42 protein-coding genes and 1 pseudogene (1 of these 43 only partly in view) are annotated in these 49,670 nt (G+C 72.8%); 18 read left to right on the top strand and 25 right to left on the bottom strand.

Features of this window, described 5'->3' with window-relative positions; all coding sequences use genetic code 11:
- Positions 1–498, bottom strand: the 5' portion of a protein-coding gene (locus ACFP3U_RS07740) for a LysR family transcriptional regulator (protein ID WP_380224491.1). It extends 456 nt beyond the left edge of the window; the window shows 498 of its 954 coding nt (coding positions 1–498); the start codon lies at positions 496–498; its stop codon lies off the left edge, out of view.
- A 105-nt stretch (positions 499–603) separates the two neighbouring features.
- On the opposite strand from ACFP3U_RS07740, the gene ACFP3U_RS07745 reads away from it, so the two are divergent.
- The 5 genes from ACFP3U_RS07745 to ACFP3U_RS07765 all read left to right on the top strand — a co-directional run bounded on the left by ACFP3U_RS07745 (position 604) and on the right by ACFP3U_RS07765 (position 4,010).
- The gene (locus tag ACFP3U_RS07745) at positions 604–1,971 is read left to right on the top strand and encodes an MFS transporter (RefSeq protein ID WP_380224492.1); all 1,368 of its coding nucleotides are present in this window, start codon (positions 604–606) and stop codon (positions 1,969–1,971) included.
- Between the two features lie 9 nt (positions 1,972–1,980).
- Positions 1,981–2,334 carry an AbrB/MazE/SpoVT family DNA-binding domain-containing protein gene (locus tag ACFP3U_RS07750; RefSeq protein ID WP_380224493.1) on the top strand — a complete coding sequence of 118 codons (354 nt, stop codon included), beginning with the start codon at positions 1,981–1,983 and terminating at the stop codon, positions 2,332–2,334.
- Positions 2,321–2,614 carry a hypothetical protein gene (locus ACFP3U_RS07755; protein ID WP_380224494.1) on the top strand — a complete coding sequence of 98 codons (294 nt, stop codon included), beginning with the start codon at positions 2,321–2,323 and terminating at the stop codon, positions 2,612–2,614. The genes ACFP3U_RS07750 and ACFP3U_RS07755 overlap by 14 nt, the downstream gene beginning before the upstream one ends.
- 114 nt (positions 2,615–2,728) lie before the next feature.
- Positions 2,729–3,415, top strand: a complete 687-nt coding sequence (locus tag ACFP3U_RS07760) for an alpha/beta fold hydrolase (protein ID WP_380224495.1) — start codon at positions 2,729–2,731, stop codon at positions 3,413–3,415.
- 40 nt (positions 3,416–3,455) lie between these two features.
- Complete coding sequence (locus ACFP3U_RS07765) at positions 3,456–4,010, top strand: Uma2 family endonuclease (protein ID WP_380224496.1); 555 nt, start codon at positions 3,456–3,458, stop codon at positions 4,008–4,010.
- A 40-nt stretch (positions 4,011–4,050) separates the two neighbouring features.
- Here ACFP3U_RS07765 and ACFP3U_RS07770 read toward each other — a convergent pair whose 3' ends face one another.
- From ACFP3U_RS07770 to ACFP3U_RS07805, 8 genes are all read right to left on the bottom strand, one after another.
- Positions 4,051–5,328, bottom strand: a complete 1,278-nt coding sequence (locus ACFP3U_RS07770) for a thymidine phosphorylase (RefSeq protein ID WP_380224497.1) — start codon at positions 5,326–5,328, stop codon at positions 4,051–4,053.
- Positions 5,329–5,505: 177 nt separating this feature from the next.
- Complete coding sequence (locus ACFP3U_RS07775) at positions 5,506–5,904, bottom strand: cytidine deaminase (protein WP_380224498.1); 399 nt, start codon at positions 5,902–5,904, stop codon at positions 5,506–5,508.
- The gene (locus ACFP3U_RS07780) at positions 5,901–7,166 is read right to left on the bottom strand and encodes an ABC transporter permease (RefSeq protein ID WP_380224499.1); all 1,266 of its coding nucleotides are present in this window, start codon (positions 7,164–7,166) and stop codon (positions 5,901–5,903) included. The genes ACFP3U_RS07775 and ACFP3U_RS07780 overlap by 4 nt, the downstream gene beginning before the upstream one ends.
- Positions 7,163–8,320, bottom strand: a complete 1,158-nt coding sequence (locus ACFP3U_RS07785) for an ABC transporter permease (protein ID WP_380224500.1) — start codon at positions 8,318–8,320, stop codon at positions 7,163–7,165. The genes ACFP3U_RS07780 and ACFP3U_RS07785 overlap by 4 nt, the downstream gene beginning before the upstream one ends.
- Positions 8,321–8,324: 4 nt before the next feature.
- Positions 8,325–10,055: an ABC transporter ATP-binding protein gene (locus ACFP3U_RS07790; RefSeq protein ID WP_380224501.1), complete on the bottom strand. Its 1,731-nt coding sequence runs from the start codon at positions 10,053–10,055 to the stop codon at positions 8,325–8,327.
- 142 nt (positions 10,056–10,197) lie between these two features.
- Positions 10,198–11,262, bottom strand: coding sequence for a BMP family lipoprotein (locus ACFP3U_RS07795; protein WP_380224502.1), 1,065 nt, complete (start codon positions 11,260–11,262; stop codon positions 10,198–10,200).
- Between the two features lie 295 nt (positions 11,263–11,557).
- Entirely contained in the window at positions 11,558–12,811 is a 1,254-nt protein-coding gene (locus tag ACFP3U_RS07800; RefSeq protein WP_380224503.1) for an amidohydrolase, read from the bottom strand.
- Positions 12,812–13,043: 232 nt separating this feature from the next.
- On the bottom strand, positions 13,044–14,672 hold the full coding sequence (locus ACFP3U_RS07805) for an acyl-CoA mutase large subunit family protein (protein ID WP_380224504.1): 1,629 nt from the start codon (positions 14,670–14,672) through the stop codon (positions 13,044–13,046).
- A 119-nt stretch (positions 14,673–14,791) separates the two neighbouring features.
- On the opposite strand from ACFP3U_RS07805, the gene ACFP3U_RS07810 reads away from it, so the two are divergent.
- Positions 14,792–15,535, top strand: coding sequence for an SDR family oxidoreductase (locus ACFP3U_RS07810; protein WP_380224506.1), 744 nt, complete (start codon positions 14,792–14,794; stop codon positions 15,533–15,535).
- Positions 15,536–15,824: 289 nt separating this feature from the next.
- Positions 15,825–16,370, top strand: a complete 546-nt coding sequence (locus tag ACFP3U_RS07815) for a 2-oxo-4-hydroxy-4-carboxy-5-ureidoimidazoline decarboxylase (RefSeq protein WP_380224551.1) — start codon at positions 15,825–15,827, stop codon at positions 16,368–16,370.
- Between the two features lie 9 nt (positions 16,371–16,379).
- Here ACFP3U_RS07815 and ACFP3U_RS07820 read toward each other — a convergent pair whose 3' ends face one another.
- Positions 16,380–17,192, bottom strand: a complete 813-nt coding sequence (locus ACFP3U_RS07820) for a hypothetical protein (RefSeq protein WP_380224507.1) — start codon at positions 17,190–17,192, stop codon at positions 16,380–16,382.
- A 264-nt stretch (positions 17,193–17,456) separates the two neighbouring features.
- On the opposite strand from ACFP3U_RS07820, the gene sdhC reads away from it, so the two are divergent.
- From sdhC to ACFP3U_RS07840, 4 genes are read left to right on the top strand one after another with little or no spacing between them, the layout of a single operon-like run.
- Positions 17,457–17,837, top strand: a complete 381-nt coding sequence (gene sdhC, locus ACFP3U_RS07825) for a succinate dehydrogenase, cytochrome b556 subunit (protein ID WP_037779669.1) — start codon at positions 17,457–17,459, stop codon at positions 17,835–17,837.
- Between the two features lie 8 nt (positions 17,838–17,845).
- The gene (locus ACFP3U_RS07830) at positions 17,846–18,337 is read left to right on the top strand and encodes a succinate dehydrogenase hydrophobic membrane anchor subunit (protein ID WP_380224508.1); all 492 of its coding nucleotides are present in this window, start codon (positions 17,846–17,848) and stop codon (positions 18,335–18,337) included.
- Positions 18,338–18,391: 54 nt separating this feature from the next.
- On the top strand, positions 18,392–20,134 hold the full coding sequence (gene sdhA / locus ACFP3U_RS07835; protein WP_380224509.1) for a succinate dehydrogenase flavoprotein subunit: 1,743 nt from the start codon (positions 18,392–18,394) through the stop codon (positions 20,132–20,134).
- Complete coding sequence (locus tag ACFP3U_RS07840) at positions 20,134–20,907, top strand: succinate dehydrogenase iron-sulfur subunit (protein WP_380224510.1); 774 nt, start codon at positions 20,134–20,136, stop codon at positions 20,905–20,907. The genes sdhA and ACFP3U_RS07840 overlap by 1 nt, the downstream gene beginning before the upstream one ends.
- Positions 20,908–20,963: 56 nt before the next feature.
- Here ACFP3U_RS07840 and ACFP3U_RS07845 read toward each other — a convergent pair whose 3' ends face one another.
- Complete coding sequence (locus tag ACFP3U_RS07845; protein ID WP_380224512.1) at positions 20,964–22,262, bottom strand: hypothetical protein; 1,299 nt, start codon at positions 22,260–22,262, stop codon at positions 20,964–20,966.
- A gap of 107 nt (positions 22,263–22,369) precedes the next feature.
- The gene (locus tag ACFP3U_RS07850; RefSeq protein WP_380224514.1) at positions 22,370–22,627 is read right to left on the bottom strand and encodes an SCO4848 family membrane protein; all 258 of its coding nucleotides are present in this window, start codon (positions 22,625–22,627) and stop codon (positions 22,370–22,372) included.
- Between the two features lie 147 nt (positions 22,628–22,774).
- Between ACFP3U_RS07850 and ACFP3U_RS07855 the strand changes: the two genes are divergently transcribed.
- On the top strand, positions 22,775–24,010 hold the full coding sequence (locus ACFP3U_RS07855; protein ID WP_417466411.1) for a D-alanyl-D-alanine carboxypeptidase family protein: 1,236 nt from the start codon (positions 22,775–22,777) through the stop codon (positions 24,008–24,010).
- A gap of 34 nt (positions 24,011–24,044) precedes the next feature.
- Here ACFP3U_RS07855 and ACFP3U_RS07860 read toward each other — a convergent pair whose 3' ends face one another.
- Together ACFP3U_RS07860 and ACFP3U_RS07865 are read right to left on the bottom strand one after the other, a co-directional pair.
- On the bottom strand, positions 24,045–25,085 hold the full coding sequence (locus tag ACFP3U_RS07860) for a YihY/virulence factor BrkB family protein (RefSeq protein WP_380224515.1): 1,041 nt from the start codon (positions 25,083–25,085) through the stop codon (positions 24,045–24,047).
- Positions 25,086–25,223: 138 nt separating this feature from the next.
- Positions 25,224–26,222 (bottom strand): glycosyltransferase family 2 protein, encoded by a 999-nt coding sequence (locus tag ACFP3U_RS07865; protein WP_380224516.1) that lies wholly within the window; start codon positions 26,220–26,222, stop codon positions 25,224–25,226.
- A 160-nt stretch (positions 26,223–26,382) separates the two neighbouring features.
- On the opposite strand from ACFP3U_RS07865, the gene ACFP3U_RS07870 reads away from it, so the two are divergent.
- Together ACFP3U_RS07870 and ACFP3U_RS07875 are read left to right on the top strand one after the other, a co-directional pair.
- Complete coding sequence (locus ACFP3U_RS07870; RefSeq protein ID WP_380224518.1) at positions 26,383–29,958, top strand: bifunctional glycosyltransferase/CDP-glycerol:glycerophosphate glycerophosphotransferase; 3,576 nt, start codon at positions 26,383–26,385, stop codon at positions 29,956–29,958.
- A gap of 187 nt (positions 29,959–30,145) precedes the next feature.
- Positions 30,146–32,698: a CDP-glycerol glycerophosphotransferase family protein gene (locus tag ACFP3U_RS07875; RefSeq protein ID WP_380224520.1), complete on the top strand. Its 2,553-nt coding sequence runs from the start codon at positions 30,146–30,148 to the stop codon at positions 32,696–32,698.
- A 16-nt stretch (positions 32,699–32,714) separates the two neighbouring features.
- On the opposite strand, the gene ACFP3U_RS07880 is transcribed toward ACFP3U_RS07875, so the two are convergent.
- The 6 genes from ACFP3U_RS07880 to ACFP3U_RS07905 all read right to left on the bottom strand — a co-directional run bounded on the left by ACFP3U_RS07880 (position 32,715) and on the right by ACFP3U_RS07905 (position 38,344).
- Positions 32,715–33,209: a 2'-5' RNA ligase family protein gene (locus tag ACFP3U_RS07880; RefSeq protein ID WP_380224521.1), complete on the bottom strand. Its 495-nt coding sequence runs from the start codon at positions 33,207–33,209 to the stop codon at positions 32,715–32,717.
- A gap of 56 nt (positions 33,210–33,265) precedes the next feature.
- A complete protein-coding gene (trpS, locus tag ACFP3U_RS07885; RefSeq protein WP_380224523.1) occupies positions 33,266–34,306 on the bottom strand; it encodes a tryptophan--tRNA ligase in 1,041 nt (346 codons plus the stop codon).
- A gap of 30 nt (positions 34,307–34,336) precedes the next feature.
- Positions 34,337–35,662, bottom strand: a complete 1,326-nt coding sequence (locus ACFP3U_RS07890; protein ID WP_380224524.1) for a hemolysin family protein — start codon at positions 35,660–35,662, stop codon at positions 34,337–34,339.
- Positions 35,663–35,775: 113 nt separating this feature from the next.
- Positions 35,776–36,768 (bottom strand): malate dehydrogenase, encoded by a 993-nt coding sequence (locus tag ACFP3U_RS07895; RefSeq protein ID WP_380224525.1) that lies wholly within the window; start codon positions 36,766–36,768, stop codon positions 35,776–35,778.
- Positions 36,769–36,992: 224 nt separating this feature from the next.
- Positions 36,993–37,412 carry a DUF3017 domain-containing protein gene (locus ACFP3U_RS07900; protein ID WP_380224526.1) on the bottom strand — a complete coding sequence of 140 codons (420 nt, stop codon included), beginning with the start codon at positions 37,410–37,412 and terminating at the stop codon, positions 36,993–36,995.
- 77 nt (positions 37,413–37,489) lie between these two features.
- A complete protein-coding gene (locus ACFP3U_RS07905) occupies positions 37,490–38,344 on the bottom strand; it encodes a bifunctional methylenetetrahydrofolate dehydrogenase/methenyltetrahydrofolate cyclohydrolase (protein WP_380224527.1) in 855 nt (284 codons plus the stop codon).
- Between the two features lie 621 nt (positions 38,345–38,965).
- Here ACFP3U_RS07905 and ACFP3U_RS07910 point away from each other — a divergent pair.
- Positions 38,966–39,718 (top strand): RDD family protein, encoded by a 753-nt coding sequence (locus tag ACFP3U_RS07910; protein ID WP_380224528.1) that lies wholly within the window; start codon positions 38,966–38,968, stop codon positions 39,716–39,718.
- A gap of 138 nt (positions 39,719–39,856) precedes the next feature.
- Here ACFP3U_RS07910 and purH read toward each other — a convergent pair whose 3' ends face one another.
- Positions 39,857–41,461: a bifunctional phosphoribosylaminoimidazolecarboxamide formyltransferase/IMP cyclohydrolase gene (gene purH, locus ACFP3U_RS07915; RefSeq protein WP_380224530.1), complete on the bottom strand. Its 1,605-nt coding sequence runs from the start codon at positions 41,459–41,461 to the stop codon at positions 39,857–39,859.
- Positions 41,458–42,117: a phosphoribosylglycinamide formyltransferase gene (purN, locus tag ACFP3U_RS07920; RefSeq protein WP_380224531.1), complete on the bottom strand. Its 660-nt coding sequence runs from the start codon at positions 42,115–42,117 to the stop codon at positions 41,458–41,460. Before purN ends, purH begins: the two co-directional genes overlap by 4 nt.
- Positions 42,118–42,505: 388 nt before the next feature.
- Between purN and ACFP3U_RS07925 the strand changes: the two genes are divergently transcribed.
- Positions 42,506–43,171, top strand: a complete 666-nt coding sequence (locus tag ACFP3U_RS07925; RefSeq protein ID WP_380224533.1) for a hypothetical protein — start codon at positions 42,506–42,508, stop codon at positions 43,169–43,171.
- Between the two features lie 57 nt (positions 43,172–43,228).
- Here ACFP3U_RS07925 and ACFP3U_RS07930 read toward each other — a convergent pair whose 3' ends face one another.
- Positions 43,229–44,644 carry a cell division protein PerM gene (locus tag ACFP3U_RS07930; RefSeq protein ID WP_380224534.1) on the bottom strand — a complete coding sequence of 472 codons (1,416 nt, stop codon included), beginning with the start codon at positions 44,642–44,644 and terminating at the stop codon, positions 43,229–43,231.
- A gap of 135 nt (positions 44,645–44,779) precedes the next feature.
- Between ACFP3U_RS07930 and ACFP3U_RS07935 the strand changes: the two are divergent.
- Positions 44,780–45,157, top strand: a pseudogene (locus ACFP3U_RS07935) (sigma factor-like helix-turn-helix DNA-binding protein); the annotation flags it as partial.
- A gap of 975 nt (positions 45,158–46,132) precedes the next feature.
- Entirely contained in the window at positions 46,133–47,200 is a 1,068-nt protein-coding gene (locus ACFP3U_RS07940; protein ID WP_380224553.1) for a SigE family RNA polymerase sigma factor, read from the top strand.
- An 84-nt stretch (positions 47,201–47,284) separates the two neighbouring features.
- Here the strand turns inward: ACFP3U_RS07940 and sucD are convergent, their stop codons facing one another.
- Positions 47,285–48,169 (bottom strand): succinate--CoA ligase subunit alpha, encoded by an 885-nt coding sequence (gene sucD, locus ACFP3U_RS07945; RefSeq protein WP_380224535.1) that lies wholly within the window; start codon positions 48,167–48,169, stop codon positions 47,285–47,287.
- Between the two features lie 19 nt (positions 48,170–48,188).
- On the bottom strand, positions 48,189–49,361 hold the full coding sequence (gene sucC / locus ACFP3U_RS07950) for an ADP-forming succinate--CoA ligase subunit beta (protein ID WP_380224536.1): 1,173 nt from the start codon (positions 49,359–49,361) through the stop codon (positions 48,189–48,191).
- Positions 49,362–49,670: the final 309 nt, after the last annotated feature.

A 49,670-nucleotide genomic window follows, 5' to 3' on the forward strand; every position in this document is an offset into this window, starting at 1 on the left:
GACCAGGCAGAGGTCCAGCTCCCCCGCGCGCAGCCGGTCCAGCATCGCGCCCACGTAGTCCTGCACCAGCTGGAACCGCACCTGCGGGTAGCTCGACCGGAAGTCCCGCAGCAGCGCGGGCACCGCGTCCGTCCCCATGGTGTGCAGGAAGCCGAACGCCACCCGGCCGGTCGCCGGGTCGGCCTCCGCCCGGGCCGCCTCGGCGCCGCGCTCGACCTCGGCCAGGGCCCGCTCCACCGAGGCCAGCAGCAGTCGGCCCGCCCGGGTCAGCCGGACCGTCCGGCCCTGACGGGCCAGCAGGTCGACGCCCAGGTCGGCCTCCAGCCGGGCCACCGCGCGGGACAGCGTCGGCTGCGGCATCGCCAGCAGCTCGGCCGCCTGCGTCACGTGCTCCAGCCGCGCGACCGCCGCGAACTGGGCCAGGCGCGGTGCGAGTTGCACCGCCGGGAGGTCCGGCCCCAGCTCCGCGGGGCGGACCGGTTCGGTGCCGCCGGTCATCCTGCGCTCCGTCCTGCCTCGTACGCTCGGCTCATGCCGCTCGGTATGGATTATTGACGTTCCATGCATTGGACGCATCAGTACGGCGGTTCTACCTTCGACTGCATGCAGCCCTCCAGTACCAGGGCGTCCGCGACCGCGCCGGACGCCGCAGCCCCGACCGCCGCAGCCCCGCACGCCGCCACCGCCCCGCACACCCCGCTCGCCGGCCCGCTCGCCGCCGCGTTCCCCGGCCGCCCCGCCGACGACCGCCACCGCCCCGGCCGGCGCTCCTTCCGCCGCGCCAACCTCGCCCTGTTCGCGGCCGGCATCGCGACCTTCGTCCTCCTCTACTCCACCCAGGGCCTGCTGCCGATCCTCTCGAACGACCTCGGCCTCACCCCCGGTCAGGCCAGCTGGACGGCCTCCGCCGCCACCCTCGGCCTCGCCCTCGCCCTGCTCCCCGCGAGCGCGCTCTCCGACCGGTACGGCCGCACCGCGGTGATGACGGCCTCCACGCTCGCCGCCTCCGCCCTCGCGCTCGCCCTGCCGTTCGCGCCGGACCTCACCACCCTGGTCGTGCTGCGCGTGCTCCAGGGCGCCGCGCTCGCCGGGCTGCCCGCGACCGCGATGGCCTACCTCGCCGAGGAGGTCCACCCGTCCGCGCTGGCCTCGGCGATGGGGCTGTACGTGGCGGGCAACAGCATCGGCGGCATGGGCGGGCGCCTGCTCTCCGGCTGGGTCGCGGCCGGTTTCGGCTGGCGCTGGGGGCTCGCCGCCTCCGCCGCCCTCGCGCTGCTCGCCACCCTGGTGTTCCGGCTGCTGATCCCCGCCGCCCGGCACTTCACCCCGGCCCCGGTGGACGCCCGCGCGCTGGCCCGCACCGTCGGCGGGCACCTGCGCAACCCGCTGCTGCTGCGGCTGTACGCGCTGGGGCTGCTGTTCATGGCCGTGTTCGGCGCGGTCTACACCACCGTCGGCTACCGGCTGGTCTCCGCGCCGTTCCACCTGCCGGAGTCGGTGGCCGCCTCGATCTTCGTGGTCTACCTGGTCGGCACCGGCACCTCGGCCGCCGCCGGGCGCCTCTCCGGCCGGCTCGGCCGCCGGGGCGCGCTGTACGTCGCGATCGGCACCACCGCCCTCGGGCTGCTGCTCTCCCTCGCCGACTCGCTGGTCTGGGCGCTGCTCGGGCTGGTGCTGATCACCGCCGGCTTCTTCGCCGGGCACGCCACCGCCTCCTCGGCCGTCGGCCGCACCGCCACCGAGGGCCGCGCCCAGGCCTCCGCGCTGTACCTGATCGCCTACTACCTGGGCAACAGTCTGGGCGGCACCCTGGGCGCCGACGCCTACCACGCGACCGGCTGGTCCGGCGCCGCCGTCATCGGCCTGACCGCCATGACCCTGGCCGCCGGCGTCACCCTCTACGCGACCCGCCAGGCCCACACCGCCACCCGCCGGGGCAAAGGTCTGCCCGGCGGACTTTCCGCCCGGTAGACTTTCCGCATGGCAGACCCGAAGCGCCGCCGTCGCCCCCACCTGGTGTCCACCCCCGTGCGGAAGAAGGGCGTGGTCACCATCCCCCAGGAAATACGGGAGCAGCTGGACCTCCAGGAAGGCGACCAGCTGGTGGTCGCGGTGGAGGACGGTCGCATCGTTCTGACCCCGGCCTCCGTCATTCCGGACGACCAGGCCTGGTTCTGGACCCCGGCCTGGCAGGCGAAGGAGGACGAGGTCGACGAGGCCCTCGCGGAGGGCGAACGCGGCGAGGTGTTCCAGGACGGCGAGGACTTCCTGCAGTCGCTCGCCGACGAGGCGGGGCTGGACCTCGGGGAGATCAAGCACCGTGCCGACGTATGAGTCCCTGGCCCACTTCCTCCGTGACTGGAAGAACCTCACCCCGGCACAGAAGGCCGCGTTCCTCGTCGCGGTCGCCCAGTTCGTCGCCGACCTCCGGGCCGGCAAGGGCTTCCGCCGCGGCCTGCGGGTGAAGAGGATGCAGGGCCACCCCGATGTCTGGGAGCTGACCTGGGCACCGGACGGCCGGGCCACCTTCAGCTACGGCGCGCCGCCGCAGGAGGGCGAGCCGCACATCGTCTGGCGCCGCATCGGCACCCACGAGATCTTCCACCGGCCCTGAGACCTGCCGTTCCCGTTCCCGTCGCCGCCCGGCGGATACCTGACACTCGCTGTCAGGTATCCGCCGTAGCTTCCTGCACGTCCGACCGGAACAGCACGAGCAGAGGAACGCACCATGGCCACCTACATCCTCATCCCCGGCGCCCTGCACGGCGGTTGGTGGTACCGACCGATCACCGAAGGCCTCCGGGCCGCCGGCCACGAGGTGTACCCGGTGACGCTGACCGGGGTGAGCGAGCGCAGCCACGTCGGCGCGGCGGGCGGAGTCAACCTCGACACCCACGTCCAGGACGTGCTCGGCCTGCTGGAGGCCGAGCGGATCACCGACGCGGTGCTCGTCGGGCACAGCTACGGCGGCATGGTCGCCACCGGGGTGGCCGACCGGGCGCCGGAGCGGATCGCCGGGCTGGTGTACGCGGACGCCCTCGTGCCGCGCGACGGCGAGTCGGCGTTCGCGATCGTCAACGACGCCTGGAGGGAGCGCTACCTGGCCGCCGCCGCGGCGGGCGGCGGCCACAGCCTGGTCGGCCTGAACCCGGGCCTCGACCCGCGCGCCACCGCGCACCCGCTGGCCGCCCTGCTGCAGCCGATCCGCCTCACCGGCGCCGCCGACCCGGCCGCCCTGGACGTCCCCCGGATCTACCTGCACGCGGAGAACTTCGAGGCCACGCCCTTCCACGACACCGTCGCCCGCCTGCGCACCGACCCCGCCTGGACCGTCCACACCCTCCCCACCGGCCACGACCTCGTCCGCGAGGCCCCCGACGAACTCCTGAAGCTCACCCTGACCGCCACCGCCTGACCCCCGCCGCCTGTCGGCCGGCGTCGATACACTCCGGAACATGAGCATCGATCCTGCTGTGTACGCCCGGTTGCGCGAGATCGCCGATCAGCTTCCGCAGGTGCCGGGGATAGGGAAGATCGAGATCGCCGGTGGCGAGATCGTCATGATGATGTCGCCGGTGAAGCGCCACGAGCTTGCCGTCATCCGCATCGCCCAGCAACTGAACGCCCAGCTTCCGCAGACGCATCCCGGCTACATCGCTCATGGTGGTGCAGACCTGGAGGACGCCGGGATGGGCAAGCTGCGGAATCCGGACCTCATGGTGTTCCCCCTCACGGCGCTCGACGACGAGCAGCCGGCGCTCCTCCCCCACGAGGTGCTGCTGGTCGTGGAGATCGTTTCCAAGTCCAATCCCGAGAACGACTACCACAACAAGGTCCGCGACTACGCGGCCATGGGCATCCCGCTCTACCTGCTGGTCGATCCGCGCAAGGGCACCGGCATCGTCCACGACGAGCCCGGCTACACCTCCCGCAAGGAGTTCGCCTTCGGTGACACGGTCACCGTGGGCCCATGGACGCTCGACACCAAGGTCCTGCGCACGTACGCCTGAGCGGCGTACGTGCGCAGGACCTCGGCGGGTGAACCGGCCGTCAGGCGATGCGGTCCAGCACGATCGGGTTCGGGGTGAACGTCGTGCCGGCCGGGGAGACCTCGATGCCGCCGGTGAGGGCCTCGATGGCGTACTCGAAGCGCTCCGGGGTGTCGGTGTGCAGGGTCAGCAGGGGCTGGCCGGCCACCACGGTGTCGCCCGGCTTGGCGTGCATCTCGATGCCGGCGCCGGCCTGCACCGGGTCCTCCTTGCGGGCGCGGCCGGCGCCGAGGCGCCAGGCGCTGACGCCGACGGCGTAGGCGTCCAGGGTGGTGAGCACGCCGGAGGCCGGGGCCGGGATGACGTGCTGCTCGCGGGCGACCGGCAGCGGGGCGTCCACGTCGCCGCCCTGGGCGGCGATCATGCGGCGCCAGTGGTCCATCGCGGAGCCGTCGCGCAGCGCGTCGGCCGGGTCCTTGCCGTGCACGCCCGCGGCGGCGAGCATCTCGCGGGCCAGCGCCAGGGTCAGCTCGACGACGTCGGCGGGGCCGCCGCCGGCCAGCACCTCGACCGACTCGCGGACCTCCAGCGCGTTGCCCGCGGTGAGGCCGAGCGGGGTGGACATGTCGGTGAGCAGGGCCACCGTGTTGACACCGGCGCTGGTGCCGAGGCCGACCATGGTGCGGGCCAGCTCGCGGGCGTCGTCGAGGTTCTTCATGAACGCGCCGGAGCCGACCTTGACGTCGAGGACGAGCGCGCCGGTGCCCTCGGCGATCTTCTTGGACATGATCGAGGAGGCGATCAGCGGGATCGCCTCGACGGTGCCGGTGACGTCGCGCAGGGCGTACAGCTTCTTGTCGGCCGGGGCGAGGCCGTCACCGGCCGCGCAGATGACCGCGCCGGTGTCGCGCAGCACCTGGAGCATCTCCTCGTTGGAGAGCAGGGCGCGCCAGCCGGGGATGGACTCCAGCTTGTCGAGGGTGCCGCCGGTGTGGCCGAGGCCGCGGCCGGACAGCTGCGGAACGGCGGCACCGCAGGCGGCGACCAGCGGGGCGAGCGGCAGGGTGATCTTGTCGCCGACGCCGCCGGTGGAGTGCTTGTCGCTGGTCGGCTGCCCCAGCGAGGAGAAGTCCATCCGGACGCCGGAGCGGATCATCGCGTCCGTCCAGCGGCTGATCTCGCCCGGGTTCATGCCGTTCAGCAGGATGGCCATGGCCAGGGCGGACATCTGCTCGTCGGCGACCTCGCCGCGGGTGTAGGCGTCGATGACCCAGTCGATCTGAGCGTGGCTCAGCTCTCCGCGGTCGCGCTTGGTCCTGATGACGGAGATGGCGTCCATGGTTGCTCCATTGCTCCAAGAGAGGTTCAAAAAGCGGGGTTCACAGCGGGGTTCACAGCGGGTTCGAAAAGCTTCACAGCGGGGTTCGAAAAGCGAAGAGTGTCGCGAGTCGGCCCGATGGGTCCCACTCGCGACACTCTACGCGCGTAACAATCGGCAGTGCCAGAGCCGCTCCGGCTACAGGCGTTCCGGCCCGAACGCGTCGGGCAGGACCTCGCTCATCGGCCGCACCCCGGAGGGCAGCTCGACCAGCAGGCCGGGACCGCCGTGCTCGTACAGCAGCTGACGGCAGCGCCCGCACGGCATCAGCAGCTCGCCCGCCCCGTCCACGCAGGTGAACGCGGTCAGCCGGCCACCGCCGGTCGCGTGCAGCGCGGAGACCAGGCCGCACTCGGCGCACAGCCCGAGCCCGTACGAGGCGTTCTCCACGTTGCAGCCGGTGACCACCCGGCCGTCGTCCACCAGGGCGGCGGCACCGACCGGGAACTTGCTGTAGGGCGCGTACGCGTGGCTCATCGCCTCGCGCGCCGCCGTCCGCAGCGCGGCCCAGTCGACCGCCTCGGCCGCGGCCGTCACTTGCCCTCGCCCTTGCGGTAGATCTGACCGTCGGCCTTCGGCGGACGCAGCCGCTGCGAGGCCAGCGCGAGCACCACGAGGGTGATCACGTACGGCGTGGCGACGATCAGCGGACGCGGGACCTCTTCGGTGGTGAAGTACCAGACGAACAGGCCGCCGGAGACCACCAGCGTGATCAGCGCCGCGGTGTACTTGCGGCGGTAGAGGTTCCAGGCCGCCAGCAGCACCATCGCGATGGCGACCACCAGGATCAGCACGTGCACCGACTCGGGGTCGCGCAGCTGGAGGCTGTCGGTGAAGCCGAACAGGCCGGCGCCCATGGCGAGGCCGCCCGGCATCCAGTTGCCGAAGATCATCGCCGCGAGGCCGATGAAGCCCCGGCCGTTGGTCTGGCCGTCCTTGTAGAAGTGCGCCGCGACCAGCGAGAGGTACGAGCCGGCGAGGCCCGCGAAGGCGCCGGACATGATGACCGCGAGGTACTTGTACTTGTAGACGTTGACGCCCAGCGACTCCGCCGCGGTCGGGTTCTCACCGCAGGAGCGCAGGCGCAGGCCGAACACGGTGCGCCAGAGGGCGAAGTAGCTGGCCACGATCAGCGCGCCGGCCAGCAGCACGACCACCGAGATGTTGGTGACCAGGCCGCCCACCACACCGGCGACGTCGGAGACCAGGAACCAGTGGTGCGCCTCGATGTCCTTCAGCCCCGGGGAGAGGCCGGGGATCGTGATGTACGGCAGCGGGTCGGCCGGCGGGGACTGGTTCGCGCCGGCACCGGCGGAGATGTAGTCCTTGTAGTAGATCCGGTTGACGTACGCGCAGATGCCGGGGATCAGCAGGTTGACGCCGACACCGGAGACGATGTGGTCGACGCCGAAGGTCACCGTGATGACCGCGTGCAGCAGACCGCCCAGCGCACCGCCGAGCATGCCGGCCACCAGGCCGAACCAGGGGCTGACCAGGTAGCCGCCCCAGGCGCCGCAGAAGGTGCCGGCGACCATCATGCCTTCGAGGCCGATGTTGACCACGCCGGCCCGCTCGGACCAGAGACCGCCCAGACCGGCCATGCCGATCGGCACGGCGGCGCTGAGCGCGGCGGTGACCTGGCCGGAGGAGGTCAGCGAGTGGTTGTCGGTGATCATGCCGACGGCGGAGAAGAGGACCAGGGCGCCCGCGATCAGCAGCAGCACCACCGGCCAGGACATCTTGCGCTTCTTGGCGGGAGCGCCCGACGCCTTCGCGCGGGCAGCGGTGGCCGTGCTCATGCGGACACCTCCTTCTTCTCGGCGGCCGCGGCGGCCTGGGCGGCGAGCTCGGCGCCGACCTTCTGCTGCTGACGCTTGAGGCCGTAGCGCCGCACCAGCTCGTAGGCGACGACGACACAGATGACGATGGTGCCCTGCATGACCGGGACGATCTCGAACGGGAAACCGCCCTGCAGCGGCAGCTGCGCGCCGGTCGCGTCGAGGAAGGCGAACAGGATGGCCGCGAAGGCCATGCCGATCGGGCTGTTGCGGCCGAGCAGGGCGACCGAGATGCCGAGGAAGCCGAGGCCGCCCTGGAAGCCCTGCCCGAAGCTGTACGAGTTCTGGAGCAGCTCGGGCAGGCCGATCAGACCGGCCAGCGCGCCGGAGACCACCATCGAGATGACGACCATGCGCTTGACGTTCACACCGGACGCGGTGGCCGCGGTCTCCGAGCGGCCGGTGGCGCGCAGGTCGAAGCCGAAGCGGGTGCGGGTCAGGGTGAACTGGAAGGCGACGCCGACCAGGATCGCGATGAAGAGGAAGCCGTAGAGCGGGCCGCCGTCGGTGTTGATCGCGAAGAAGTGGCTGGAGTCCGAGACCGGGGTGGTCTGGATCGAGTTGCTGGTGCCGCTCTTCTCCGGCGCGAAGATGCCGGGGACGAGCAGCAGGCCGACGATGGCGACCGCGATGGCGTTCAGCATGATGGTCGCGATGACCTCGCTGACGCCGCGGAAGACCTTCAGCAGACCGGCGATGCTCGCGTACAGGCCGCCGACCAGCATGGCGGTGATCAGCAGCAGCGGGATCTGGATGAACGACGGCAGGTCGAGCTGACCCCCGACGAAGGCCGTGAACAGCGCGGCGACCTTGTACTGGCCCTCGACACCGATGTTGAAGAGGTTCATCCGGAAGCCGAAGGCGGCGGCCGCGGCGGCCAGGTAGTACGTGGTGGACCGGTTGAGGATGGCCACCTGGCCGTCCGACTTGGTCGCGTACGTGAGCATCACGTTCCAGGCGTCGAACGGGTTCTTGCCCGAGGTCGCCAGGAGGACGGAACAGATCACGACGGAGAGCAGCACGGCGAGCACCGGCGCCGCGAGGGCGAGGACGATCTTCTCGCCGTCGAACCGCTTCGCCCGCGCGGGCTTGGCGGCGGGGTTGGGACTGGTCATGTGGCTACTCCCCCGCCTGCTGGTCGTCGGCGGTGTCGGTGGGCGCGGCGGACTCCGCCTCGGTGCCCTCGGCGAGGATCGCCCGGAACTCCTCGACGGCTTCCGTGTCGGACTCGATGTGGCCCTGGGCCGCACCGGTCATCGCGGTGCCGAGGTCCTCGGCGGTCACGGTGGCCGGGTCGGCGTCGGCGACCAGCCGGCCGCGGTAGATCACCCGGATGGTGTCGGAGAGGCCGATCAACTCGTCGAGGTCGGCCGAGATCAGCAGCACGGCGAGGCCGGCCCGCTGGGCGACCCGGATGTGCTCCCAGATCTGCGCCTGGGCGCCGACGTCCACCCCGCGGGTGGGGTGGGCGGCGATCAGCAGCTTGGGCTGGTGGCTCATCTCGCGGCCGATGATCAGCTTCTGCTGGTTGCCGCCGGAGAGCGAGGCCGCGGTGACCTCGATGCCGGGCGTGCGGACGTCGTACTCCTCGACGATCCGCTGGGTGTCCTTGCGGGCCGCGGCCGGGTCGATCAGCACGCCCTTGGAGTTGGGCTTCTCGGTGACGTGGCCGAGGATCCGGTTCTCCCAGAGCGGGGCCTCCAGCAGCAGGCCGTGCCGGTGGCGGTCCTCGGGGATGTAGCCGATGCCGGCCTCGCGGCGGGCCCGGGTGAGGGTGCCGGAGAGGTCCTTGCCGTCCAGGGTGACGGTGCCGCCGTCCAGCGGGAGCATGCCCATGACGGCCTCGACCAGTTCGGCCTGGCCGTTGCCCTCGACGCCGGCGATGCCGAGGATCTCGCCCTTGTGGATGCGCAGCGAGATGTCGTCCAGGACGACGCGCTCGATGCCCTCGGCGTCGGTCTTGGCGATCCGCAGGCCCTCGACGTTCAGCATCTCGCTGGTGGTGACGGTCGACTCGCGGCTCTCCGGGGAGGGCAGCTCGGCGCCGACCATCAGCTCGGCGAGCTGGCGGGCGGTCACGCTCTTCGGGTCGGCGTCGCCGACGGTGGTGCCGCGGCGGATGACGCTGATCGCGTCGGCCACCGAGAGCACCTCGTGCAGCTTGTGCGAGATGAAGATGACGGTGACGCCCTCGGACTTCAGCTCCCGCAGGTTGTCGAACAGGGCGTCGACCTCCTGCGGGACGAGCACGGCCGTCGGCTCGTCGAGGATCAGGATCTTGGCGCCGCGGTAGAGCACCTTGAGGATCTCCACGCGCTGGCGGTCGGCCACGCCGAGGTCCTCGACCAGGGCGTCCGGGCGCACGCCCAGGCCGTACTGGTCGGAGATCTCCCTGATCTTGTCCTTGGCCTTGCCGCCGATGCCGTACAGGTGCTCGCCGCCGAGGACGACGTTCTCCCAGACGGTGAGGTTGTCGGCGAGCATGAAGTGCTGGTGCACCATGCCGATGCCGCGCGCGATGGCCTCGCCCGGGGTGTTGAACTCGCACAGGTCGCCGTTGATGGCGATGGTGCCCTCGTCCGGCTTCTGCATGCCGTAGAGGATCTTCATCAGCGTCGACTTGCCGGCGCCGTTCTCGCCCATCAGGGCGTGCACGGTGCCGGTGCGGACGGTGAGGTTGATGTCGTGGTTGGCCACGACGCCGGGGAAGCGCTTGGTGATTCCGCGCAGTTCGACGGCCGGTGTCGCCGTCCCCGCGCTGGGGTTACCGCCCGTGGTCGGGGCGGGGTCGGATGCGGTGATGGCGGTCTCCTGGTGGTCTGGAGGCGCGTCGTTGCGCTGGAGGGCCAAAAGCGAAAGTGGTGGGGGGACGGGACGGGGCCCGGGGGTACGCACTGAGCGCACCCTTCCGGGCCCCTCCCTGATGTTGCGTCCATCATCGCGCTGCCGGGCAGGCGGCAGCGGCAGCGACGTCCGGTCGAACCCGTGAGTCTTAGACCTTGGTCGGGTCGGTCGGGACGGTGGTGGCGCCGTTCTTGATGGCGTTGGACGCGTCGTCGAGCTTGGCCTTGATGTCGTCGATCTTGCCACCGGTGGTGGCCAGCGAGACGCCGTCGGACTTCAGGTCGAAGTTCTTCACACCGGTGAAGACCTGGCCCTTCTTGGCGGACTCGATGTAGGCGTAGACGGCCTTGTCGACGTTCTTGACCATCGAGGTCATGATGCTGTTCTTGTACTTCGCCAGGGCGGGCTGGGCGGCCTGGTCGGAGTCGACGCCGATCGCCAGGGCGCCGGCGTTGGCGACGGCCTCGATGGCACCGTTGCCGGAGGAGCCGGCGGCGGTGTAGATGACGTCGGCCTTCTTGTCGAGCTGGCCCTGCGCGGCTTCCTTGCCCTTGTCGGGGGAGGCGAAGCCGGAGAAGTCCGGCGGGGTGGTCAGGTAGGTGACGTCGACCACGATGCTCGGGTCGACGGACTTGACGCCCGCGCGGTAACCGGCCTCGAACTTCTTGATCAGCTCGGTCTGCACACCGCCGATGAAGCCGACGTGCTTGTTCTTGGTCTTGAGGGCGGCGGCGACACCGGCCAGGTACGAGCCCTCCTGCTCGGAGAACGTCAGCGAGGTGACGTTGCTCGGCTGGGTGTCGGAGGCCGAGTCGATGATCGCGAACTTGGTGTTCGGGTTCTCCTTGGCGATCTTCTCGACGGCGGCCTGGTAGACGAAGCCGACCGCGATGACCGGGCTGTAACCCGCGGTCACCAGGTTCTTGAGGCGGGTCTCCTTGTCGGCCTCGGCCTCGCCGGTCTTGGCGTCGGCCTCGGTGACGGCGACACCCAGGTCGCTCTTGGCCTTGTCCAGGCCACGGGCGGCGGAGTCGTTGAACGACTGGTCGCCACGGCCGCCGATGTCGTAGGCCATGCCGACCTTCAGCGCACCCTCGGAGGCACCGGAGGAGGCGGTGGTGGTGTCGTTGCTCTTTGCGCCGCAAGCGGCGAGCGAGGCAATGCCCAGGGAACCCGAGAGCACAACCGCAGCGAGCTTAGTAGAACGGCGCAAGGGAGTATCTCCTTCTCACACGCACCCGTTTAGCGTGGTCGGACGCCACCGTAACGCGCGTAGAACACGGTTGGGTTACGGGCCGCCAGAGCATTCGGGTTGTTATCAAACCGTGGTCTCACGGCCCACCCGGTGCCCATTTTCCTTCACGAAGGGTGATCGGAACCGGCGCAGCCCAGTGTACGTAATCCGAAATAAAGAGAGTATTGCGACAAACCGGACACCCGTGACGGGTGTCCGGTTCGGATCGGTACGGCGGGTTACGGCGGGGTGTGTCGAGGCGTGTCGAAGTGTGTCAGGGCGTCCCGGGCTCCAGGGCCAGCGCGGCGAACAGCTCCACGCCGATCCCGATCGCCCGCTCGTCCACGTCGAAGCGGCCCTGGTGCAGGTCGCGGACGGCGGTGTCGCCGGGCGCGCGGACGCCGAGCCTGGCCAGCGCGCCGGGGGCGTGCTCCAGGTACCAGGAGAAGTCCTCGCCCCCGAGCGACTGCTCGGTGTCCTCCACCACGGTCGCGCCCGGACGGCCGAAGCGCGCGGTCATCGCCGCGTCCAACAGCCCCACCGAGACCGCCTCGTTCACCACCGGCGGCACGCCCCGGTGGTAGTCCAGCGTCCACTTGGCGCGGTAGGTCTCGGCCAGCCGGGCGATCAGCTCGTGCAGCAGGTCCGGCGCCTCCCGCCAGCCGTCCAGCTCCAGGCAGCGGACGGTGCCCTCCAGCTCGGCGTGCTGCGGGATGACGTTGGGCGCGGAGCCGGCGGCGATCCGGCCCCAGACCAGCGAGACCCCCCAGCGCGGATCCATCCGGCGGGCCAGCGCGGCCGGCAGTTCGGCGGCGACCCGGGCGATCGCGGTGACCAGGTCGGTGGTCAGGTGCGGGCGGGCGGTGTGACCGCCGGGGCCGTCCAGGTGCAGCACCAGGCGGTCGCAGGCCGAGGTGATCGCCCCGACCCGCAGGCCGATCCGGCCCGCCTCCACCTTGGGGTCGCAGTGCACGGCGAAGATCCGGCCGACGCCCTCCATACCGCCGGCCGCGATCACGTCCAGGGCGCCGCCCGGCATGACCTCCTCGGCGGGCTGGAAGACCAGGCGGACGGGGCGGCGCAGTTCGCCGGTGCGGGCCGCCTCGGCGAGCACCAGCGCGGTGCCAAGCACCACCGAGGTGTGCACGTCGTGGCCGCAGGCGTGGGCCCGGCCGGGGACGCTCGACCGGTAGGGCACGTCGGTCTTGGCGTCGTCGATCGGCAGGGCGTCGATGTCGGCGCGGAAGGCCAGGAACTCCGCCCCGCGCGGGGCGGAGTCGGGAACGATGTCGACGAGCATTCCGGTACCGCCCGGCAGGACCCGGGGGGCGAGGCCCGCCGCGACCAGACGGTCGCGCAGCCGACCGGTGGTGCGGAACTCCTGGCGACCCAGCTCCGGGTGCCGGTGCAGGTCCCGCCGGAAGGCGATCAGCTCGGGCTCCAGCGCGCGCACCCGGTCACGGAGACCGACGGTGGGGCGGGCAGCGACGAGGGAGACGGCCGACTGGGCGGACTCACGACGGTTCATCTCAACAAGAGTAGGGCTGTTGGGGGGATTTCGCCCGACTTCCCGAAAAGAAGTCCCCGGATGGGCGCATACCGGCCGCGCTGGTGGGTATGACATCTTGATTCAGCCGCCTTCCCCATGGTGCCTGCCCTGTGCAACGACCGACGGCGATCAAGGTCACGCCCCTTCCCGCCGGGCCGTTCGACGGCGACCGGGGCGGCGGCGACCCGGTCCCGGCGGTTCGCACCTTGGCTCAAAAGCGTTCGGCCGGGACGTGCCGGCCCCACACCTCGCGCAGCGCGTCGCACACCTCGCCGACGGTGGCCCGCGCGGCCAGCGCCTCGCGCATCGGGTACAGCACGTTGGCCCGGCCCTCGGCGGCCCGGCGCAGCGCGCCCAGCGCCCGGTCCACCGCCGCGCCGTCCCGGGCCGCCCGCAGCCGGGCCAGCCGCCCGACCTGCCGCGCCTCGATGGCCGGATCCACCCGCAGCGGCCGGTAGGGCTCTTCGGCGGCGAGCTCCGCCGGCCCCAGCCGGAACCGGTTGACCCCGACCACCGTACGGCTGCCGGCCTCGGTCTCCCGCTGGATCCGGTAGGCGCTGCGCTCGATCGCCGCCTTCTGGTGGCCCGCCTCGATCGCCGCCACCGCGCCGCCCAGCTCCTCCACCTCGGCCATCAGCGCGAGCGCGGCGGCCTCCACCTCGTCGGTCAGCGCCTCCACCGCGTACGAGCCGGCGAACGGGTCGACGGTGGCGGTCACGTCGGTCTCGTGGGCGAGCACCTGCTGGGTGCGCAGGGCGAGCCGGGCGGCCTTCTCGGTGGGCAGCGCGAGCGCCTCGTCGAAGGAGTTGGTGTGCAGCGACTGGGTGCCGCCGAGCACCGCCGCGAGCGCCTGCACCGCGACCCGGACCAGGTTGACCTCCGGCTGCTGGGCGGTGAGCTGGACGCCCGCGGTCTGGGTGTGGAAGCGCAGCCGCTGCGAGCGCGGGTCCCGGGCCCCGAACTCCTCGCGCATCACCCGGGCCCAGATCCGGCGGGCGGCCCGGAACTTCGCGACCTCCTCCAGCAGGGTGCTGCGGGCCACGAAGAAGAACGAGAGCCGGGGCGCGAAGTCGTCCACCGCGAGCCCGGCCGCCAGTGCGGCGCGCACGTAGGCGATGCCGTCGGCCAGCGTGAAGGCGATCTCCTGCGCGGGCGTGGCCCCGGCCTCGGCCATGTGGTAGCCGGAGATGGAGATGGTGTTCCAGCGCGGGATCTCGGCCCGGCAGTACCGGAAGAGGTCGGCGACCAGCCGCAGCGAGGGCTGCGGCGGGAAGATGTAGGTGCCGCGGGCGATGTACTCCTTCAGCACGTCGTTCTGCACCGTGCCGGTCAGCCGGGCCGGCGGGACGCCCTGGCCCTCCCCGACCAGCTGGTAGAGGAGGAGCAGCACCGCGGCCGGGGCGTTGATGGTCATCGAGGTGGAGACCTCGCCGAGCGGGATGCCCTCGAACAGCTCGGCCATGTCCTCGACGCTGTCGACCGCCACCCCGACCCGGCCGACCTCGCCGGCCGCGAGCGGGGCGTCCGAGTCGTAGCCCATCTGGGTGGGCAGGTCGAAGGCGACGGAGAGGCCGGTGGAGCCGCCGGCGATCAGCTGCCGGTAGCGGGCGTTGGACTCGGCGGCGGTGCCGAAGCCGGCGTACTGGCGCATCGTCCACGGGCGGCCGGTGTACATCGTCGGGTGGATCCCCCGGGTGAAGGGGTACTCCCCCGGGCGGCCCAGCCGTTCGGCCTGGTCCCGGCCGGCGAGGTCCTCGGGGCCGTACACCGGCGCGAACGGGAAGCCGGACTCGGTGCGGCGGGGCTCCGGCGGCGGTTCGGCGGGCGGTTCGGCGGTCATGGGGTCCTCCGCGGGGTCGGCGGGCGGGTCCACTCCTCTCGCAATCTAACGCCGCCGGATCCCCCGCGACCGGTCTTGAGATGATCGGAAGAACCGACCGGATATCTCAGGAGTGGGCAATGACCGAGCAGAAAGTGGCCGTCGTCACCGGCGCGAGCAGTGGGATCGGCGCGGCAACCGCCCGCCGCCTCGCCGCCGAGGGCTTCGAGGTGGTGCTGACCGCCCGCCGGACCGACCGGATCGAGGCGCTGGCCAAGGAGATCGGCGGACGCGCCCACACCCTGGACGTCACCGACCGGGCCGCCGTGGACGCCTTCGCGGCCGGGCTCGACCGGGTGGACGTCCTGGTGAACAACGCCGGCGGGGCGATCGGCGCGGAGACCGTGGAGAACGGCGACCCGGCCGACTGGCTGGCCATGTACGAGGTCAACGTGCTCGGCGTGCTGCACATGACCCAGGCGCTGCTGCCCGGCCTGCGGGCGAGCGGCGACGGCACGATCCTGGTCCTGTCGTCCACCGCCGCGATCACCGCGTACGAGGGCGGCGGCGGCTACGTCGCGGCCAAGCACGCCGCGCACACCATCGCCGCGACGCTCCGGCTGGAGCTGTGCGGGGAGCCGATCCGGGTGATCGAGATCGCCCCGGGCATGGTGCGCTCCGAGGGCTTCGCGGTGACCCGCTTCCGCGGCGACGAGGAGAAGGCCGCGGCCGTGTACGCCGGCGTCGCCGAGCCGCTCACCTCCGAGGACATCGCCGACACCGTCGCCTGGGCGGTCACCCGGCCCCCGCACGTCAACATCGACCTGCTGGTGGTCCGCCCGCGCGCCCAGGCCGCCAACCACAAGGTGCACCGGGAGCTCTGACCGGCACGCACGGCCACACCCGGTCGTCACGCGAGGCTGACGGGGGCGGGGGCGGAGGCGGGGCGTCCTAGCAGATGAAGGCGGGGAGGGCGCTGACACGGAGGTGTCAACGTCACAACTTGATAGCTCGTTCGGATGAAATCCGCGCGCGCCCTCCCCAACTGATGACCGCTCAACTACCGTTGAGCCGCTGCCGGACGGGCATTCGGACGCCGTTCCGCAGCCTCATACTTCACCTCGCGTCACCACCCCTTCACCGGCACCTTCCCGCCCTCACGAGGAGGACCCGCTGGCCAGCGACATTCCGTCACCGAGGCTCGACCCCCGGGACGAGCCGACCCTCCTCGGGTTGCACCGTTTCAACGAGGCCGACGCCGGAGCCGCGGAAGAGGCCCTGCTGGCCTGCTGCGGCAGCCACCGGTGGGCCCTTCGGCTCACCGCGCACCGGCCCTACCCCGACATAGAGTCCCTGCTCGCCGCCGCCAGCGAGGCCTCGTACGACCTGCGTCCGGCCGACCTGGCCGAGGCGCTGGCGGACGAGAGCTGGATGCCGCAGCCGCTCCTCGGCATGCGCGCACCCGGCAGCCACGCGGCCCACACCGCACTGCGGGCGGCCCACGCCGCCTACGAGGCACGGTTCGGCCATGTCTTCGTGGTCTGCCTGGAGGGCATCGCCCCCGAGGAGATGCTCGACACCGTCCTCAGCTCGATCCGCACCCGCCTCGCCACCGATCCCGACGAGGAGCGCCTGGTCGCCGCCGACGAGCTGCGCCGGATCGCCCTCACCCGGTTGGAGCACCTGGTCGCCACCCATTCGGGGGCCGCGGCCCGCTGATCCGGGGTCTCAGCTCTTCTGCGCCGCACGCAGCTTGGCCACCTGGCGCCGGACGACCCGCTCGTCCGGCGCGGGGGCCGGCTCGGCGCCGACGCCCACCGTGCTGAACACCACCAGGGCCGGTCCGACCCTCGCCAGCACGGCACGCTGCGCGAGCACCACCCCGCCCGATTCATTCGTCAGGGTGAAACCCGTCGCCGCGTCCGCTCCCTCGGGCGTGGGCGTGTCGTTCCGGCTCAGCCGGTGCCCGGTCCGGGTCACCCCGCGGCTGCGCTCCGCCGGGGGCGGCGGCGCCGTCGACGCGAACTCCGCACACGGAGCGAACAGTCCCTCAAGCTCCGCCTGCAGCCGGGCCGCCCGGTCGCCCCGGTAGCCGAGCAGTCCGCCGTAGAGGCTCCCCGCCGGGTCGGCGGCCCGCGCCACGCTCAGATCGGTCTCCGCGTACGGCACCGCGGAGACCGACGTGGGCGAGGCGGAGGCCCGGCCGGCCCTCGCCGGCCCCGCCGCCGGGGCCACCGCGTCCAGCAGCGGCTGGCAGACCGGCCTGTCGGCGGTCTCCCGGCCGCCGTCCGGGCCGGTCTCGCCGTGACCGGGGGCGATCACCGTCACGGTGAAGCCCGGCCCGAGCTCGGCCTCGGTCACCGCGGCGGCGCGCAGTTCGGCGGCGGTCAGTTCGCGGGCCGGGGCACCGGCGGCGGCCCGGTCGGCCGAGCCGCCCGCCGGGTCGGCGCAGCCCGCGGCCCCGAGCACGAGGAGGACGGCGGCGGCGCGGAGCGGGGCACGGAGCCGGGTACTGGACGGACGCGGGGCGGGGTGTGGCACGGGGGCCTCGGTGGGGTGTCGGCGGCGGGCGGGTGGGCCACCGTAGCGCGACCCGGAGCAGCCGAACGGTCACGCTGCGTCGCGAATCGTGCCCCGGTTCCCGCCCGACTAGGCCACTCGTGCCTGTTTGATCACACCTCGGACCCCCGGAGGCGGTTCCCGACAACGCGTCGATAGGATGCTCGCGGCCGGTGGACCGTACCCGGCCGGGCTGACCGACACCGAAGCCGGCCGAGCCCCCAATCGCTTCCGGAGGGTTTTTCCGTGCCGGCTGGAACGCTGTACCGCGGCCGGGAAGGCATGTGGAGCTGGGTGGCTCATCGAGTCACCGGCGTCCTCATCTTCTTCTTCCTGTTCGCTCATGTCCTGGACACCGCACTGGTGCGGGTGTCTCCCGAGGCGTACGACACCGTCATTCAGACGTACAAGACGCCGCTCGTGAACCTGATGGAGTACGGCCTGGTGGCCGCCATCCTGTTCCACGCCCTGAACGGCCTGCGCGTCGTCGCCGTCGACTTCTGGTCGAAGGGCCCGAAGTACCAGAAGCAGATGCTCTGGACCGTGGTCGGAGTCTGGGTCGTCCTGATGGCCGGCGCCTTCTACCCGATCCTGCAGCACACGCTGACCTCCTGGTTCGGGAAGTGATCTGAGACATGTCCACGGAAATCTCCGACGCTGTGGTGGTCCCCTCCGCCCAGGCGCACACCGGCAAGGGTCTCGGCACCGGCAACCCCGCCGACGCCTTCGTGATCGAGCCGGCCCGCCAGCGGACCAAGCGGACCCCGCGTCGCACCCGCACCAACTTCGAGATGCTCGCCTGGCTCTTCATGCGCCTGTCCGGCATCGTCCTCGTGGTGCTGATCCTCGGTCACCTGCTGATCATGCTGGTGCTCGACGGTGGCGTCTCCAAGATCGGCTTCGCCTTCGTGGCCGGCCGCTGGGCCTCCCCGTTCTGGCAGGTCTGGGACCTCACGATGCTCTGGCTCGCCATGCTGCACGGCGCCAACGGCATGCGCCAGGTCATCAACGACTACGCCGAGAAGGACTCCACCCGGCTCTGGCTGAAGGGCCTCATGGGTACCGCCACGGTGTTCACCGTGCTGCTCGGCACCCTGGTGATCTTCACCTTCGATCCCAACATCTGAGCCGACAGCATCCACATCCGGCATCGGCAGAGGCCAGAGGCGAGTTAACCCCCCATGCAGATTCACCAGTACGACACCGTCATCGTCGGCGCCGGCGGCGCCGGCATGCGCGCCGCCATCGAGTCGACGCAGCGCAGCCGCACCGCCGTCCTGACCAAGCTCTACCCCACCCGGTCCCACACCGGCGCGGCCCAGGGCGGCATGTGCGCCGCCCTCGCCAACGTCGAGGAGGACAACTGGGAGTGGCACACCTTCGACACGGTCAAGGGTGGTGACTACCTGGTCGACCAGGACGCCGCCGAGATCATGTGCAAGGAGGCCATCGACGCCGTCCTCGACCTGGAGAAGATGGGCCTGCCCTTCTCCCGGACCGAGCAGGGCCGGATCGACCAGCGCCGTTTCGGCGGCCACTCCCGCAACCACGGCGAGGCCCCGGTCCGCCGTTCCTGCTACGCGGCCGACCGCACCGGTCACATGATCCTCCAGACGCTGTTCCAGAACTGCGTCAAGCACGGCGTCGAGTTCTTCAACGAGTTCTACGTCCTCGACCTGCTGATCAACGAGGGCAAGACCGCCGGCGTCGTCGCCTACGAGCTGGCCACCGGCGAGATCCACGTCTTCCAGGCCAAGGCGGTCGTCTTCGCCTCCGGCGGCACCGGCAAGATGTTCAAGGTCTCCTCGAACGCCCACACCCTCACCGGTGACGGCCAGGCGGTGGCCTACCGCCGCGGCCTGCCGCTGGAGGACATGGAGTTCTTCCAGTTCCACCCGACGGGCATCTGGCGGATGGGCATCCTGCTCACCGAGGGCGCCCGCGGCGAGGGCGGCATCCTGCGCAACAAGGACGGCGAGCGCTTCATGGAGCGCTACGCCCCCGTCATGAAGGACCTCGCGTCCCGTGACGTCTGCTCCCGCGCGATCTACACCGAGATCCGCGAGGGTCGCGGCTGCGGTCCGGACGGCGACCACGTCTACCTGGACCTCACCCACCTGCCGCCGGAGCAGCTGGACGCCAAGCTCCCGGACATCACCGAGTTCGCCCGGACCTACCTCGGCATCGAGCCCTACACGGACCCGATCCCGATCCAGCCCACCGCGCACTACGCCATGGGCGGCATCCCGACCAACGTCGAGGGTGAGGTGCTGCGCAACAACACCGACGTCGTCCCGGGCCTGTACGCGGCCGGCGAGGTCGCCTGCGTGTCCGTGCACGGCGCCAACCGCCTGGGCACCAACTCGCTGCTGGACATCAACGTGTTCGGCAAGCGCGCGGGCATCGCCGCCGCCGAGTTCTCCGAGGCGAACGACTTCGTGCCGCTGCCGGAGAACCCGGAGCAGCTGGTCCAGGAGCTGGTCGACGCGCTGCGCGAGTCCACCGGCACCGAGTCCGTGGCGCAGATCCGCAAGGAGCTGCAGGAGACCATGGACGCCAACGCGATGGTGTACCGCACCGGCGCCACCCTGAAGCAGGCCGTCGAGGACATCGCCGCCCTGAAGGAGCGCTACAAGCACGTCGCCATCCAGGACAAGGGCTTCCGGTACAACACGGACCTGCTGGAGGCCATCGAGCTGGGCAACCTGCTCGACCTGGCCGAGGTCCTGGCGGTCTCCGCGCTGGCCCGCGAGGAGTCGCGCGGCGGTCACTACCGCGAGGACTTCCCGACCCGTGACGACGTGAAGTTCATGCAGCACACCATGGCGTACCAGGAGGTCGCCGCCGACGGCAGCACCTCCATCCGCCTCGACTACAAGCCGGTCGTCACGACCCGCTACCAGCCGATGGAGCGTAAGTACTGATGAGCACTCCGACGATGGAGAAGCACTCGGCCGCTCTGGACGCGGTCGAGGCCGGCGGCACCAAGCTGATCACCGTCACCGTCCGGATCCGCCGGTTCAACCCGGAGGAGCACCCGGACCCGGTGTGGGTCGACTACCAGCTGGAGATGGACCCGAAGGAGCGCGTCCTGGACGCGCTCAACAAGATCAAGTGGGAGCAGGACGGCACCCTCACCTACCGCCGTTCCTGTGCCCACGGCATCTGCGGCTCCGACGCCATGCGGATCAACGGCCGCAACCGGCTGGCGTGCAAGACCCTCCTCAAGGACGTCAACCCGGAGAAGCCGATCACGATCGAGGCCATCAAGGGCCTGACGGTCCTCAAGGACCTGATCGTGGACATGGACCCGTTCTTCCAGGCGTACAAGGACGTCATGCCGTTCCTCATCACCAAGGGGAACGAGCCGACCCGCGAGCGCCTGCAGTCCGCCGAGGACCGCGAGCGGTTCGACGACACCACCAAGTGCATCCTGTGCGCCGCGTGCACGTCGTCCTGCCCGGTGTTCTGGAACGACGGCCAGTACTTCGGCCCGGCCGCGATCGTCAACGCGCACCGCTTCATCTTCGACTCGCGCGACGAGGGTGCGGAGCAGCGGCTGGAGATCCTCAACGACCGTGAGGGCGTCTGGCGCTGCCGGACCACCTTCAACTGCTCCGAGGCCTGCCCCCGCGGCATCGAGGTCACCAAGGCGATCCAGGAAGTGAAGCGCGCCCTGGTCACCCGCCGCTTCTGATCCCGATCCCCACGCCGAAGGCCCCCGTCCACTCCGGACGGGGGCCTTCGCGTTGCTCAGCGCAGGAGGCCGAGGTCCTTGGGGTCGGTGAGGCCGTTGTAGGTCAGCAGGTGCCGGTCCGCGGTGACGGCCCAGAGGTCGGGAGCCTTGTCGCCGTTCCCGTCACCGGAGCTGCCCAGCGTCGGGAAGGCCTCGACCGTGAAGCCCTCGGCCACCACGCCGGCCGAGGGATCGGCCAGGGCGGAGAAGTCGAAGGTGCCGTTCGCCTGCTTCGGGATCGCGTACGCGTGCAGCGCCCCGGTGGCCCGCTCGCGCGCCCAGAGGGCGAGCTTGCCGGTGGCGTCGGCGCCGGGGGCGATCAGGTCGTAGCCGGCCCAGGCGCCGCTGCCGGTGAGCTTGCGGGCGGTGGTCAGCCGGAACTGGAGGCCGGGGTTGGGGAACAGCCAGAGGTCGCCGTTCTCGACGGTCAGCAGTGACGGGCTGGGCTGGGTGTTCAGCGAACCGAGGGCCACCATCTGGTCGGCCTTGCTCCAGTCGCGCGTGTAGTCGGCCGGGCAGACCAGTGCGGCACCGGCGGCGTCCTGGCACTCGGAGGGCCGGGCGACCACGCTCGGGCGCTGCTGGAACGTGCCGTAGTCGGCGTTGTAGTAGAAGTACAGGGCCGACGACCCCGGCGCGTGCGCCAGCACGTCATCCATCGGCGCGTGGCCCCGCCAACCGCGGTGGGGCAGCTGGAAGCCGGTCCACGAAATCTGGTTGGGCGCCGCGGCCTTGGCGAGGACCGAGCTCGGCGTGGTGTCGGCGGCCTTGGTGCTGATGGTCTGGAGGTTGCCCGCGGCGTCCGGGAGCAGGATGTCCGGCACGCCGTCCCCGTCGACGTCCCCGGGTGCCTGCGGCGGGTTGGGGTTGGAGCGGGCGTAGAAGGTGTACGAGGCCGGCTGGCTCACGTTGCCCGCGTGGTCGACGGCCTGGACGGTGAGGATGTTGGTGCCCCAGCGCGGGACGCGCAGGGCGACGGTGGCGGTGCCGTCGGGGCCCGCCCCGAGCGCGCCGTCGCCGCAGCCGGCGGACACCCCGAGGGTGGTGTTCAGCGCGTACCGGAAGCAGGCGACGCCGGAGGCCGTGCCGCCCGCGGGGGCGGGATCGGTGCCGGTCAGCAGGAAGGTGCCGGTCTCGCCCGCGTACTTGCCCGAGGTCGAGCCGGAGCCCGAGGCCGGGAAGTCCGTCGAGGAGACGGCGACCTGGGGAGCGGTCACGTCGGTCCCGTCGGCGGCGATGGCCGGTGTGGCGAGGAGGCCGGTCGTCAGGGCGACGGTGACGGCGACGCCGAGTCGGTGGCGGTGCGCAGGCTTCATGGAGTACCCCACCCCTGTGTCTTGGAAGCACGAACGGAATTTCGATCGTGGTCGAGCGGTGGGATCCTGCCAGGCGGCCCGTTGCCCGGGCAACGGGATAAAGCGGGTCAGCCGGTGGCCGTCTCCCGGCGGCTCGCGCGCAGACCGCGGACGCCGATGGATCCGACCGCGAGGCCGAGGGCGAGGGAGGTCACGGCGAGGAGGAGGTGGACCCAGAAGAAGGCGGTGGGCTGGGAGTGGTCGCCGCCGGTGAAGGCCTGGCCGCCGGAGTCCTTCCAGAGGTTCTTGACGAAGGTGGTCCAGATGACCAGGGACCAGACGCCGAAGGCGGTCAGGAACCAGGAGGTGCGGCGGCTGAGCTTCATGGGGCGGTCCTCGGTGGGGCGGGGAGGTGAAGGCGGTGTGCTCCCCCAGTATGCGCGGGCGTCCGTTCGGCGTACGGTGGCCCCCTCCTGCGGCGGACCGGGGCGGAGTGGCGGACGACGGGGGTCCGGACTGGGTACCGTCTGCTGGTGCCCATTCGCTCGAAGCTCGCACGCCTGCTCGTCGCGCCCGCCGCGGCCCTTCCGCTCCTGTCCGCCGCTCCGGCGGCCGTCGCGGCCCCGTTCGAGCCGCCGCCACCGGCCGCGATCGGCGGCGAGCGGCTGGGGCTCCCCGGGGTCCAGGTGGATCCGCAGGACGGCGCCCCGGCCCTGCCCGGGGGCCTCACCGGCCAGTCCTGGATAGTCGCCGACGCCGCCTCAGGAGAGGTGCTGGCGGCCGGCAATCCGCATCTGCGGCTCGCCCCGGCGTCCACGCTGAAGATCCTGTTCGCGGACACCGTGCTGCCCAAGTTCGACCGGAACACCGTGCACAAGGTCGCGCCCGAGGAGATCCAGGGGATCGGCGCGGGGAGCAGCCTGGTCGGCATCAAGGAGGACCTGGACTACCGGGTCGAGGACCTCTGGCGCGGGGTCTTCCTGAGCTCGGGGAACGACGCGGTGCACGTCCTCGCGCACATGAACGGCGGGGTGCAGCAGACCGTCGCCGAGATGCAGGCGCGGGCGGAGGCCCTGCAGGCCCTGGACACCAAGGTGGTCTCGCCGGACGGCTACGACTCGGACGGCCAGGTGTCCTCGGCGTACGACCTGACGCTGTTCGCCCGGGCGGGGCTGCGCAACCCGGACTTCCGGATGTACTGCGCGACCCGTGACGCGCTGTTCCCGGGCGCGGTGGACCGCAACTCCGGGCAGCGCGGGAGCTTCGGGATCGCCAACACCGACCGGCTGCTCGGCAAGTATCCCGGCCTGATCGGGGTGAAGAACGGTTTCACCACCAACGCCGGCTCCACCTTCGTCGGCGCCGCCGAACGGGACGGCCGCACCCTGCTGGTGACGGTCATGCACCCGTCCAGCTACCAGAAGGTGTACGACGAGACGGCCGCGCTGCTGGACTGGGGCTTCGCGGCGGCCGGCAAGGTCAACCCGGTCGGGAAGCTGGTCGAGGAGGGCGAGACCGCCGCTCCGGCGCCGACCGGCCAGGCCGGCGGCGCCGCCGGGGCGCCGGCCCCGCCGCCGCACCCCACGCCGAGCGCCACGCCGGACGCCACGGCGACCGCCACCGGCGCGGCCCGGCCGGCGACCGCCCGCGCGGCGGACTCCGGGGACGGTCCCGGGCCGCTCGGCTGGATCCTCGGCGGGGTGGTCCTGACGGCGGGCGGTGCGGGTGGCCTGCTGCTGCTGAACCGGCGGCGGGCGGCCTCCCGCTGATCCCGGCGGCGGCCGCCCTCGGTGGGGCCCGGCCTCAGGACTCCTCGTCCCGGGGCCGGGCCCGTGACGTGTCCTCGGTGGCCTCGGTTTCCTTGGTTTCCTTGGCGTCCGGAGCGCCCTTGCCGCCCTCGGCGCCCTCGCCGTCCTCGGCGCCCTCGCGTTCGGCCGCCTCCGCCTCGTCGGCGGCCGCGACCAGCGCGGCGGCGCGCTCGCGGGCCCGCTCCCGGGCGGCCGCCGGGTCGGCGGTGGCGGTCCAGGCCACGCAGTACATCAGCAGCCGGCAGACGAAGTTGATCCAGAGCAGCAGCGCCACCGGCACGCCGAAGGCGCCGTACAGGCTCTTCCCGGCGACCGAGCCGAGGTACGAGGACAGCAGGATCTTCAGCAGTTCGAAGCCGACCGCGCCGATCAGCGCGGCCCGCAGGACGTCCCCTCGGCGCTGGTGGCCGATCCGCGGGAACGGCGCCAGCAGGTAGGCGAAGAGCAGCATGTCGGAGCCGACCGCGATCAGCAGGCCGGCCGCGGTGAGCAGGTAGCCGCCCCCGCCCAGGCCCAGCTCCTCGGCGATCCGGCCGGCCAGCGTGGTCCCGGCGGCCGAGGCGCCGAGCGAGACCAGCGAGACCAGGCCGAGGCCGCCGAGCACCACGAAGTCCCAGGCCTTGCGCAGCAGCGGGTTGCCCTCCTCGTCGGGCAGTTGCCAGAGGTCCCGGATCGAGGTCCGCATGGTGTCCACCCAGCCGAGGCCGGAGAGCACCAGCAGGACGCCGCTGACGAGTCCGACCGCACCGGCGTTGGCCACCAGCGAGGGCAGGTTGAGCGCGTCGGAGATGCCCGGCAGCTGGTCGGAGATGCGCTTCTGGATGTCGTCGACCCGGCTGTCGCTGAGGGTCGCGACGGCGATCGCCAGCGCGACCGTCAGCAGCGGGAAGAGCGCGAGGAAGCCGAAGAAGGTGACCGCGCCGGCCAGCCGGTTGCCGCGCAGCGCCGTGAAGTGCTCGTAGACGCGGTACGGGCGGCTGCGCAGCACCCGCGCCACGAGCGGGCCGATCACCGGGAGGCGGGTCAGGAAGTCCACCGTCCGGTTATACCGGCCCGTCCCCCGAACGGCCGTCAGGCTCGGCGGGGGACGCGCCACCCGCGCCGCCCTCGCCCGCCCGCGCCGACCGCCGCGCCGGCCGTCAGCCGCCAGCCGTCAGCCGTCAGCCGTCAGCCGTCAGCCGCGGACCATCCGGCGGGCCCGGGCCAGCGCGCGGACCGCCTGGTAGGCGGTGTACCGGCCGTGGCCGAGCAGTTCGGTGCGCAGTCCGGTCACCCCGCCGGACGCCCGGTAGCCGGCCGGGCGGAGCCGGGCGCAGTGCGCGGCGGCCCGGCGGAAGAACTCCCGGCGGTCGCCGGGCCGGACCCGGCCGGGCCGGGAGACCACGGTGTTGAGGTGGTGCAGCATCCGGCCGTAGACCACCGGGCGCCAGCGGTCGAGCTCGGGGCGGTCGTCCAGGAACGCGAAGACCAGGTCGTACTGGCCGAAGACGTCGAAGTGCTTGCGGCTGGCGGTGGCCAGGATGTTGCCGCCCTCCTGGCGCTGCCGGTAGTGGACGCCGACCCGGTCGAGCAGGGTGATGCTCCGGGCGGCGAGCAGGGCCGGGTAGGTCCAGGGGGTGTCCTCGTAGTACCCGGCCGGGAAGGTCAGGCCCTGGGCGGTGACGAAGTCGCGGCGGTAGGCCTTGTTCCACACGACCTGGAGGAGTTCGAGCAGGTCGGGGCGGTCGGCGAGGTCGAAGACCTCCCGGGAGGGGGCGCCGAAGACCTTGGCGGAGGCGGCCCGGACGGTCCGGCCGTCGGCGTAGGTGCGGGCGTAGTCGTAGACCAGGACGTCCGGGTCGCCGCCGACCAGCAGCCGGTCGTCGACGGCCTTGAGCAGACCGGGGGTCAGGGTGTCGTCGCTGTCCAGGAAGAGCACGTAGTCGCCGGTGGCGACCGCGAGGCCGGCGTTGCGGGCCCGGCCGAGGCCGACGTTCTCCGGCAGGTGCAGCACCCGCACCCGGGCGTCGCGGGCGGCGGCCGCGTCGAGCAGGTCGCCGCAGCCGTCCGGGGAGCGGTCGTCCACCGCGATCAGCTCGAAGTCCGGGCCGTCCTGGCCGAGCACCGAGGCGAGGCACTCGGGGAGGTACTCCTCGACCCGGTAGACCGGGACGATCACACTGAAGCGGGGCATGGCCCCAGGGTAGTGCGCGCCGGGCCGGGGCCCGGGAACGGCCCCCGTCGGGCCCGTGGACCGGGCGGTAGGATCGTCGCGCACGTACGCACCGATTCAAAGTGCGGTCAGACCCCGAACGGGCTGCCTCGCTCCTTCCCGAGAAAGGCCTGCGTAGCCGATGGCTCCCCGCCTCTCCATCGTCGTCCCGATCTACAACGTCGAGCGTTACCTCGTGGAATGCCTCGACTCGATCGCCGCCCAGACGTTCACGGACTTCGAGTGCGTCATGGTCGACGACGGTTCGAAGGACAACAGCGCCGCACTCGCCGAGGCGTACGCCGCCAAGGACTCCCGTTTCCGGCTGGTCCGCCAGGTCAACAAGGGCCTGGGCGCGGCCCGCAACACGGGCATCCGGCACATCGACCCGGACGCCGAGTTCCTCTGCTTCGTCGACAGCGACGACTCGATGCCGCCCAGCGCGTACGAGCTGATGATCAACACGCTGGACGAGACCGGTTCCGACTTCGCCACCGGCAACGTGCTGCGCTTCCGCGCGATCGGCTACTACCAGTCCGGTGGCCACAGCCGCCCGTTCGCCAAGACCGTGCTCAAGACGCACATCACCGAGATCCCCTCGCTGGTGACCGACCGCACGGCGTGGAACAAGGTGTACCGCCGCTCCTTCTTCGACGCGGCCGGCATCCTCTACCCCGAGGGCATCCTGTACGAGGACGCCCCGGTCAGCGTGCCGCACCACTACCTCGCCAAGAGCGTGGACGTGCTCTCCGAGCCGATCTACCACTGGCGCGAGCGCGAGGTCGGCGAGATGTCGATCACCCAGATGAAGACCAACCCGAAGGGGCTGGTCGACCGCGTCACCTCGGTCGAGCTGGTCCGCGGCTGGCTGAAGAAGCAGACCGAGCCGCGCTTCGCCGAGTACCTGAAGACCTACGACGAGAACACCCTCGTCGAAGAGCTCCCGATGTTCTTCTGGTCCGTCGTGGACGGCGACAGGGAGTACCGGGACGCGTACATCACCTCCGTCAGCCGGCTGCTGCGGGCGATCGGCCCCGAGCCGGTCAAGAAGCTGCGCGCGCCGCTGCGCCTGAAGTACCACCTGACCCTGCAGGGCCGCATCGACGAGTTCGTCGAGCAGATCAAGTACGAGGGCGAGAGCAACGGCGGAGTCGTCGCCAAGGGCCTGCTGCGCCCGTACGCCGACTACCCGTTCCTGCGCGGCGGCCGCAAGAGCGTGCCGGCCGGCCTGCTCAGCCTGCGCAACTCCACCGTGATCCGCAGCCGGCTCTACGACGCGCACTGGGAGGGCGGCCGGCTGCGGCTGACCGGCCACGCGTACCCGGAGCAGCTGGGCGCGGCCAACAAGCACGACATGGTCCGCACGCTGGTGCTGCGCGAGGCCAAGGGCCGCCGGGTCATCGCCGTGCCGATGAAGACCCAGTACAGCCCCGAGGCCACCGCCACCAACCACCACGACCTCTACAACTGCGACTGGGCCGGCTTCACCGTCGCCGTCGACCCGGAGAAGTTCAAGCACCGCGGCCAGTGGAAGGACGGCAACTGGCGCGTCCTGGTCGCCGGCGCCGGCAAGGGCGGCGTCTACAAGGGCCGGGTCTGGGCGGGCTGGGCGGACACCGCGCTCTACCAGCCCTCGCACTGGGTCGAGCCGGACGTGCGGATCGTCCCGTTCGTCCGGGACGGCAGCGTCTACCTGCGGGTCGAGAACGTCAAGGTCCGGGTGACCGGGATCGCCGCGCACGACGGCACGGTCGAGGTGGCCGGCGCCGCCCGCTCCGGCATCCGGCTGGCCGGCGGCCGGCTGCGGCTCACCCACGTGGAGTCCGAGCGCGAGCTGTTCTTCCCGGTGACCCCCGGCTCCTCCGTCGGCAGCCTGCAGCAGTTCCACGTCTCCTTCCCGACGGCCGAGCTGACCGAGGTCCGGGAGGCCTGGGCCGAGCTCGACCCGATCGCCGAGGAGCGCGCCCGCGACCGCTGGGACACCACCCTGGAGCTGGCCGACGGCACCTCCGTGCCGCTCGCCTGGGACGACCGGAACGCGCCGGAGCAGCTCAACCTGGTGCTGAACCCGGACGCCGAGCCCGTGCGGCGGCGCGCGCTCTACTCCAAGCCCTCCCCGGGCGGCTACCTGCAGTTCCTGGACCAGCTGCTGCAGCCGATCGTGGACGAGGTGACCGCGCGCGGCGCGGACGGCTTCCTGCTCAGCGGCTCCTTCCCGCTGCCCGGCACCCACCGCTGGGAGCTGGTCGTGCGCCACCACTGGGGCGAGGAGCAGCACATCTACCCGGTGGAGATCGCGGACGGCCGGTTCCGGGCCGCGCTGCCGGCCGTGCCGACCGCCTCCTTCGCGGGCAACGTGCCGCTGGCCAAGGGCGGCTGGAACGTCTCGTTCCGCCCGGTCGGCGCCACCTACCACCCGGACATGGCCTCGTACGCGCTGATCTCGCCCGAGTGCTGGGGCTCGCTGCCGCTGGAGGTGGAGGCCCGCGGCAAGCGGATCGTGCTGGAGCGCCGCCACCACGACGGCCTGCAGATGGAGTCCGAGAACATACTGCTCCCGGAGGAGCGCAGCAGCTGGCGCCAGCGCCAGCTGCGGAAGGTCGACTACCCGGCCGCCCGTCGGCTGCCGCTGCGCGACACGGTGCTCTACAACGTCGCGCTCGGTGGTCTCTACGCGGACTCGCCGCGGGCGATCCACGAGGAGCTGGTGCGCCGCGGCCTGCCGCTGGAGCACCTGTGGGGCACCGACGACCTGCAGGCCGACCTGCCGCAGTCGGCGGGCTCCGTCCGGCTCTGGAGCCCGGAGTGGTTCGAGACGCTGGCCACCGCGAAGTACATCGTCACCAGCGCGCACATGCCGGACTTCTTCGTCCGCCGGCCCGGCCAGATCGTGCTGCAGACCTGGCACGGCTCGCCGCTGAAGCAGCTCGGCCACGACTTCGAGAAGGTCTGGTTCACCGACTCGCACTACCTGAAGGGCCTCGCCAAGGAGGTCCCGAACTGGAGCATGCTGCTGGCCGGCAGCAGCTGGGCGGCCCCGGTGCTGCGCCGCGCGTTCGACTTCAAGGGCGAGATCCTGGAGAGCGGCCTGCCGCGCAACGACCTGTTCTTCTCCGCCGACAAGGAGAAGACCGCCGAGCGGGTGCGCGAGCGGCTCGGCCTGCCCGAGGGCAAGAAGGTCGTGCTGTACGCGCCGACCTGGCGCGAGGACCGGCGCCGCCACTACGGCGGCTACCAGCTGAACCTCCAGCTGGACCTGGCGGCGGCGCAGGCCGCGCTCGGCGACGACCAGGTGCTGCTGGTCCGCCGGCACGCCGACGTCCGCGAGCAGATCGAGGGCGCCGGCAACGGCTACCTCTGGGACGTCAGCAGCTACCCGGACATGGCGGAGCTGCTGCTGGTCGCCGACGTGCTGGTGACCGACTACGCGGCGTCGACGTTCGACTTCGCCGCCACCGGCAAGCCGATCCTGTTCTTCACCTACGACCTGGCGCACTACCGCGACAACCTGCGCGGCTTCTCGCTGGACTTCGAGGCGGACGCGCCCGGCCCGCTGCTGGGCACCTCCGAGGAGCTGGTCGCCGCGCTCGGCCGGGTGGACGAGGTCGCCGCCGAGTACGCCGGGAAGTACGCGGAGTTCCGCGCCAAGTACTGCGACCTGGACGACGGCCACGCCGCCGCCCGGGCCGTGGACGCGATGCTGAGCCGCGAGGCCTGACCGGCGGTCCCCGCCCGGTGACGAGGCGCCCGACGCGAATGCCGCGTCGGGCGCCTCCCGCATTTCCGGACTTTCGAACGGGCGTTTCCCGAACGAACTCGTCAGCTAATTTTAAGGTAATTCTCAAATTGACCTCGGATGCTTTTCCCGGTGAGATGGAAATTCTCGCCGAGAAAGGTCCGTGGAAATGGCTGTCCTCACCCGGTTCGTCCTCCCGCACGCCGCCCCCCGGTTCGGCGACCCCCGCTTCGGCGCCCCCCTGCCGGGCGAGGAGGAGAACGCCGCCTTCGGACTGCTGCGCGCCCGCTGGACCTCCCGCGGCCTGGAGCTCACCGGCTTCGCCCGCCCCGAGGACCGCTCCACCGCCCACCCCGGCTCGGCCTGGACCTGGCTCACCCTGCGCCTCGGCGACCACGAGACCCCCGTCCACCTCCCCACCAGGCCCCGCCGGCTCCCCGAGATCACCGACGACAGCGCCCGGCCCGAGCACAACCACGACTGGGCCGGCTTCACCGCCCTCGTCGAACCGCGCCGGCTGCGCACCACCGACGGCTGGCTGCTCGGCGACTGGACCGTCGAGGCCACCCTGTTCACCCTCGCCCGCCCCACCCGGCTGCGCCGCCAGTACGGCGGCCTCGCCCCGCACTGGTGCGGCTCCGGCGAGTACCCGCCCGCCCGCTGGGTCGACCACGACGTGCGGCTCCAGCCGTACTTCGCCGACGGCCGGCTCGCCGTCCGGCTCGAACGCCCCGCGGTCCGCCTCACCCGGGCCGTCCCCGCCCCCGACGGGATCGACCTGCACCTCACCACCGCCGAGCCCGTACCGGCCCGCTCCGTGCTCCGGCTGCGCCACCGCGAGAGCGGCGCCGTCCTGGCCCGCCCGCTCACCGGCGGCGGACGGACCCGCACCGCCCGGCTGCCGTACGCGCCGTTCACCGCCGACGGGCGGGGCACCGGCGAGCTGGAGCACTGGGAAGCCGCGCTGGTCCAGCCCGACGGCACCGCCGAACCGCTCGTCCTCGACGAACGCGGCGGGCCGGTCTCCGGCCAGCACCCGCTGCCCGGGGCCGAGGACCGGGCCCTGCACCTCAAGCACCTCGCCGACGGCCGGCTCCAACTCTGCGTCCGGCCCGCCGCCGGCTGGGTCGAGCGGCTCACCACCCGCGCCGGCGGCTTCGAACTCTCCGGCCACTGCCCCGTCGACGGCCCGCTCGAACTCGTCCTGCGGCACGGCGGCACCGGCAGCGAGGTCCGCCACCCGGTCGAGACCGGCCCGGACCGGCGGTTCACGATCCGGCTGCCCGCCACCCGCACCGGCTCCGACGGCACCGCGCTGCCGCTGCGCAAGGGCCTGTGGGAGGCCGCCCTCCAGCCCGTCGGCCGCCCCGGACCGGCCCGCCCGCTGACCGCCTCGCCCGCCCTCCTGGCCGCGCTGCCCGCCGCCACCCTGGCCGGCGGCAAGCGGATCCTGCTGGAGCGCCGCTGGCACGACACCCTGCTGCTGGACTCCACCCCCGTCCTCACCGCCGCCGAGCGCAGCGCCTGGACCCAGGCCCGCCAGCGCACCGCCGGCTACCCCGCCGCCTGCCGCGAACCGCTGCGCGAGGCCGTGCTGTACGACGTGTTCGGCGGCCGCGGCTACGCCGACTCACCGCGCGCCGTGCACACCGAACTCGCCCGCCGGGGCACGCCGGTGGAGCACCTGTGGGTGGTCGACGACGCCCAGGCCGAGCTGCCGCCCGGGGTCCGCGCCGTCCGGGTCTGGAGCCCCGAGTGGTACCGGGCGCTGGCCACCAGCCGCTACCTCGTCGGGAACACCCACTTCCCGGACTTCCTGCGCCGGCGCCCCGGCCAGGTCATCGTCCAGACCTGGCACGGCGCCCTGCTCAAGCGGATCGCCCACGACGTCGACAACCCCTGGCTCGCCGACCACGGCTACCTCGCGGCCCTCGACCGGGAGACCCCGCACTGGAGCCTGCTGGTCTCCCCCAGCCCCTTCGCCACCCCGATCCTGCGCCGGGCCTTCCGCTTCCCGGGCGAGATCCTGGAGTCCGGCTACCCGCGCAACGACGTGCTGGCCCGCCGCGACCCGCGCCGGGCGGCCGCCGTCCGCCGCCGGCTCGGCATCCCGGAGGGCAAGCGGGTGGTGCTCTACGCGCCGACCTGGCGGGAGGACCGGCCGTGCCCGGACGGCGACGGCTTCCGGTTCGACCTGCGGCTCGACCTCGACCGGGCCCGGCAGGCGCTCGGCCCGGACCACGTCCTGCTGCTCCGCCCGCACGCGCACGTCCGCGAGCCGCTGACCGGCACCGGGGACGGCTTCGCGATCGACTGCGGCGACTACCCGGACGTCCAGGAACTACTGCTGATCGCCGACGTCCTGGTGACGGACTACTCGTCGATCCTGTTCGACTTCGCGATCACCGGCCGGCCGGTGCTGTTCTTCACCTACGACCTGGCGCACTACCGGGACAGCCTGCGCGGCTTCGCCTTCGACTTCGAGGCCCAGGCGCCCGGCCCGCTGCTCGACGACTCCGCCGGCCTGGTCACGGCGCTGCGCGAGCTCGCCGACACCGGCGGCGGGCTGCCCGCCGGCTGTGCCGAGCGCTACCGGCGCTTCCAGGAGGTGCACTGCGCGCTGGACGACGGCGCCGCGGCCCGCCGGGTGGTCGACCGGATGCTGGAACTCGGCGGCCGGGCCGCCGACCGGCCCCTCGACCGGCCCCTCGACCGACCGTGACCGCGGAGGCCGCCGGTCAGGCGAACGGGTAGACCCGCCAGGGGCGCCAGACCTCGTCGGCGTCGAAGCGGGAGAGGCTGAACCCGGGCACCGGGAACGCCGCGTGGAAGGACCGGGCCTGCTCGTGGGCCTGGTCCAGCACCTCGTCCGCGAGGCCGTGCGCCACCGTCACGTGCGGGTGGTACGGGAAGGCCAGCTCCCGGGCCAGCGGGCCGGAGCGGACGTCCGCCTCCAGCAGGCGGCACTCCCGCTCGCCCTCCTCGACCCGGACGAAGACCACCGGGGAGACCGGGCGGAAGGTGCCGCTGCCGCGCAGCACCATGGGGAACGGCCGGTGCGCGGCGGCCACCGCCGCGAGGTGCTCCTCGATCTTCGGCAGCGCCTCGGCCGGCACCTCGGTGGGCGGCAGCAGGGTGACGTGCGTGGGTATCGACCGGGCCAGCGGATCGCCGTGCCCGGCCCGCGCGTCCTGGACCGCCCTGCCGTACGGGTCCGGGACAGTGACGGACACGCCGATGGTCAGGAGCTCGGGGAGCTCCTGACCACCGGGCAGGCTCGTCAGGGGAGTCACCGCTTGGCGGCCGGGAGGAAGCCGATCCGGTCGTACACCGTGGCCAGCGTCTCGGACGCCACCGCGCGGGCCTTCTCGGCGCCCAGGGCGAGGACGCGGTCCAGCTCGGCCGGGTCGTCCAGGTAACCCTTGGTGCGCTCCTGGAACGGCGTCACCCACTCGCCGAACAGCTCGGCCAGCTCGGTCTTCAGGGCGCCGTACATCTTGCCCTCGAAGTGCGCGACCAGCTGCTCGACCGACTGGCCGCTGAGCGCCGAGTGGATCCGCAGCAGGTTGGAGACGCCCGGCTTCCCCTCCTCGTCGTAGCTGACCACGGTGCCGGTGTCGGTGACGGCGCTCTTGAACTTCTTGGCGCTGGCCTTCGGCTCGTCCAGCAGGCTGACCAGGCCCTTGGGGGAGGACGCGGACTTGCTCATCTTGATCGACGGGTCCTGGAGGTCCTGGATCTTCGCCGTCTCCTTGAGGATGTACGGCTTCGGGACCGTGAAGGTCGGGCTGTAGCGGGAGTTGAAGCGCTCCGCGAGGTCGCGGGTGATCTCCACGTGCTGGCGCTGGTCCTCGCCGACCGGGACGGCGTCCGCCTGGTAGAGCAGGATGTCCGCGATCTGCAGGATCGGGTAGGTGAACAGGCCGACCGTGGTGCTGTCGGCGCCGTACCGGGAGGACTTGTCCTTGAACTGGGTCATCCGGGAGGCCTCGCCGAAGCCGGTGAGGCAGTTCATCACCCAGGCGAGCTGCGCGTGCTCGGGCACGTGCGACTGGACGAACAGGGTGCAGTGCTCCGGGTCGAGACCGGCCCCCAGCAGCTGGGCGGCGGAGATCCGGGTGTTCTGGCGCAGCGTCGCCGGATCCTGCGGCACGGTGATCGCGTGCAGGTCGACGACCATGTAGAAGGCGTCGTTGTCCTTCTGCAGGTCGACCCACTGGCGCACCGCGCCCAGGTAGTTGCCGAGGTGGAACGAGCCGGAGGTGGGCTGGATGCCGGAGAGCACCCGGGGACGGTCCTTGACCGGACCGGTGACCGCTGCGTTGACCATGCGGGCCATTGTTCCAGTTCCACCGACCGGTCAGGAAACCTCCTGCCCCGGCGGTTCCGTCAGTGTGACCGCACTCACCCCGACCCGGGCGATCCGCCGGCCCTCCAGTTTGGCCACCGTCAGCAGCACCTCCTCGCCGGGACCGGCCGGGATCCGCACCAGGTCGCCGTCGACGGGCAGCCGGCCGAGGGCGGCGACCAGGCAGCCGGCCACCGTCTCGTAGGGGCCCTCGGGGAGGGTGACGCCGGTCTCCTCGGCGAAGTCGGCGAGGTTGAGCAGGCCGTCGAGTTCGACGCCGCCGCCGGCCAGCCGCCGGGTGGGGGAGGACTCCGGGGTGTCGTACTCGTCGCGGATCTCGCCGATCACCTCCTCCACGAGGTCCTCCAGGGTGACGATGCCCGCGGTGCCGCCGTACTCGTCGACCACGATCGCCAGGTGGTGGCCCTCGCGGCGCATCTCCCCCATCGCCTCCAGGACCCGCTTGGTGCCGGGCAGCAGCTTGACCGGGCGGGCCAGGTCGCGGACCTTGGCGGCCCGCTCGCCGCGCGCGCCGTACAGGTCGCGGACGTGCACGAAGCCGGTCACCGCGTCGTAGCTGCCCTCGATCACGGGGTAGCGGGAGTGCGGCGAGGAGTCCGCCTGGGCGCGGACCTCGGCGAGCGGGCGCTCGGCGTCCAGGAAGGTCACCTCGGTGCGCGGGACCATCACCTCGCGCAGCTGGCGCTCCCCCGCGGCGAACACGTCGGCGATCAGGGTCCGCTCGTCGCTGCCGAGCTCGGTGTTGGCGGCGACCAGGCCGCGGAGCTCCTCGGAGCTCATCGAGCCGCGGCCGGCGGCGGGGTCGCCGCCGAGCAGTCGGACCATCAGATCGGTGGAGCGGCCGAGCAGCCAGATCGCCGGGCGCAGCACCACCGACATGACGTCGACCACCGGCGCGGACAGCACGGCGATGGAGTCGGCCCGCTGGAGGCCGATCCGCTTGGGGGTGAGCTCGCCGAGCACCAGCGAGACGTAGCTGATCACCAGGGTGAGGCCGACCAGGGCGGTGGCGTCGGCGACGCCCGCGGAGAGCCCGGCCCGGACGAACAGCGGGGCCACCTTGCCGGCCAGGGTGTCGGCGCCGAACGCGGCGGACAGGAAGCCCATGCAGGTCACGCCGACCTGGACGGCCGCCAGGAAGCGGTTCGGGTCGGCGGCGAGGTGCGCGGCCCGGGCCGCCCGCCGGGTGCCGCGCGCCTCCAGCGTCCGGATCTGGCCCTCGCGCAGCGAGATCAGCGAGATCTCGGCGACGTTGAACAGGCCGCCCAGGACGATGAAGACGAGGACGAGCGCGGCGTCCTCGATGGTTTCGTTCACAGCGGGAGTGTAGGGCGACGGCCCGCCCACCCCGGGGAACGGGGAGGGCGGGCCGTCGTGGGGCGCCGGGGGCGCGGGGGGCGCGGGGGCGCACCGTCAGCGGCGGACCACCGTCAGATGAGGCCGAGCTCCTGGACGGCGTCGCGCTCCTCGGTCAGCTCGTTGACCGAGGCGTCGATGCGGGCGCGCGAGAAGTCGGAGATCTCCAGGCCCTGGACGATCTCGAACGCGCCGTCCTTGGTGGTGACCGGGAAGGAGGAGATCAGGCCGGCCGGGACACCGTAGGAGCCGTCGGAGACGACACCCATGGAGGTCCAGTCGCCCTCGGCGGTGCCGTTGACCCAGGTGTACACGTGGTCGATGGCCGCGTTGGCGGCCGAGGCGGCCGAGGAGGCGCCGCGGGCCTCGATGATGGCGGCGCCGCGCTTGGCGACGGTCGGGATGAAGTCGTTCTCCAGCCAGGCCTGGTCGCTGCCGACGGCCTCGAAGGCCGGCTTGCCGGCGATCTCGGCCTGGAAGATGTCCGGGTACTGGGTGGCGGAGTGGTTGCCCCAGATGGTGACGCGCTTGATGTCCGAGACCAGGGCGCCGGTCTTCAGGGAGAGCTGGCCGACGGCGCGGTTGTGGTCCAGGCGGGTCATCGCGGTGAAGCGCTCGGCCGGGACGTCCGGGGCGTTGCGCTGGGCGATCAGGGCGTTGGTGTTGGCCGGGTTGCCGACCACCAGGACCTTGATGTCGTCCGCGGCGTGGTCGTTGATGGCCTTGCCCTGCGGGCCGAAGATGCCGCCGTTGGCCTGCAGCAGGTCGCCGCGCTCCATGCCGGCGGTGCGCGGACGGGCGCCGACCAGCAGCGCGACGTTGGTGCCGTCGAAGGCCTCGGCCGGCTTGTCGGTGATGGTGATGTCACGCAGCAGCGGGAACGCGCAGTCGACGAGCTCCATGGCGGTGCCCTCGGCGGCCTTGAGGCCCTGCGGGATCTCCAGGAGGCGCAGGTTCACCGGCACGTCGGCACCGAGCAGGTGGCCCGAGGCGATGCGGAAGAGCAGCGCGTAGCCGATCTGGCCGGCCGCTCCGGTGATGGTGACGTTGACGGGGGTGCGGGTCATTTCTACCTTCTCCAGCAAATCGCCAGTGCCCCAGGCACGTCGGCGCGCCGGAGCCGAGGACGGTCTCTCGACATCGAGAGAACCGGCGTCAGGGTATCGCAAAGGGAAGCGTACGCCTCGGGCGCGGTCGTGACTGCTCCGTCACACACGATGACGGCCCCCGCCCGGCGGACCGGAAGGGGGCCGTACACGGGCCGTACGCGGGCCGCGCGGGCCGCACGGGCTCAGCGGCGCGGGCGGCCGATCAGCTGGCCGATGTTGTCCAGCAGCGGGAACTCCAGCCACGGATTGGGCTGGGCCATCAGGGTCAGCAGCACGATCGACAGGCCCAGGAAGGTCAGCACGATCACATCGGTGAAGCGGCTGCGCACCGCCAGCATGCCGACCTCCGGCAGCACCAGCCGGAGCAGCGCGCCGAGCAGCACCCCGCCGCCGATGATCAGCAGCCCGTACTTGAAACCGTCCTGGAAGTCGGCGAACCAGGTGACCGCGAGACCGGCGCCGACCACCAGCAGGACCACCGTTATCGGCCACTGTCGGACCGGCAGCGCGTGGTCGCGCCCGAGCGCGGCCGCCGAGCCCTCGGGGGGCAGGGTGCCGGTGGTCTTGACCGGCCTGCGCCGGGTCCGCCGAGGTTCGGCCATGGCTTCCCGTCCTTGTGGGGATCGTCGATCGGGTGAGTGGGGTGGGTCGAGTGCTTTCGGGCGACCGCGCGGGGCGGTCAGGCGCCGACGCGGCGCTCGGCCGCCACCACGATGTTGTTGAGCAGCATGGCGCGGGTCATCGGGCCGACGCCGCCGGGGTTCGGGGAGATCCAGCCGGCCACCTCGGTCACGCCGGGGTGCACGTCGCCGACGATCTTGCCCTCGCTGCGGCTGACGCCGACGTCCAGCACGGCCGCGCCGGGCTTGATGTCCTCGGGCTTGATCAGGTGCGGCACACCGGCGGCGGCCACGACGATGTCGGCCTTGCGCAGGTGGAAGGCCAGGTCGCGGGTGCCGGTGTGGCAGAGGGTGACGGTGGCGTTCTCGCTGCGGCGGGTGAGCAGCAGGCCGATCGAGCGGCCGACGGTGACACCGCGGCCGACCACGACCACCTCGGCGCCGTCGATCGCCACGCCGTGGCGGCGCAGCAGCTCGACGATGCCGAGCGGGGTGCAGGGCAGCGGGCCCTCGATGCCCAGGGCGAGGCGGCCGAGCGAGGTCGGGTGCAGGCCGTCCGCGTCCTTGTCCGGGTCCATCAGCTCCAGGACCGGGTTCTGGTCGAGGCCCCTGGGCAGCGGCAGCTGGACGATGTAGCCGGTGCAGGTCGGGTCGGCGTTGAGCTCGCGGACGACGTTCTCGACGTCCTCCTGGGTGGCGGTGGCGGGCAGCTCGCGCTGGATCGAGGCGATGCCGATCTCCGCGCAGTCCTTGTGCTTGCCGTTGACGTACCAGCGGCTGCCCGGGTCGTCGCCGACCAGGACGGTGCCGAGGCCGGGCGTGACGCCCTTCGCCTTGAGGGCCGCCACGCGGGCGGCGAGTTCGGACTTGATCGCGGCCGCGGTCGCCTTGCCATCGAGAATCTGCGCAGTCATGACCCCATTCTCCCGGATCCGGACCGCCGTCCGTGCCACCGGTCCCGGGCCGGCACGGGACCGGCACAGGTCCGGCACAGCGGCCCCGGCCGGAGCCTTCGGACGGGCGGGCGGACGGGCGGCGGAGGGTCGGCCGACGGGCGGCGGACGGGCCCTGGCGGGGGGAGCCGCGGGGCGGTCCCGGCGGCGGCGGGGCGGACACGGAACGTTCGGGTCGTATTGCGGTTGCGCCACAGTCCGGCCCGACGCGCGAACGCGGCTGGACACGGTACTGCCGTCCGGTCGACGATAAGCGGGCATTCCCCGCCGCATCCGGCCCGGTGACGGGCCGACGGACAGACCCGGCGGGGGCGTACCCGGGGGAAGAACGAAGTGAGCCGACCAGACCGCACCGCGCCGACGACCGACCGCCGACGCGGGTTGCCGCGTGCCATCGAACCGTCCAGGCTCCCGTTCGCACCCTTCCCACGGACCTGAGCGGGGGCGCGCACCGGGTCGCACACGCCCCCGGTGTCAGCGTGCTCCGCTAACGTCCCGTCCGACCGGCTACCCGTCCAGCCGGTCCGTTCCGGGGCCTCCGCTGTCCCGTCCCCACTTGTCCCCATCTGCCCGGAGGCATCGATGAGCTACCCGCCCGACCCCAACAACCCGTACGGCCAGCCCCAGCAGCCGCCGCAGCCCGGCTACGGCTACCCGCAGCAGGCTCCGCCGCCGGCCGGCTACGGCTACCCGCAGCAGCCCCCGCAGCAGCCGGCCTACGGCGTGCCGCAGCAGCCGGCCTACGGGTACGCGCCGATGCCGGGCACCATCCAGGCGAACAACGGCTACATCAACATCGCCCAGCTCGGCACCGTCAAGGTCGCGACCATGGGCCAGCGCTTCCTGGCCCGGCTGATCGACGGCCTGGCGATCGGCGCGGTCATCGCCCTGGTCATGGCGCTCGGCCTGGCCAGCGCGCTCGGCATCGCCAAGGACCAGAAGGACTGCAGCAGCCTGTACTCGTTCAACGGCTCGAACTCCGCGTACCTCAACTGCGTGAACGACAACAACGAGGCCGCCGCCGGCTTCCTCGTCACCATGATGGTCATGATGGGCGTGCTGTCGCTGTTCAACCTGCTCTACGAGTGGCTGCTGGTGTCCTTCGCCGGCGCCACCCTGGGCAAGATGGCCATGGGCCTGCGCGTGGTCAAGGAGAGCAACGGCCAAGCCCCGGGCCTGGGCGGCGGCTTCATCCGCTTCATCATCCCGATCGTCGGCGTGTTCCTCTGCTACATCGGCGCGCTGCTGGTCTACCTGTCGCCGTTCTTCGACAACTCCGGGAAGCTGCAGGGCTGGCACGACCGTGCCGCCGGCACCCTGGTGATCAAGAAGTAACGCCGCACGGCACGCACGGCGGAGCGGCCCGGCCCCCTCGGTGGAGGGAGCCGGCCCGCTCCGTTTGTCATGTCGTCACATCGTCACGTCGTTCCGCCGTCACACCGTTCCGCCGACCCGTCCGGGCCGGTCGGCGCGTCAGTGGAAGAAGTGCCGGGTGCCGGTGAGGTACATGGTCACCCCGGCCTCGGCGGCGGCGGCGATCACCTCTTCGTCACGGATCGAGCCGCCCGGCTGGACGATCGCCCGCACCCCGGCGGCGATCAGGATCGCCGGGCCGTCCGCGAACGGGAAGAAGGCGTCGGAGGCCGCGTACGCGCCCTTGGCCCGCTCACCGGCCCGCTCGACCGCGAGCTTGCAGGAGTCAACCCGGTTGACCTGGCCCATGCCGACGCCCACCGAGGCACCGTCCTTGGCCAGCAGGATCGCGTTGGACTTGACGGCCCGGCAGGCCCGCCAGGCGAACGCCAGCTCGGCCAGCTCGGCCTCGGACAGCGCCTCGCCGGTGGCCAGCGTCCAGGTCGCCGGGTCGTCGCCCTCGGCGTGCACCCGGTCGGCGTCCTGGAGCAGCACGCCGCCGGAGATCGGGCGCACCTCCTGGCGGTTGGCCGGGGCCTCCGGGGCGAGCAGCACCCGCAGGTTCTTCTTGCGGGCCAGCACCTCGACGGCGCCGTCCTCGTACCCGGGAGCCACCACGACCTCGGTGAAGATCGGGGCGATCTGCTCGGCCAGCGCCACGGTGACCGGGCGGTTGACAGCGATCACGCCGCCGTACGCGGAGACCGGGTCGCACTCGTGCGCCTTGCGGTGCGCCTCGGCGACGTCGGCGCCGGTCCCGATGCCGCACGGGTTGGCGTGCTTGATGATCGCGACGGCCGGCTCGGCGTGGTCGTACGCGGCGCGGCGGGCGGCGTCGGTGTCGACGTAGTTGTTGTACGACATCTCCTTGCCGTGCAGCTGCCGCGCACCGGCCAGGCCGCCGCTGCCGTCGGTGTACAGCGCGGCGCCCTGGTGCGGGTTCTCGCCGTAGCGCAGCACGTTCTGGCGCTCGAAGGCCGAGCCGAGGAAGGCCGGGAAGCCCGTGGCAGAGCCACTGATGTCAGCAGTCTCGGTCTCCGTGTAGCCGGACTCCTCGAACCAGTTGGCCACCGCGACGTCGTAGGCGGCGGTGTGCGCGAAGGCCTGGCCGGCCAGGCGCTTGCGGGTCAGCAGGTCGAAGCCGCCGTCGCCGACCGCCGCCAGGACGTCCTGGTAGCGGGCCGGGTCGACCACGACGGCCACCGACGGGTGGTTCTTGGCGGCGGCGCGGACCATGCTCGGACCGCCGATGTCGATCTGCTCGACGCACTCGTCCGGGGTGGCGCCGGAGGCGACGGTCGCCTTGAACGGGTAGAGGTTCACCACGACCAGGTCGAAGGGCTCGACGCCCAGCTCGGCCAGCTGCGCGCGGTGCGACTCCAGCCGCAGGTCGGCGAGCACACCGGCGTGCACCCGCGGGTGCAGGGTCTTCACGCGCCCGTCCAGGCACTCCGGGAAGCCGGTCAGCTCGGAGACCTCGGTCACCGGGACGCCGGCGGCGGCGATCCGGCCCGCGGTGGAGCCGGTGGAGACGATGGCGACCCCGGCGGCGTGCAGGCCCTGGGCCAGCTCCTCCAGACCGGTCTTGTCGTACACGCTGATCAGCGCGCGGCGGATCGGCCGGACGTCCTCGGAGACAACGGGCGTGGTGGGGGCGGCGCTCATGCCGGAATCCATACCTTTCGGTCCTCGATGCGGTGACCCTCGCGGGCCAGCCGGCCCACGACGTCGACGAGCAGCTTGCGCTCGACAGTCTTGATGCGTTCGTGCAGCGCCTCGCCGCCATCGGCGTGATCGGCGTCGTGGACCTCCACGACGCCCTGCGCGATGATCGGCCCGGTGTCGACGCCGGCGTCGACGAGGTGCACGGTGCACCCGGTGACCCTCACCCCGTACGCCAGCGCGTCGGTGACGCCGTGGGCGCCGGGGAAGGAGGGCAGCAGCGCCGGGTGGGTGTTGACGATCCGTCCGGCGAAGGCCGCGACGAACTCGGGCCCGAGGATCTTCATGAACCCGGCCGTGACGACCAGGTCCGGCTCGTACCCGGCGACGGAGGCGGTCAGCGCGCGGTCCCAGTCCGCCCGGTCCGGGTGGTCCTTCACCCGGTGCACGAAGACCGGCAGGCCGGCCCGCTCGGCGCGCTCCAGCCCGGCGATGCCGTCCCGGTCCGCGCCCACCGCGACGATCTCCGCGCCGTAGGCGGGGTCGGCGGCGGCGTCGATCAGCGCCTGGAGGTTGGTGCCGGAGCCCGAGACCAGCACCACCAGACGGGCCGGTCCGGGCGTGCGGGGCGGGAAGAGCTGAGCGGGGGCGGCGGCCACTGCGCGATTCTCCGTTGGTCGGGCGCCGCCCGCTGGTACATCCACCGGCGGTGGGGCCACTACGAACGGCAGGTCGAGCGAGGAGGAACTCCGGGAAATCCCGCCTCGACGCGGGCCCCGGGGAACCCGTGGGAGCTGCTGACCGTCACCACCATAACGGCTGGTCGGACGCCCTCCGAAACGCCGTCGGGGGCTACGCGCGTAGCTGAGACCGGGATCTCGCGGGCCCCGCAGACCCCGGTCCGGGCCCCGCGAACCCCGCCCCGGGCTCCGGCGGACCGCCGGAGCCCGGGCGAATCCGGACGCGCCCGGGACCCCCACAGGGGCCTGCGGGATCATAGGGTGGCGCGGGCACCCGCCCCACCGACCGAGAAGGAATGGCCGAACCATGAGCAGCGGTGACGACACCGGCGAGCGCAACCCCTTCGCGCCGCCGCCGGCGGATGCCCCCGAGCAGCCGTGGCGACCGCGCGCTCCCCACCCCACCGGCGACCCCGACCGGCCCGAGGGGCAGGACGGCGACCCGGACGACCGCCCGCTCGTCCCGCCGCCCCACCCCTGGAGCCCCGGCTACCAGGGCGGCGGCTGGCACCCCCGACCGCCCGCACCGCAGCCGCCCCGGATCGACCCGAACGACCCCGCCCAGCGCAAGGCCCGCAACGCCGCGCTGGCCGGCATGGGCGCGCTGGTCTGCGCGTTCGCGGCGCTGCACTACGTCGCCCTGTTCGTCGGCGCGCTCGCCATCGTCTGGGGCGTCTCCGCGATGCGCGCCCCCCGGCCGGCCGTCGGCGACGCCGCCGGCGGCGGCGGCGGCACCTCGGCGCCCGCCGGGCCTGTCGGGCCTGTCACGCCGAACCCGCTCACTCCGGCCGCGCTGGCCGGCATCCTCACCGGGGCGATGACGGTCGTCTTCGTCTCCTCGGTGCTCGGCCTCGCGCTGTACTACAACGACTACGTGACCTGTGTGCAGGACTCCCTCACCTCCAGCGGCGCCGACGGCTGCGACCGGCTCGCGCCGCAGTGGTACGTGGACATCACCAAGACGAGCGAGTGAGCGAGGCCGCGCGCCGGGCCGCCTGAGGTCCGCCTGAGGTCCGGGCGGCGCCGGGGTTCAGACGGCGCCGGGGTCGCCCGGGCCACCGGGGGTCCCCGCCAGGCGGGTGACCGCCGCGTGAGCGCGGGCGCGCAGCAGGAGTGCGCCCCGGCGGGCGGTCGCGGCGAGCGCCCCGGGCACCAGCGGGACGCGAGGCAGCCACCGGGCCCGGACGCCGGCCGGGCGCAGCGCACGCGAGCGCGCCAGCAGGGCGGCCGGAGCCGCCACCACCGCCACCCAGCCCGCCGCCGCCAAGCCCGTCCACCACGGCACCGGCCCCACCCCCGCCGACCGGCCCGCCCCCAGCGCCCCGCCGGAGAACCACCCCAGCCCCGCCGCCGCGGCACCCGCCAGCAGTCCGGCCACCAGCGCCGCCGCCACCGTCGCCGCCCTCGGCCACGGAGCGGGCGGACGGACCGGCCCGACGCCGCGCCCCCCGCCCGCCGCGGCCGCCCGGCCCAGCAGCAGCCCCGGCACCACGCCCGCCAGCGCGGGCAGGACACACACCACCAGCCGCCAGCCGCCCGCACCCGGCTCCGGGAGCAGCCCGAACAGCGGGAACTCCGGCACCGGGCCCAGCACCGTCCGCACCGGCGACACCACCGTCCCCGCGCCCACCGCGAACCCCGGCCCGAGCGCGTACGCCGCGCCCCACAGCACCGTGTTCGGCAGCAGCACCAGGCTCACCAGCAGCACGCCCGCCACCGCCGCCGGCCCGCCCGCGAACACCGCCGACCCCCCGCCCCGGCCCACCGCGGCCAGCACCGCCGCCACCGCCACCACCAGCCCGCCGGCCGCCAGCAGGCCCGCCCCGGCCGCCAGCACGGCCACCCGGACCGCCGACCCGCCACCGGTCGGCCGCAGTGCCTCCGGCAACCCGTCCAGGGCCCGCTCCAGCGCGTCCACCCCGACCGGGGCCGCCCCGGTCCGCCGGGCACCGGCCGCCACCGCCGCCCCGGCCACCAGCGCGACCGCCACGAGGTCCGGCAGCACCCGGGCCCGGAACTCCCCCGCCCCCGCGCACTGGGCCACCACCGCGCACGCCACCGCGCAGTACCCCGCCCAGACCGCCGGCGCCCCGCCGCGCCCCGGCCGTCCCGCGCCGCGCGCCGCCACCCGACCGGCCGCCCGGTACAACTGGCCCACCGCCAGCAGTCCGAGCAGCAGCGGCGTGACCGAGAGCGGCGCCTCCGCCGCCCCGCGCAGCACCGGCGCACCGTGCCCGAGCAGCCACAACGCCGACGCCAGCCGCAACGCCCCGGCCGCGCCGTCGTCCGCGAACGGGGTCACCACCCAGAGCCCGAGCACCGGAACGGTGACCACCGCCAGCCCGAGCAGGGCGGTCCGGGCCCCGGTGAGCAGGGCGGACAGGACGGGCCTGCCGCCCAGTTCGCCCGGCGCTTCCAGAATCGGACGACCCGTCAGCTGCGTCATGGGCCTCATCGTGCCAAGGCGACTCGCCATGCTCCGTGAAGAGGCAAACGGCCGGGGTGTCCCAGATTATTGGCTTATGCGCATTTTCAGACCATGCCCTCTCGCCGCCGCGACCGATCCGGCCAGGAGCGTCTGATGACCAAGCCCCCGACCGCCGCCCGCCCCGGCAGCCAGCCCGCGCCCGCGCCCGCCCCCGCGCCCGGGCCCGCGTCCGGGCCTGGGCCCGCTTCGCAGAGCCGCAGGGGGAAGGGGCGCCCCGGAAAGCGCAAGGGCGACCGCGGCCGGACCGGCGCCACCACCGGGACCGCGCAGGACGGCGGTGGGACAGCGCCGCCCGCGGACGCGGCGGCGCTGCTGCGCCGCCTGACGGCACGTGAGGCGGAGGCCTTCGCCCACCTCGCGGCCGGCCGGGACCTCGCCGAGACCGCCACCGCACTCGGCGTCACCCCGGCCACGGCCCGCAGCTACCAGCACCGGGCCCTGCGCAAACTCGGCACCCGCACCCAGGCCGAGATCACCGCCCTCGCCGCCCTTTTGCCCGCGGCTTTGGCTCCGGCTCCGGCTCCGGCGGCCAAGGCCGCCCCGACGGCGAACGCCGGCCACCGGCAGCGGTCGGACGACCCCCACGCCGACCGTCCGCCGGTGGCGGCCGCAGCAGCCGAAGACACCACAGCCGACGCGACCGACCCGCGCCGCCCGGCCTCGGCCACGGCCGCTCCGGACCGGACGGCTGACGGCCGTCGGCGCGCCCATGACGCACCCTCCGGTAGACCCGGGCACCCGGCCACCCCGGGTTCGAAGACCGACCACCCCCAGCAGGCACCCGGCACCCGCACCGGCCAAGCGGCGGCCGACACCGCAGCCGGAGCAGTCGCACCCACGCACGCCGTGGCGGCAACCCCGAACCCGAAGGCCGACCACGACCACGGCAAGGCCGGTCCCGGCTCCGACGCGGCGGCGGGGGCGCCGACGAGTCGGGCGGGCGGGGCGGCCCCGGCCGGACCACCCGCCGCAGCGGCCGGGCGGAGCGTCGGTCCGCCGGCCGGAAAGCCCCGGACGGACGGGTCGGTCCCCACGGCCCCCACGGTCCCCACGGCCGCGACGGCCGCCGGGCAGCCGCGGCGGAGCGGGCCGACAAAGGCGCCGACCGTGCCGTCCCGGGCAGCTGAGGCGGCTGGGGCGGCTGGGGCGGCTGGGCCGTCGCAGGTGGCCGGGGCAGCCAGGGCTGCCGGGCCGGCGCAGGCGGCCGAGGCTGCCGGGCCGTCGCGAGTGGGCGGATCGGCCGGGCCGCCCCGGGCGGCTGGGGCAGCTGGGGCGGCTGGGCCGTCGCAGGTGGCCGGGGCAGCCAGGGCTGCCGGGCCGTCGCGAGTGGGCGGAGTGGGCGGAGCGGCCGGGCCGGGGCAGGTGGGCGGGGCGGGCGAGGCGGGGGCGCCGGTCGGGGCCGTCGGGTGGGTGGTGGACGCCGGGGGTGGGGCGCGTCGGGAGGCTGTGTTCGAGGAGGTGTACGAGGCGGGGCACACCCGGCTGGTGCAGCAGGTGTTCCTGCTCACCGCGTGCAAGCACCGGGCGGTGCACTGCGTCGGCCGGGCGTTCGGGGAGGCGCGGCGGCGGTGGGCGGAGGTGGTCGCGGCGGCCGAGCCGGAGCAGTGGGTGCGGGCGCGGGCGTTCGAGCTGGCCCTGTCGCCGTGGCACCGGGGCGGGCCCCGGCGGGCCCACGTGTGGCGGCTGCCGCACCGGCGGATCAAGGTGCGCCCGGCGGACGAGGGCCAGGCGGTGCTGCCGGACCACGACCGCCTGACCGACCGGGACCGGGCGCTGCTCAAGGCGCTACGCCGGCTCTCCCGGCCGCAGCGCCGGGCGCTGGTGCTGCACGACGGCCTGGGGCTGCCGGCTGCCGCGGTGGCGGTGGAGGTGGAGTCGACGGTGGCGGCCGCCGAGGGGCGGGTGTGGACGGCCCGGGCGGCGCTGGCGCAGTGGGTGCCGGACCTGGTCGGGCCGGATCCGGCGGCGGACGGGTTCGCGGACCGGCTGTGCGCGCTGCTGCACCGGGCGGCGGTGCGCGGGGCGCCGGAGCCGCACCGGCCGCCGGTGCCGCTGCTGCGGGCCCGCCACGGGCTGGTGAACGCGGGCCGGACGGGGGCGGCGGCGCTGCTGACGGCGGCCGTGGGCGGTGCGGTGGTGGCGACGCTGGCGGGCGGCGGGCCGGGCGAGCTGTTCCGGCAGCCGGATCCGCCGCCGCCCTCGCTCTGCGCGGCGGTCCCGACGCTCGCGACCGAGCCGGAGGCGCTGCTGCCGCTGCTGCCGGACGGGGCGCCGTCCGGGATCCAGAGCCTCTGGTGCTCGCCGACGCCGGGGCTGGAGCCGGTCGTGGTGGATCCGCCGCCGCCCCGGGCGGACGGGCCGTACCGGCCGCCGACGGGCGGGCGGGCCGGCGAGGCGCTGCCCCCGCCGGGCGCGGTGGCCGCCGGACCGCGCGGCTGCGCGCCGTGGGTGCTGCGCCCCTGCCCGGCGGAGCAGCTGGAACAGCACTCGGACCTGCACCGGGAGCAGGGCTGAGCGCGGCACCGGGAACAGCACCGGGAACGGCAGCGCCCCCGCGCCGGCGAGGCCGGGCGGGGGCGCTGGGTGCGAGCGGGGGCGTCAGCCCTTGTACAGCTCACGGGCCAGGCGGGCGGTCTCGGACGGCGTCTTGCCGACCTTGACACCGGCGGCCTCAAGGGCCTCCTTCTTGGCCTGGGCGGTGCCGGAGGAGCCGGAGACGATGGCGCCGGCGTGGCCCATGGTCTTGCCCTCGGGCGCGGTGAAGCCCGCGACGTAGCCGACGACCGGCTTGGTGACGTGCTCGGCGATGTAGGCCGCGGCACGCTCCTCGGCGTCGCCACCGATCTCACCGATCATGACGATGAGCTCGGTCTCCGGGTCCTCCTGGAACGCCTTGAGGGCGTCGATGTGGGTGGTGCCGATGACCGGGTCACCGCCGATGCCCACGGCTGAGGAGAAGCCGATGTCGCGCAGCTCGTACATGAGCTGGTAGGTCAGGGTGCCGGACTTCGAGACCAGGCCGATCTTGCCGGCCTTGGTGATGTCGGCCGGGATGATGCCGGCGTTCGACTGGCCGGGGCTGATCAGGCCGGGGCAGTTCGGGCCGATGATCCGGGTCTTGTTGTCCTTCGAACCGGCGTAGGCCCAGAAGGCGGCGGTGTCGTGCACCGGGACGCCCTCGGTGATGACGACGGCCAGGCCGATCTCGGCGTCGATGGCCTCGACGACGGCGTCCTTGGTGAACTTCGGCGGCACGAAGATGACGGTGACGTCGGCACCGGTCTTCTCGATGGCCTCGGCGACGGAGCCGAAGACGGGCACCTCGGTGCCGTCGACGTCGACCGTGGTGCCGGCCTTGCGCGGGTTGACACCGCCGACGATCTGGGTGCCGGAGGCGAGCATGCGGCGGGTGTGCTTCATGCCCTCGGAGCCGGTCATGCCCTGAACGATGACCTTGCTGTCCTTGGTAAGGAAGATAGCCATGGTGTGAAAGTCCCCTTCCTTACTTGTTGGCCAGCTCGGCGGCGCGGTCGGCCGCACCGTCCATGGTGTCCACCTGCTCGACGAGCGGGTGGTTGGCGTCGGTCAGGATCTGGCGGCCGAGCTCGGCGTTGTTGCCGTCGAGGCGGACGACCAGCGGCTTGGTGACCGCCTCGCCCTTCTCCTCGAGCAGTGCGAGGGCCTGCACGATGCCGTTGGCGACCGCGTCGCACGCGGTGATGCCGCCGAAGACGTTGACGAAGACCGACTTGACGTCGGTGTCGCCGAGGATGATCTCCAGGCCGTTCGCCATGACCTCGGCGGAGGCGCCGCCACCGATGTCGAGGAAGTTGGCGGGCTTCACGTTGCCGTGGTTCTCACCGGCGTACGCGACCACGTCGAGGGTGCTCATGACGAGACCCGCGCCGTTGCCGATGATGCCGACCTCGCCGTCGAGCTTGACGTAGTTGAGGCCCTTGGCCTTGGCCGCGGCCTCCAGCGGGTTGGCGGCGGCCTTGTCCTCGAGCGCCTCGTGGTCCGGCTGGCGGAACTCGGCGTTCTCGTCCAGGGAGACCTTGCCGTCGAGCGCGATGATCTTGCCCTCACCGGACTTGATCAGCGGGTTGACCTCGACGAGGAGGGCGTCCTCCTTGATGAAGACGGTCCACAGCTTCTGCAGGACCTCGGCGACCTGGTCGGCGACCTCGGCCGGGAACTTCGCCGCGGCGACGATCTCGGCGGCCTTCTCCGGGGTGCAGCCCTCGTTGGCGTCGACCGGGATCTTGGCGAGCGCGTCGGGGTTCTGCTCGGCGACGACCTCGATCTCCACACCGCCCTCGACGCTGGCCATGGCCAGGAAGGTGCGGTTGGTGCGGTCCAGCAGGAACGAGACGTAGTACTCGTCCTTGATGTCCGCGGTCTGGGCCAGCATCACCTTGTGCACGGTGTGGCCCTTGATGTCCATGCCGAGGATCTGCTCGGCCTTGGCGACGGCGTCGGCCGGGTCGGCGGCGAGCTTCACGCCACCGGCCTTGCCTCGGCCACCCACCTTCACCTGAGCCTTGACGACGGCGCGGCCGCCGAAGCGCTCCGCGATGGCGGCAGCGTCTGCGGCGGTCTCGATGACATCACCGTCAAGCACGGGAACCCCGTGCTTGGCGAAGAGGTCCCTCGCCTGGTACTCGAACAGGTCCACGTGTTTGTCCTTGTTCGTGGTCGCGGATTGTGTCTCTACGAGCGTGCCACGGCAGGATCTTCGCTGCGGGTCGTCGGGGCGGTGCGGGTACACAGAGGTACGGCCTTGCGGCCCACACAGCCACGGGCGCACACGTCAATTCACACGCGCGTCACGTCCGTCTGGCAGGTTATCCCCGCTGGACGGGCGTCTTTCGCCCGGGGCCTGCCAGTCTTTGGTGAGAACCGTCACAGACAGCCTAGGGTCCGTCTTCAAACCCCCGCCTGCGGGCCGACGCCGGGGCACGCACCTCGACGGCTTCTCGTCAGT

Source organism: Kitasatospora misakiensis, assembly GCF_042656005.1.
GTDB lineage: Bacteria > Actinomycetota > Actinomycetes > Streptomycetales > Streptomycetaceae > Kitasatospora > Kitasatospora misakiensis.

What these genes read in the sequence shown, in the direction of transcription:
- ACFP3U_RS07930 (WP_380224534.1), bottom strand. Translation starts at nt 44,644, where the DNA reads ATGACGCAGCTGACGGGTCGTCCGATTCTGGAAGCGCCGGGCGAACTG.
- ACFP3U_RS07925 (WP_380224533.1), top strand. Translation starts at nt 42,506, where the DNA reads ATGAGCAGCGGTGACGACACCGGCGAGCGCAACCCCTTCGCGCCGCCG.
- ACFP3U_RS07840 (WP_380224510.1), top strand. Translation starts at nt 20,134, where the DNA reads ATGAGCACTCCGACGATGGAGAAGCACTCGGCCGCTCTGGACGCGGTC.
- purH (WP_380224530.1), bottom strand. Translation starts at nt 41,461, where the DNA reads ATGAGCGCCGCCCCCACCACGCCCGTTGTCTCCGAGGACGTCCGGCCG.
- ACFP3U_RS07770 (WP_380224497.1), bottom strand. Translation starts at nt 5,328, where the DNA reads ATGGACGCCATCTCCGTCATCAGGACCAAGCGCGACCGCGGAGAGCTG.
- ACFP3U_RS07905 (WP_380224527.1), bottom strand. Translation starts at nt 38,344, where the DNA reads ATGACTGCGCAGATTCTCGATGGCAAGGCGACCGCGGCCGCGATCAAG.
- ACFP3U_RS07810 (WP_380224506.1), top strand. Translation starts at nt 14,792, where the DNA reads ATGACCGAGCAGAAAGTGGCCGTCGTCACCGGCGCGAGCAGTGGGATC.
- ACFP3U_RS07745 (WP_380224492.1), top strand. Translation starts at nt 604, where the DNA reads ATGCAGCCCTCCAGTACCAGGGCGTCCGCGACCGCGCCGGACGCCGCA.
- sdhA (WP_380224509.1), top strand. Translation starts at nt 18,392, where the DNA reads ATGCAGATTCACCAGTACGACACCGTCATCGTCGGCGCCGGCGGCGCC.
- ACFP3U_RS07785 (WP_380224500.1), bottom strand. Translation starts at nt 8,320, where the DNA reads ATGACCAGTCCCAACCCCGCCGCCAAGCCCGCGCGGGCGAAGCGGTTC.
- ACFP3U_RS07865 (WP_380224516.1), bottom strand. Translation starts at nt 26,222, where the DNA reads ATGCCCCGCTTCAGTGTGATCGTCCCGGTCTACCGGGTCGAGGAGTAC.
- ACFP3U_RS07805 (WP_380224504.1), bottom strand. Translation starts at nt 14,672, where the DNA reads ATGACCGCCGAACCGCCCGCCGAACCGCCGCCGGAGCCCCGCCGCACC.
- ACFP3U_RS07830 (WP_380224508.1), top strand. Translation starts at nt 17,846, where the DNA reads ATGTCCACGGAAATCTCCGACGCTGTGGTGGTCCCCTCCGCCCAGGCG.
- ACFP3U_RS07895 (WP_380224525.1), bottom strand. Translation starts at nt 36,768, where the DNA reads ATGACCCGCACCCCCGTCAACGTCACCATCACCGGAGCGGCCGGCCAG.
- ACFP3U_RS07900 (WP_380224526.1), bottom strand. Translation starts at nt 37,412, where the DNA reads ATGGCCGAACCTCGGCGGACCCGGCGCAGGCCGGTCAAGACCACCGGC.
- ACFP3U_RS07780 (WP_380224499.1), bottom strand. Translation starts at nt 7,166, where the DNA reads ATGAGCACGGCCACCGCTGCCCGCGCGAAGGCGTCGGGCGCTCCCGCC.
- ACFP3U_RS07750 (WP_380224493.1), top strand. Translation starts at nt 1,981, where the DNA reads ATGGCAGACCCGAAGCGCCGCCGTCGCCCCCACCTGGTGTCCACCCCC.
- ACFP3U_RS07765 (WP_380224496.1), top strand. Translation starts at nt 3,456, where the DNA reads ATGAGCATCGATCCTGCTGTGTACGCCCGGTTGCGCGAGATCGCCGAT.
- ACFP3U_RS07910 (WP_380224528.1), top strand. Translation starts at nt 38,966, where the DNA reads ATGAGCTACCCGCCCGACCCCAACAACCCGTACGGCCAGCCCCAGCAG.
- ACFP3U_RS07800 (WP_380224503.1), bottom strand. Translation starts at nt 12,811, where the DNA reads ATGAACCGTCGTGAGTCCGCCCAGTCGGCCGTCTCCCTCGTCGCTGCC.
- ACFP3U_RS07875 (WP_380224520.1), top strand. Translation starts at nt 30,146, where the DNA reads ATGGCTGTCCTCACCCGGTTCGTCCTCCCGCACGCCGCCCCCCGGTTC.
- trpS (WP_380224523.1), bottom strand. Translation starts at nt 34,306, where the DNA reads ATGGTCAACGCAGCGGTCACCGGTCCGGTCAAGGACCGTCCCCGGGTG.
- ACFP3U_RS07870 (WP_380224518.1), top strand. Translation starts at nt 26,383, where the DNA reads ATGGCTCCCCGCCTCTCCATCGTCGTCCCGATCTACAACGTCGAGCGT.
- sucD (WP_380224535.1), bottom strand. Translation starts at nt 48,169, where the DNA reads ATGGCTATCTTCCTTACCAAGGACAGCAAGGTCATCGTTCAGGGCATG.
- ACFP3U_RS07850 (WP_380224514.1), bottom strand. Translation starts at nt 22,627, where the DNA reads ATGAAGCTCAGCCGCCGCACCTCCTGGTTCCTGACCGCCTTCGGCGTC.
- ACFP3U_RS07845 (WP_380224512.1), bottom strand. Translation starts at nt 22,262, where the DNA reads ATGAAGCCTGCGCACCGCCACCGACTCGGCGTCGCCGTCACCGTCGCC.
- ACFP3U_RS07760 (WP_380224495.1), top strand. Translation starts at nt 2,729, where the DNA reads ATGGCCACCTACATCCTCATCCCCGGCGCCCTGCACGGCGGTTGGTGG.